The sequence below is a fragment of the Sphingomonas sp. CFBP 8760 genome (genome assembly GCF_014841615.1).
Lineage (GTDB): Bacteria > Pseudomonadota > Alphaproteobacteria > Sphingomonadales > Sphingomonadaceae > Sphingomonas.
Map to the genome: position 1 here is coordinate 109,463 of NZ_JACYUG010000009.1, position 55,854 is coordinate 165,316.

Annotated in this window: 59 protein-coding genes (2 of these 59 only partly in view); 27 read left to right on the forward strand and 32 right to left on the reverse strand. The window is 68.6% G+C overall.

Annotation, left to right across the window (positions count from 1 at the left end):
- The 5 genes from IFT82_RS12750 to IFT82_RS12770 all read right to left on the reverse strand — a co-directional run.
- Positions 1–109 carry the start of a response regulator gene (locus tag IFT82_RS12750; RefSeq protein ID WP_192127294.1) on the reverse strand. 257 nt of this gene lie to the left of the window's left edge, so the window shows 109 of its 366 coding nt (coding positions 1–109); the start codon lies at positions 107–109; its stop codon lies beyond the left edge, outside the window.
- Complete coding sequence (locus tag IFT82_RS12755; protein ID WP_192127422.1) at positions 106–429, reverse strand: STAS domain-containing protein; 324 nt, start codon at positions 427–429, stop codon at positions 106–108. Before IFT82_RS12755 ends, IFT82_RS12750 begins: the two co-directional genes overlap by 4 nt.
- A gap of 10 nt (positions 430–439) precedes the next feature.
- Complete coding sequence (motA, locus tag IFT82_RS12760) at positions 440–1,324, reverse strand: flagellar motor stator protein MotA (protein WP_192127296.1); 885 nt, start codon at positions 1,322–1,324, stop codon at positions 440–442.
- A 78-nt stretch (positions 1,325–1,402) separates the two neighbouring features.
- Positions 1,403–2,248 (reverse strand): class I SAM-dependent methyltransferase, encoded by an 846-nt coding sequence (locus tag IFT82_RS12765; protein ID WP_192127299.1) that lies wholly within the window; start codon positions 2,246–2,248, stop codon positions 1,403–1,405.
- Positions 2,245–4,647 (reverse strand): HAD family hydrolase, encoded by a 2,403-nt coding sequence (locus tag IFT82_RS12770; protein ID WP_192127301.1) that lies wholly within the window; start codon positions 4,645–4,647, stop codon positions 2,245–2,247. The genes IFT82_RS12765 and IFT82_RS12770 overlap by 4 nt, the downstream gene beginning before the upstream one ends.
- 121 nt (positions 4,648–4,768) lie before the next feature.
- Here IFT82_RS12770 and IFT82_RS12775 point away from each other — a divergent pair, with 121 nt between their 5' ends.
- From IFT82_RS12775 to IFT82_RS12785, 3 genes are read left to right on the forward strand one after another with little or no spacing between them, the layout of a single operon-like run.
- The gene (locus IFT82_RS12775; RefSeq protein WP_192127303.1) at positions 4,769–5,122 is read left to right on the forward strand and encodes a flagellar biosynthesis regulator FlaF; all 354 of its coding nucleotides are present in this window, start codon (positions 4,769–4,771) and stop codon (positions 5,120–5,122) included.
- A gap of 59 nt (positions 5,123–5,181) precedes the next feature.
- Positions 5,182–5,763 carry an LOG family protein gene (locus IFT82_RS12780; RefSeq protein WP_192127304.1) on the forward strand — a complete coding sequence of 194 codons (582 nt, stop codon included), beginning with the start codon at positions 5,182–5,184 and terminating at the stop codon, positions 5,761–5,763.
- Positions 5,760–6,722: a phytoene/squalene synthase family protein gene (locus IFT82_RS12785; protein ID WP_446740970.1), complete on the forward strand. Its 963-nt coding sequence runs from the start codon at positions 5,760–5,762 to the stop codon at positions 6,720–6,722. Before IFT82_RS12780 ends, IFT82_RS12785 begins: the two co-directional genes overlap by 4 nt.
- A 129-nt stretch (positions 6,723–6,851) precedes the next feature.
- Here IFT82_RS12785 and IFT82_RS12790 read toward each other — a convergent pair whose 3' ends face one another.
- Genes IFT82_RS12790 through IFT82_RS12805 form a run of 4 tightly spaced genes read right to left on the reverse strand, consistent with a single transcriptional unit; the run spans position 6,852 to position 10,154 of the window.
- Entirely contained in the window at positions 6,852–7,613 is a 762-nt protein-coding gene (locus IFT82_RS12790; RefSeq protein ID WP_192127306.1) for an exonuclease domain-containing protein, read from the reverse strand.
- Between the two features lie 23 nt (positions 7,614–7,636).
- A complete protein-coding gene (gene pgmG, locus IFT82_RS12795; RefSeq protein WP_192127308.1) occupies positions 7,637–9,031 on the reverse strand; it encodes a phosphoglucomutase/phosphomannomutase PgmG in 1,395 nt (464 codons plus the stop codon).
- Positions 9,028–9,306, reverse strand: a complete 279-nt coding sequence (locus IFT82_RS12800; protein WP_192127310.1) for a J domain-containing protein — start codon at positions 9,304–9,306, stop codon at positions 9,028–9,030. Before IFT82_RS12800 ends, pgmG begins: the two co-directional genes overlap by 4 nt.
- Positions 9,303–10,154, reverse strand: coding sequence for a division plane positioning ATPase MipZ (locus tag IFT82_RS12805; protein ID WP_192127312.1), 852 nt, complete (start codon positions 10,152–10,154; stop codon positions 9,303–9,305). Before IFT82_RS12805 ends, IFT82_RS12800 begins: the two co-directional genes overlap by 4 nt.
- Before the next feature lie 76 nt (positions 10,155–10,230).
- Here IFT82_RS12805 and panC point away from each other — a divergent pair, with 76 nt between their 5' ends.
- A complete protein-coding gene (panC, locus tag IFT82_RS12810) occupies positions 10,231–11,073 on the forward strand; it encodes a pantoate--beta-alanine ligase (protein ID WP_192127314.1) in 843 nt (280 codons plus the stop codon).
- 73 nt (positions 11,074–11,146) lie between these two features.
- Positions 11,147–11,443, forward strand: coding sequence for a hypothetical protein (locus IFT82_RS12815; protein WP_192127316.1), 297 nt, complete (start codon positions 11,147–11,149; stop codon positions 11,441–11,443).
- Positions 11,444–11,498: 55 nt separating this feature from the next.
- On the opposite strand, the gene topA is transcribed toward IFT82_RS12815, so the two are convergent.
- The 4 genes from topA to plsY form a co-directional block, all read right to left on the reverse strand.
- Positions 11,499–14,099, reverse strand: coding sequence for a type I DNA topoisomerase (gene topA, locus IFT82_RS12820; RefSeq protein WP_192127318.1), 2,601 nt, complete (start codon positions 14,097–14,099; stop codon positions 11,499–11,501).
- A gap of 84 nt (positions 14,100–14,183) precedes the next feature.
- Entirely contained in the window at positions 14,184–14,537 is a 354-nt protein-coding gene (locus IFT82_RS12825) for an arsenate reductase/protein-tyrosine-phosphatase family protein (protein ID WP_192127320.1), read from the reverse strand.
- Positions 14,534–15,613: a DNA-processing protein DprA gene (dprA, locus tag IFT82_RS12830; RefSeq protein WP_192127322.1), complete on the reverse strand. Its 1,080-nt coding sequence runs from the start codon at positions 15,611–15,613 to the stop codon at positions 14,534–14,536. The genes IFT82_RS12825 and dprA overlap by 4 nt, the downstream gene beginning before the upstream one ends.
- Entirely contained in the window at positions 15,606–16,286 is a 681-nt protein-coding gene (gene plsY, locus IFT82_RS12835) for a glycerol-3-phosphate 1-O-acyltransferase PlsY (protein ID WP_192127426.1), read from the reverse strand. Before plsY ends, dprA begins: the two co-directional genes overlap by 8 nt.
- Positions 16,287–16,382: 96 nt before the next feature.
- On the opposite strand from plsY, the gene murI reads away from it, so the two are divergent.
- The 5 genes from murI to hemA all read left to right on the forward strand — a co-directional run bounded on the left by murI (position 16,383) and on the right by hemA (position 21,322).
- Positions 16,383–17,180 (forward strand): glutamate racemase, encoded by a 798-nt coding sequence (murI, locus tag IFT82_RS12840; protein WP_192127324.1) that lies wholly within the window; start codon positions 16,383–16,385, stop codon positions 17,178–17,180.
- Between the two features lie 71 nt (positions 17,181–17,251).
- Complete coding sequence (locus IFT82_RS12845) at positions 17,252–19,153, forward strand: methyl-accepting chemotaxis protein (RefSeq protein WP_192127326.1); 1,902 nt, start codon at positions 17,252–17,254, stop codon at positions 19,151–19,153.
- Between the two features lie 146 nt (positions 19,154–19,299).
- Entirely contained in the window at positions 19,300–19,680 is a 381-nt protein-coding gene (locus IFT82_RS12850) for a DUF3592 domain-containing protein (protein ID WP_192127328.1), read from the forward strand.
- 2 nt (positions 19,681–19,682) lie between these two features.
- Complete coding sequence (locus IFT82_RS12855; RefSeq protein ID WP_192127330.1) at positions 19,683–19,943, forward strand: hypothetical protein; 261 nt, start codon at positions 19,683–19,685, stop codon at positions 19,941–19,943.
- A 137-nt stretch (positions 19,944–20,080) separates the two neighbouring features.
- Positions 20,081–21,322: a 5-aminolevulinate synthase gene (hemA, locus tag IFT82_RS12860; protein ID WP_192127332.1), complete on the forward strand. Its 1,242-nt coding sequence runs from the start codon at positions 20,081–20,083 to the stop codon at positions 21,320–21,322.
- A gap of 21 nt (positions 21,323–21,343) precedes the next feature.
- On the opposite strand, the gene IFT82_RS12865 is transcribed toward hemA, so the two are convergent.
- Genes IFT82_RS12865 through IFT82_RS12880 form a run of 4 tightly spaced genes read right to left on the reverse strand, consistent with a single transcriptional unit; the run spans position 21,344 to position 23,673 of the window.
- Positions 21,344–21,871 carry a Uma2 family endonuclease gene (locus IFT82_RS12865; protein ID WP_207105787.1) on the reverse strand — a complete coding sequence of 176 codons (528 nt, stop codon included), beginning with the start codon at positions 21,869–21,871 and terminating at the stop codon, positions 21,344–21,346.
- 42 nt (positions 21,872–21,913) lie between these two features.
- Positions 21,914–22,363, reverse strand: a complete 450-nt coding sequence (locus IFT82_RS12870) for a DUF3429 domain-containing protein (protein WP_244646729.1) — start codon at positions 22,361–22,363, stop codon at positions 21,914–21,916.
- A 10-nt stretch (positions 22,364–22,373) separates the two neighbouring features.
- Positions 22,374–23,114 carry an anti-sigma factor domain-containing protein gene (locus IFT82_RS12875; protein WP_192127338.1) on the reverse strand — a complete coding sequence of 247 codons (741 nt, stop codon included), beginning with the start codon at positions 23,112–23,114 and terminating at the stop codon, positions 22,374–22,376.
- A complete protein-coding gene (locus IFT82_RS12880; protein WP_192127340.1) occupies positions 23,104–23,673 on the reverse strand; it encodes a sigma-70 family RNA polymerase sigma factor in 570 nt (189 codons plus the stop codon). The genes IFT82_RS12875 and IFT82_RS12880 overlap by 11 nt, the downstream gene beginning before the upstream one ends.
- A gap of 137 nt (positions 23,674–23,810) precedes the next feature.
- Here IFT82_RS12880 and rpiB point away from each other — a divergent pair, with 137 nt between their 5' ends.
- The 5 genes from rpiB (at position 23,811) to IFT82_RS12905 (ending at position 27,705) form a co-directional block, all read left to right on the forward strand.
- Positions 23,811–24,251, forward strand: coding sequence for a ribose 5-phosphate isomerase B (rpiB, locus tag IFT82_RS12885; protein WP_192127342.1), 441 nt, complete (start codon positions 23,811–23,813; stop codon positions 24,249–24,251).
- Entirely contained in the window at positions 24,248–25,585 is a 1,338-nt protein-coding gene (gene glyA, locus IFT82_RS12890) for a serine hydroxymethyltransferase (protein WP_192127344.1), read from the forward strand. The genes rpiB and glyA overlap by 4 nt, the downstream gene beginning before the upstream one ends.
- A 5-nt stretch (positions 25,586–25,590) precedes the next feature.
- Entirely contained in the window at positions 25,591–25,776 is a 186-nt protein-coding gene (locus IFT82_RS12895) for a hypothetical protein (protein WP_192127346.1), read from the forward strand.
- Positions 25,777–26,238: a transcriptional regulator NrdR gene (gene nrdR / locus IFT82_RS12900; RefSeq protein ID WP_192127348.1), complete on the forward strand. Its 462-nt coding sequence runs from the start codon at positions 25,777–25,779 to the stop codon at positions 26,236–26,238.
- Between the two features lie 321 nt (positions 26,239–26,559).
- A complete protein-coding gene (locus IFT82_RS12905; RefSeq protein ID WP_192127350.1) occupies positions 26,560–27,705 on the forward strand; it encodes a TrmH family RNA methyltransferase in 1,146 nt (381 codons plus the stop codon).
- On the opposite strand, the gene IFT82_RS12910 is transcribed toward IFT82_RS12905, so the two are convergent.
- Positions 27,643–27,942, reverse strand: a complete 300-nt coding sequence (locus IFT82_RS12910; protein WP_192127352.1) for a chorismate mutase — start codon at positions 27,940–27,942, stop codon at positions 27,643–27,645. The genes IFT82_RS12905 and IFT82_RS12910 overlap by 63 nt on opposite strands.
- A 226-nt stretch (positions 27,943–28,168) precedes the next feature.
- Here IFT82_RS12910 and rpsD point away from each other — a divergent pair, with 226 nt between their 5' ends.
- The 6 genes from rpsD to IFT82_RS12940 all read left to right on the forward strand — a co-directional run bounded on the left by rpsD (position 28,169) and on the right by IFT82_RS12940 (position 33,406).
- Positions 28,169–28,783, forward strand: coding sequence for a 30S ribosomal protein S4 (gene rpsD / locus IFT82_RS12915; protein WP_192127354.1), 615 nt, complete (start codon positions 28,169–28,171; stop codon positions 28,781–28,783).
- 247 nt (positions 28,784–29,030) lie between these two features.
- Positions 29,031–29,996, forward strand: coding sequence for an agmatine deiminase family protein (locus tag IFT82_RS12920; protein ID WP_192127356.1), 966 nt, complete (start codon positions 29,031–29,033; stop codon positions 29,994–29,996).
- Positions 29,996–30,346, forward strand: coding sequence for a DUF3147 family protein (locus tag IFT82_RS12925; protein ID WP_192127359.1), 351 nt, complete (start codon positions 29,996–29,998; stop codon positions 30,344–30,346). Before IFT82_RS12920 ends, IFT82_RS12925 begins: the two co-directional genes overlap by 1 nt.
- Positions 30,347–30,354: 8 nt before the next feature.
- Positions 30,355–31,215: an N-carbamoylputrescine amidase gene (gene aguB / locus IFT82_RS12930; protein ID WP_192127361.1), complete on the forward strand. Its 861-nt coding sequence runs from the start codon at positions 30,355–30,357 to the stop codon at positions 31,213–31,215.
- A gap of 53 nt (positions 31,216–31,268) precedes the next feature.
- On the forward strand, positions 31,269–32,237 hold the full coding sequence (locus IFT82_RS12935) for a M48 family metalloprotease (RefSeq protein WP_192127363.1): 969 nt from the start codon (positions 31,269–31,271) through the stop codon (positions 32,235–32,237).
- 113 nt (positions 32,238–32,350) lie between these two features.
- Positions 32,351–33,406, forward strand: coding sequence for a glycosyltransferase family 2 protein (locus IFT82_RS12940; RefSeq protein ID WP_192127365.1), 1,056 nt, complete (start codon positions 32,351–32,353; stop codon positions 33,404–33,406).
- 125 nt (positions 33,407–33,531) lie between these two features.
- Here IFT82_RS12940 and IFT82_RS12945 read toward each other — a convergent pair whose 3' ends face one another.
- On the reverse strand, positions 33,532–34,260 hold the full coding sequence (locus IFT82_RS12945) for a class I SAM-dependent methyltransferase (RefSeq protein ID WP_192127367.1): 729 nt from the start codon (positions 34,258–34,260) through the stop codon (positions 33,532–33,534).
- 1 nt (position 34,261) lies between these two features.
- A complete protein-coding gene (locus IFT82_RS12950) occupies positions 34,262–34,633 on the reverse strand; it encodes a GtrA family protein (protein ID WP_192127369.1) in 372 nt (123 codons plus the stop codon).
- 125 nt (positions 34,634–34,758) lie between these two features.
- Here IFT82_RS12950 and IFT82_RS12955 point away from each other — a divergent pair, with 125 nt between their 5' ends.
- Entirely contained in the window at positions 34,759–36,543 is a 1,785-nt protein-coding gene (locus tag IFT82_RS12955) for an AcrB/AcrD/AcrF family protein (protein WP_192127428.1), read from the forward strand.
- 62 nt (positions 36,544–36,605) lie between these two features.
- Positions 36,606–36,782 (forward strand): hypothetical protein, encoded by a 177-nt coding sequence (locus IFT82_RS12960; RefSeq protein WP_192127371.1) that lies wholly within the window; start codon positions 36,606–36,608, stop codon positions 36,780–36,782.
- A gap of 54 nt (positions 36,783–36,836) precedes the next feature.
- On the opposite strand, the gene IFT82_RS12965 is transcribed toward IFT82_RS12960, so the two are convergent.
- The 10 genes from IFT82_RS12965 to argH form a co-directional block, all read right to left on the reverse strand.
- Entirely contained in the window at positions 36,837–37,460 is a 624-nt protein-coding gene (locus IFT82_RS12965; protein ID WP_192127373.1) for a MarC family protein, read from the reverse strand.
- Positions 37,457–38,338, reverse strand: a complete 882-nt coding sequence (gene folD / locus IFT82_RS12970; RefSeq protein ID WP_192127375.1) for a bifunctional methylenetetrahydrofolate dehydrogenase/methenyltetrahydrofolate cyclohydrolase FolD — start codon at positions 38,336–38,338, stop codon at positions 37,457–37,459. Before folD ends, IFT82_RS12965 begins: the two co-directional genes overlap by 4 nt.
- Positions 38,335–38,649: a DUF167 family protein gene (locus tag IFT82_RS12975; RefSeq protein ID WP_192127430.1), complete on the reverse strand. Its 315-nt coding sequence runs from the start codon at positions 38,647–38,649 to the stop codon at positions 38,335–38,337. The genes folD and IFT82_RS12975 overlap by 4 nt, the downstream gene beginning before the upstream one ends.
- Positions 38,633–38,932: a YggT family protein gene (locus IFT82_RS12980; protein WP_192127377.1), complete on the reverse strand. Its 300-nt coding sequence runs from the start codon at positions 38,930–38,932 to the stop codon at positions 38,633–38,635. The genes IFT82_RS12975 and IFT82_RS12980 overlap by 17 nt, the downstream gene beginning before the upstream one ends.
- A gap of 79 nt (positions 38,933–39,011) precedes the next feature.
- The gene (gene argB, locus IFT82_RS12985) at positions 39,012–39,926 is read right to left on the reverse strand and encodes an acetylglutamate kinase (RefSeq protein ID WP_192127379.1); all 915 of its coding nucleotides are present in this window, start codon (positions 39,924–39,926) and stop codon (positions 39,012–39,014) included.
- Between the two features lie 20 nt (positions 39,927–39,946).
- Positions 39,947–40,897, reverse strand: coding sequence for a CorA family divalent cation transporter (locus IFT82_RS12990; RefSeq protein WP_446740971.1), 951 nt, complete (start codon positions 40,895–40,897; stop codon positions 39,947–39,949).
- Complete coding sequence (locus IFT82_RS12995; protein ID WP_192127383.1) at positions 40,897–41,658, reverse strand: precorrin-2 dehydrogenase/sirohydrochlorin ferrochelatase family protein; 762 nt, start codon at positions 41,656–41,658, stop codon at positions 40,897–40,899. Before IFT82_RS12995 ends, IFT82_RS12990 begins: the two co-directional genes overlap by 1 nt.
- A gap of 10 nt (positions 41,659–41,668) precedes the next feature.
- Entirely contained in the window at positions 41,669–42,931 is a 1,263-nt protein-coding gene (gene lysA, locus IFT82_RS13000; protein WP_192127385.1) for a diaminopimelate decarboxylase, read from the reverse strand.
- Positions 42,928–43,161, reverse strand: coding sequence for a hypothetical protein (locus tag IFT82_RS13005; RefSeq protein ID WP_192127387.1), 234 nt, complete (start codon positions 43,159–43,161; stop codon positions 42,928–42,930). The genes lysA and IFT82_RS13005 overlap by 4 nt, the downstream gene beginning before the upstream one ends.
- A complete protein-coding gene (gene argH, locus IFT82_RS13010; protein ID WP_213014362.1) occupies positions 43,158–44,522 on the reverse strand; it encodes an argininosuccinate lyase in 1,365 nt (454 codons plus the stop codon). The genes IFT82_RS13005 and argH overlap by 4 nt, the downstream gene beginning before the upstream one ends.
- 16 nt (positions 44,523–44,538) lie before the next feature.
- Here argH and IFT82_RS13015 point away from each other — a divergent pair, with 16 nt between their 5' ends.
- The 4 genes from IFT82_RS13015 (at position 44,539) to IFT82_RS13030 (ending at position 52,361) form a co-directional block, all read left to right on the forward strand.
- A complete protein-coding gene (locus IFT82_RS13015; protein WP_244646730.1) occupies positions 44,539–45,135 on the forward strand; it encodes a TlpA family protein disulfide reductase in 597 nt (198 codons plus the stop codon).
- Between the two features lie 238 nt (positions 45,136–45,373).
- The gene (locus IFT82_RS13020) at positions 45,374–47,245 is read left to right on the forward strand and encodes a methyl-accepting chemotaxis protein (RefSeq protein ID WP_192127393.1); all 1,872 of its coding nucleotides are present in this window, start codon (positions 45,374–45,376) and stop codon (positions 47,243–47,245) included.
- A gap of 437 nt (positions 47,246–47,682) precedes the next feature.
- Positions 47,683–50,574 carry a TonB-dependent receptor gene (locus IFT82_RS13025; RefSeq protein WP_192127395.1) on the forward strand — a complete coding sequence of 964 codons (2,892 nt, stop codon included), beginning with the start codon at positions 47,683–47,685 and terminating at the stop codon, positions 50,572–50,574.
- A gap of 83 nt (positions 50,575–50,657) precedes the next feature.
- The gene (locus IFT82_RS13030) at positions 50,658–52,361 is read left to right on the forward strand and encodes an alpha-L-fucosidase (protein ID WP_192127397.1); all 1,704 of its coding nucleotides are present in this window, start codon (positions 50,658–50,660) and stop codon (positions 52,359–52,361) included.
- Between the two features lie 151 nt (positions 52,362–52,512).
- Here IFT82_RS13030 and IFT82_RS13035 read toward each other — a convergent pair whose 3' ends face one another.
- Both IFT82_RS13035 and IFT82_RS13040 read right to left on the reverse strand, forming a co-directional pair.
- Complete coding sequence (locus tag IFT82_RS13035) at positions 52,513–53,649, reverse strand: MlaA family lipoprotein (RefSeq protein WP_244646731.1); 1,137 nt, start codon at positions 53,647–53,649, stop codon at positions 52,513–52,515.
- Between the two features lie 224 nt (positions 53,650–53,873).
- A protein-coding gene (locus IFT82_RS13040; RefSeq protein ID WP_192127399.1) for a hybrid sensor histidine kinase/response regulator crosses the window boundary here: on the reverse strand, positions 53,874–55,854 show its 3' portion. It continues 875 nt past the right edge of the window; the window shows 1,981 of its 2,856 coding nt (coding positions 876–2,856); the start codon falls outside the window, past its right edge; it ends in the stop codon at positions 53,874–53,876.

Below are 55,854 nucleotides of genomic sequence, written 5' to 3' on the forward strand. Positions count from 1 at the left end.
GGCGGCCGTCATTGGCCGCCTCGATCGTGAACCCCTGCGCGGTCAGCGACGCCTTCAGCAGCATTCGCATGCTGGCTGAATCATCGACGGTAAGGATGGTCTTGCTCACGAGTTCAGTTCCTTCTGGCTTTCGAGCCCGATCGCCTCGGCGAGCCGGCAATGGGTGACGCGCTCCACGAAGGCCGCGCTCGGATCGACGATGGCGAAGCGGCGACCGGCCGCGACCGCTTCCGCATGGGCGGCGATCAGCAGCTGCAGCGTCGCCTGCCCGATGCTTTCGACCTGCGATGCGTCGACCTCGATCAGGTCGTCGAAGTCGGCGGCCAGCACCAGCCGGACGCGGATGTCCTCGGCGGTGACGGTGGTGCAGTGAGCGGGCAGGCACACCATGCGGTCGGTCGGGGCACCCGGCCCGGTGATCGACGGCATGGGCGACGGCTCAGGCGGGAACAGCGTTGAAGTCATTTTTCGCCTCTTCGAGTGCGGTTTCCAGCTGGTGGAAGGTGGGGGCCTTGGCGGAAGGGGTCATGCGCCGGGCGATCTCGATCGCGACCTGCGTCGGCAGCCCCTGGGCGTGCGCGACGATCGCGGTCTTGACGATGCCGAACGGCTTGCTGTCGCCCTCGATGGTTTCCTGAAGCTTGGCGGCGAGCGGCCCGACCAGGCAGTAGGCAAGCAGCACGCCCATGAACGTGCCGACCAGCGCGCCGCCGATCATCGCGCCCAGCACCTCGGTCGGCTGGTCGATCGATCCCATCGTCTTGATGACGCCCAGCACCGCGGCGACGATGCCGATCGCGGGCAGGCCGTCGGCCATCTGCTGCAGCGCGTGCTGCGGGGCCAGCTCCTCGTGATGGTGCTTCTCGATGTCGTTTTCCATCGCCTCGGCGATCTGGTGCGGGTCCTCGAAGCTGACCGTCATCATGCGCAGGTAGTCGCACACGAACTCCACCAGGTGATGGTCGGCGAGGATGCGGGGATAGCGCGAGAAGAAGCTGCTTTCCTTGGGGTTGTCGAGATGCGGCTCGATCGCGGTGGCGCCGCCCTTCTTGAAGGCGGACAACAGGCCGTAGAGCAGCGTCAGCAGGTCCTTGTAGTCGCTGTCCTTCCAGCGACCGCCCTTGAACGAGCGGACCAGCCCCTTGCCGGCCAGCTTCACCGTCGGCATGGAATTGGAGACGATGAACGCCCCGATCGCCGCGCCGCCGATGGCCATCATCTCGTGCGGCAAGGCGTGCAGCACGATATCCATCTTGCCGCCGGAGATGATGAAGCTGCCGAACACGCAACCGAGGATGACGAGAAGGCCGACGGCATTCAGCATGATGAAAGGGCCGATCCGAAACAGAAGTGTAGGGAGATTATAGGACGACCGCCGCGGCGCCGGTCGATCCGCGCCGGATTATGCCGCGATGCGCAGCCGCGACGCCGGCACGCGGGCGGCGCGATCCTGCCAGTCGATCACCGCGCAATAGTTGCGCAGGCGATTCTCCTCCATCCGGGCGAGCAGCGGGTTGTCGTGGAACGGCAGCAGCTGCGCCGCCACGTCGCCGCTCCACGGCGCATCCGCCGCAAAGACGACGCCCAGCCCGAACACCGCCGGCAAGAACGCAAACGCCAGTTCGCGGCCATCGGCGCGCGCGCCGGCAACGAAATCCTCCACCGCGGTCAGCACGCCGTTCGCTGGCCCGCCCTCGTGCGCGGCGAAGGCGAACTGCCCCGCGCCGCGGAACCCGCCGCCGGGGACGAGGCCCTTATTGCCCGGCACCACGCCATCGTCGAAGCTGTGCGGATGCCGCACCCCAGCCGGAATGCGCGCCGGCGCGTAATAGGAGTCGCGCCGCCCGCACGGCCAGTTCACGTCGTGCATGAACGCCAGCAGCGGCTTGCCGTCGCGCTGCGACAGCCGGTCGGCGATCGCCAGTTCGTTTGACACCGTGTAATAATTATGGTCGCCGTCGATCACCCAGGCATCGACATGGTCCAGCGTCGGCATCGCCTCCAGGCTGGCCTGCGCTAGATGGCGGACATGGGGGGCACCCGCCACCCAGTCGAGGAACTGGGGCTTGGGGCTGGGATCGATGCTTGTCAGCCGGCCGCCGGCCGCCACCGCATGATCGGCAAGATGCTGCGACATGCCGCCGAACTCCGCGCCGACCTCCACGATCTCGCGTGCGCCGGCCTTGTCCAGGCAACCAAGGATAATGGCGGAAAATTCGCTCATCGAATGAATCAGCAGGTCGGTCATGCAACGGCTCCGGTCAGGGCGGTGGGGGTGGTGGCGGCCGGTACGGCGGCCTCGCGGTCGACGAGCGGGCGGAACACGACCGCCAGCATCATGGGCTGGGTACCGCCGACGGGCGGCACCATCAGGAAGGATTCGGCATCGTCGCACCGGAACAGGTGCGGGCCGACCTGTTCCATGCCTTCGCACGACGGCATGGCGGGGATCGTCACCTGGTCGCCGATCGTCTCGCCGGCCAGAAAGGCGGCGACGGGCAGGAACGATACCGACTGGATTTGCAGCCATTCGTAACGGCGGCCGAACTGGACGCCGACCGTGTACTGACCTCGCCCGACCGGGATCGCCGCGACGTGATAGCCGTCGTGCGTCGGCGTCGCCGCGACACTGTCGGTGAAGGCGTCCTGCCCGTCGACGAGCAGCAACGGCACGTCGATCGTGCAGTCGCAAAAATCGGCGTAGCGAAGGTCCAGCCCGAAGCGCCGCTGCGCCAGCAGGGCGAGGCTGGTCGGCAACCCCTGCCCGCGCAGTTCGGCCGGCAGGAACATCCGCTGCGACCGCTTGAGATAGAACAGCCCGCGCTCGCGCAGGCCGGTGGCGGCATGGCCCGGATCGAACAGCGCGACCCGGTGATCGGTACCCAGATTGGTGTCGTGCTCGAACTGCGCCAGCACCTCCAGCTCCTGCGGCAACGGCAGATAGAGGAACCGGGCGAGCGTCGCGACCGCCGCCTGCCGCGCCGATTCCGCGCCCGCCGGATCGGCGGCGCGGATCACCGCCGCGCCGTGGTCGTGCGCATAGCGCACGCACCCGGCCTGCACCGCGCTGCGCACCTCGCTCTGGCGGCCCTTGATACCGACCTCGGCCCGCACCGGCGCGCCGTCGGCATAATCGATCACTGACCCTTGCGCGACGGTACACAGCTGCTCGATCACCGCGATCGTTCCCATGAACGCGCTCAGCGCCTCGGCATCGTGATGGCGGTGATCGATCATGCCGCGCTTGTCGCGCCCGGTCGGCAGGTTTTCCGACAGCAGCAGGTAACGGCCCGCGACGTGGACGCCCAGCCGGCGCGACAGCACCACCTCGACATTGTCCTGCACGGTACCGTTATAGCCTAGGTCGACCAGCATCAGCGTATCGCCAGCTGCGGGGTCGACCACGTGCCGCAGATAATCGATCAGACGGTCTGCGAACGCCGCCCCCCGTGCCGCGATCACCGGCGTCAACGGTCCCGCCCCCACCGCCTCGGCGATGGCATAGGCCCCACGCTCGGTGGGTAAACTGTCGATCAGCGTCGTGATCTCGTCGTCGGCCAGCAGCAACTGGCGCAGGAAATGACGCCCCGAATCGTCGCCGATTTCGGCATGGACGAAATCAGCGATCGCGCCGGGTTCGCCCAGTCTCACCGCCGCCGCGGTGAAGCGGCTGATCTCTACGGTGTGGGCAACCCGGTCCGGCATCATCGCCGCGAACGTCTCGTGCGGCAGGTGACCGTCGCGCAGCAGGAACAGCAGGTGGACCCGGCCACCGCGCGCGGCCTGCAGCGCGTCGGCTTCGTCCGCCAGCCAGCGGGCGAAAGTCGTGAGCATCGGCCCCAGAACGCCGTACCCCAGCGCCGATGCGGCGTCCGGCTGTTGCGGCTCGCCGATCGCGATCGCCGCGCGGTGCGGCTGGAAACCGGGGGCGTTGGCGGACATCAGCGCACCCGCCGCCTTTTCCTGGCGCAGCCGCTGCACCGCATGGGCGCCGAACTGGATCAGGTGCCGCGTGCGCAGGCCATGGCGCGCACCCGCCTCCGCATCGGCACGGGGATTGTCGCCAACGTGCAGGATGCGATCGGGCCGCACCTTCGTCCGGCGCAGCATTACGTCGAACAGTCCCTCGCCCTTGGCGGCGCGGTAGTCGCACGAACAGAATATGTGATCGATCAGGTCGGCGACCGCATCGCCCGCCGCGGCGCGGATTAGCCCGGCGAGCTGGTCGCGCTCCAGATAGGTGTCGCTGACTACCACAATCGGCATCCCACGCCGCTTGGCCGCCCGCATCAGCGCGACGGTGGGAGCGAAGGCGTGGCAATGCCGCGCCTCCACCGCGATCTCGTGCGCGACCCGCGCCTCGCGCTCGGCGGCGTCGGCTTCAGGCAGCAGCGCGGCATAGATTTCGCGCAGCGTCACTTCGCCCGACCGCTGATGGGCCAGCAACTGCCGCTTGCGCGCCGCCGCCTCGCCCCGGATGCGCTGATCGGGGGTGATCCCGTCCAGCAGCGCGAACAGATCGGACGGCGCATGGACGTCGCGCCATAGCAGCGTGTCGAAACAGTCGAGCGACAGCATCCGGATGCCACCGACCCCGTCGAGCGCTGTCGCCAGCTGGTGCGGCAGGATGGTTTCAGGGGAGGACATGGCCGGCGGCTCCGTGCTGGATCGGTCCCTCATCGGGACGTTTGCACGCTTTATAGGACGCATCGAGCCCCGGCGGCGCTCGCGCGTCCTAGAATAGCGTCATCCCCTGACTGGAGAGACCATGTCCCTGTCCGCGTATCAACGTGTCCGTACGCTTACGGAAACCCCGCGTGCCATGGAGTGCCGGCTGATCCGCGAGATCACCGGCGACCTGATCGGCGCGCGCGACGCCGGCGCCACCGGTATCTCGCTGGCCCCCGTGCTGTTCCGCAACCGCGAGATGTGGGGCGCGTTCGGCACGGCCTGCGGCGCGCGCGGCAACATGCTGCCCGATGGCCTGCGTGCCTCGATCGTGTCGCTCAGCCTGTGGGTCGACCGCTACACCAGCGACGTGATCGCCGGCCGCGATGTGATCGAACCCCTGATCGACGTCAACCGGCAGGTGCTGGAGGGCTTGCAAAGCTTTCCCGGCTGACGGGCGGCCCCTCCCGTCGGGCCTTGTCCGGCCGGGATCGATCCCGTAGCGGACGGGCCATGAAACGCCTTGCCATCTATTGCGGGTCGGCCACGCCCGCCGACCCGCTCTACCTCCACGCCGCGCGCGACGTGGGCCGCACGCTCGCGGAACGCGGCATCGGCGTCGTCTATGGCGGCGGGCGCCTGGGCCTGATGGGCGCGGTGGCGGATGGCGCCTTGGCGGCGGGCGGCGAGGTGATCGGCGTGATCCCGCAGGCGCTGGTCGATGCGGAGGTCGCGCATCGCGGCCTGACCGAACTCCACGTCGTCGGCGGGATGCACGAACGCAAGAGCCGCTTCACCGACCTGGCGGACGGTTTCGTCACCATCCCCGGCGGCACCGGGACGATGGACGAATTGTGGGAAGCGCTCAGCTGGGCGCAGCTCGGCTATCATGCCGATCCCGTCGGGCTGCTCAACACTGCCGGCTATTATGACGAACTGATCGCGTTCTGGGCGAAGATGGCGACGGTCGGCTTCCTGCGCCCGCAGCACCGCGATCTGCTGATCGTCGCGGATACGCTGCCCGTGCTGCTCGACCGGATGGCGGCGCACGTCCCGACCCAGCCGATCGTGCGGATGAGCGCCGCCGACCTTTGACGCCACCGCCAACTTCGCCACTGCCCACCGATCGCGCCGCGATCGTCGCCGCCGCGCACGCCTCGATCGCGCGCGGATCGAAGAGCTTCGCCGCCGCCAGCACGCTGTTCGATCGCCCGACGCGCGAACGGGCCTGGCTGCTCTACGCCTGGTGCCGCGCGTGCGACGACATCGCCGACGGGCAGGATCACGGCCACGGCATGACCCGCGTCGACGATGCGCCCGCCCGCCTGATCGATCTGACGGCGCGGACCGAGGCGGCGCTGGCGGGCGAGGTCGTCGGCGACGTGGCGTTCGATGCGCTGCGGGTGGTCGCGGCCGAAACGCGGATGCCGCCGGCCTGGCCACGCGCGCTGATCGCGGGGTTCGCGCTGGATGCGGCGGAATGGCGGCCGCAGACCGAGGACGACCTGTACCGTTATTGCTACCATGTCGCCGGGGTGGTCGGCTGCATGATGGCGGTGGTGATGGGGGTGGCGGCGGACGACGACGCGACGCTCGACCGCGCCTGCGATCTGGGCATGGCGTTCCAGCTCGCCAACATCGCCCGCGATATCGAGGAGGACGACCGCGCCGGCCGCCGCTACCTGCCCGCCGAGTGGCTGGCGGAGGCCGGCATCGGCCCGGACGAACCGCTGTTCCCCGCGCACACGCCGCACCTCGCGGTCCTCGCTCGCCGCCTCGCGACCCGCGCCGCCGCGTTCGAGGAAAGTGCCCGTCGCGGCACCCCCGCCCTGCCCCCGCGCGCGGCATGGGCGGTGCTGGCCGCCGCCAACATCTATGGCGCGATCGGCCGCACCGTCGCCGCGCGCGGCGAACGCGCATGGGATACCCGTGTCGGTACGTCGAAGGCGGCGAAGATCGGCTTCATCGTGCGCGCGGCATACGAGGTGCAGGGTCGCACCCGCCTATATCCCCCCGTCCCCCGCGATCCGGGGCTATGGACGCGGCCGCGGTAAACCGTCGCCTGAATAAACCCGTCCGTCATTGCGAGCGTAGCGAAGCAATCCAGTGCCAAGTGCGTGGGACCCTGGATTGCTTCGCTACGCTCGCAATGACGGACAGGGTCAGTCCGCGGTTATCACAGTTTACAGCAGCAGTTCCTGCGGCGTCATCCGGCCGACATGGCCGCCGCCGCGCCGCCGCGCCATCTCCGTCTCCGCAGTGAAGCGGATATCGGGATCGCGGTCGCCGAGGAAACCGATCAGGCTCTCCTCCTCGATCTCGCGCCATTCCTTGCCGCGATCGGGGCCGTAGCGCACGCGCGGCAACAGTCCCGGCGCCTTCGACCATTCGATCAGTTGCGCCACCGACGCCTCGTTCAACTGGTCGCGCAGGTGATGCGCGGTGACGTAGCTGTCGGGAAAGGCGCGGTGGATCGGCAGGCCGCGTTCGTGGATCATCCCCTCGGGCTTGCGCCAGTAGCGCAGCACCTGGTTGGAGAAGCTGGGGCTGTCCGGCCACAACCGCAGCGCGCATTTCCACGTGCAGATCCAGTCCGCGCCGTGCGTCAGCGACGGGGTGCAGAACTGTTCCTCGAAACTCGCGCGGTGTGCCGCCAGCGCGATGCGGCGCGGCCATGGATCGAGCACCGGCCGCGCGACATCGTGCCACCAGCGCGCCTCGGCCACGTCCTCGTCGCGGATATGGTGGATCGCCATCGTGATCGGCGGGATCGGCCGGCCGGGATTGACGAGGATGCTGCCGCCCTCGCCATACAGTTCCCAGCGCCCGTCCTTGCCCAGCGCCACGTCCTGCCAGCCGATCTCCAGCACCGCATGGGCAGGCGGTGCGTTGCCGGTGGTTTCGAGGTCGATGACGCGGATGATCTGCGGTTGGGGCGGAGGCATGACCCCCATGTGGGTGATGAACGCTAAAAAATCGAGATGCCGGGTGCGCGCATGATGCCGCACGCCGTCAGATGCGTATCCACCGTCGCCAGGATACGGGCAAGGCCCTCGGCATCCGTCGCCTCGGCGCGGATCGTCACCGCCGCTTCGGTGTTGGACGAACGCAACAGCCACCAACCGTCCGCCGCCGTCACCCGCACGCCATCGGTCGTGTCGGCGGTCATCCCCGCCGCATCGAGTCGGGCCGCGACCTCCGCCACGACCGCCAGCTTGCGATCCTCCGGCACGGGGATACGCAGGTCGGGGGTCGATACGCAGGCCGGCATCGCATCGCGCAGTTCGGCCAGCGAGCGGCCGGACAGGCACACCGCACGGATCAGCCGTACCGCCGCATAGAGCGCGTCGTCGAACCCGTACCAGTCCTGCGCGAAGAAGATGTGGCCGGACAGCTCGCCCGCCAGCGGTGCGCCCGTCTCGACCATCTTGGCCTTGATCGGGCTGTGGCCGGTCCGCGCGATACAGGGCACGCCGCCTAGCGCCGCGATCCGGTCGAACACCGTCTGGCTCGCCTTCACGTCGGCGATGATGGTCGCGCCGGGCAGTTCGCGCAGCAGCGGTTCCGCCAGGATCGCGAGGATGCGGTCGCCCCACAATACCCGGCCCTGCCCGTCGATCGCGCCGATCCGGTCGCCATCGCCATCGAACGCCAGCCCGAGATCGAGCCGCTTCGCGGCGACCAGCGCGCGCAGGTCGGCCAGATTGGCCTCGTCGCCCGGATCGGGGTGATGATGGGGGAAACGGCCATCGGGTTCGACGTGCAGCAGGTGATGCTCGCCCGGCAGCAGCGCCGTCAGCCGTTCGACCGCCGGCCCCGCCGCGCCGTTGCCGCAGTCCCAGCCGATCCGCAGGCCGCCGCCGCCGGCGATGTCCCAGCCCGCCATCAGCCGCGCGACGTAATCGCCCAGCACATCGATGTCGGTGACGGTGCCGGCTCCCTCGGTCCAGTCGCCCGCCGCCGCGATTCCCGCAAGGTCCGCGATGTCGTCGCCCCAGAACGGGCGATGGCCCAGCACCAGCTTGAACCCGTTATGATCGACCGGATTGTGGCTACCGGTCACCACGATGCCGCCATCCACCCCCAGCACCGCCTCCGCATAATACAGCATCGGCGATGGGCACAGGCCGATCCGCACCACGTCGACGCCCCCCGCCGCCAGTCCCTCGACCAGCGCCGCCTCCAGCATCGGCGACGACAACCGGCCATCGCGCCCCACCACCACGCGGTGGCCACCGGCATGGCGGATGCAGGTCGCGAAGCTGCGCCCGACCGCATGGGCATCCGCCGCGCCCAGCATGTCGCCGACGACGCCGCGAATGTCGTATTCGCGCAGGACGGTGGGATCGAACCGGTGGCTCACCGCTCCGGCGCGATCCCGTCACCCGTCGGTCGCCCGACCAGCACGTCGCGCGCGGCGTTGATGCGCCGCGCGAGTTCGGTCGATCCGCCGCGATCGGGATGCACGCCCGCCAGCAGCCGGCGGTGCGCCGCCCGGATCGCCGCCGCATCCGCGCGCGGGCCGACGCCCAGCACCGCGCGCGCCTCCACCTCCTCGGCGGCCATGCGGCGCTTGCCCGACGGTTTCAGATATTTCCATGCCGCCCAGATCAGCAGGGCGGCGATCAGCCACTTCACGCCGCGACGTCCGGCACGGTCGGACCCGGCGGGGTGACATCGGGCCGGGCGGCATCAGGCGATACGTCCGCCTCGCCCGGCGTCACCTCGGGCAGTTGCAGCGCCGCCATCATCTCGCGCAGTTCCTGCCGGGCGGCGACATGGCCGATGCCCATCGATCCGAACTCGCGCGCATCGATCATCGTCAGCCCCTGCGGAAACATCTCGCGATAGATCACGCGTTCGCCCAGACCCGGGATGATCCGGAACCCGACCCGCTTCGACAGTTGCGCCAGCGCATCCGACACGCGGCGCATGTTGCGTGCTTCGATATGCTGCAACCGGTTGCGCAGCACGACCCAGTCGATCGTCGTCCCGTCCGCCCGCGCCCGCTGCTTGCGCGCATCCCAGATCAGTTCGGAATAGAAGGACGGGCGCGTCACCTGGAACGTGTCGGGATCGACCTGCCCGATCAGGTCGAAATCGACGAAGCTGTCGTTCATCGGCGTGACCAGCGTGTTCGACAGCGTCGCGGCGGTGCGCGCGAAGGGATCGTCGCGCCCCGGCGTGTCGACGATCAGGAAATCGCAGTCGGTGATCAGCGAATGCCACGTCTCCGCGAAGAAATCCTCGCTCGCCCCGTCATGCGTCGCATGGCGCGGCATCGGCAGGTCGATACCACGGCTGCGGATCGTGGCGGCGCGGTTGTCCAGATACCGGCCGACGGTGCGCTGGCGATGGTCCAGATCCATGCACGACACGCGCGCGCCCCGGGCCGCCAGGGCGATGGCGACATGGACCGCGGTGGTCGACTTGCCCGTCCCGCCCTTCTCGTTGGCGAAGACGATGATATGCGGGCCGCTCGACAACGCCCATTCCCCTGTTGATCCTACCTGTTTGGCTTCATAGAAGCCCTGCCCGCATTGTTCGAGGGGGAAGTTGCCCGTGCTGACCGTCCGTGATCTGGAAGAGCTGCGCGCCCGCGTCGCGGGCTGGCGCGCGGCGGGCGACCGGGTCGCGCTGGTGCCGACGATGGGCGCGCTCCACGCCGGCCACATGGCCCTGGTGGAGGCGGCGCGGCGCGGCGGGACGCGGGTGGTGGCCTCGATTTTCGTCAACCCGCGCCAGTTCGGCCCGAACGAGGACCTCGCCCGTTATCCCCGGCGCGAGATGGCGGACGCGCGGCTGCTGGCGGAGCATGGCTGCGACCTGCTCTGGGCCCCCACGGTCGAGACGATGTACCCTGCCGGTTTCGCCACCACCATCTCCGTCGCGGGGGTGAGCGACGGACTGGACGGCGCCGCCCGCCCCGGCCATTTCGACGGGGTCGCCACCGTCGTCGCCAAGCTGCTGGGCCAGGTCCGCCCCGACAGCGCCTGGTTCGGCGAGAAGGATTTCCAGCAACTGGCGGTGATCCGCCGCCTCGTCGCCGATCTCGATCTCGACGTGGCGATCATGGGCGTGCCGACCCAGCGGGACGACGACGGTCTCGCCCTGTCGTCGCGCAACATCTATCTCGACGAGGGCGAACGCGCCCGCGCGGTCGCGCTGCCCCGCGCGCTCGGCATCGCCGCCCGCGCGATCGGTCGCGGCGAATCGCCCGCCGCCGTGCTCGCCGATGCCTATGCCGCACTCCATGCTGCCGGATTCGTCGTCGATTATGTCGAGCTGGTCGATGCCGAGACGCTTGCCCCCGCCACGGCAGCGGGACGGCCGCTGCGCCTGCTGGCGGCGGCGCGGATGGGGGCGACCCGGCTGATCGACAACGTACCGGTCGAATCCGCCTGAGTCCGCGCCTGCGTTAACCATTTGGTTAAACGAATCGATGCAGGATGCGCCCATAGGAAAACAGGATTTTCACATGGGCAGCAGCATCAAGTCCGCGCTCTTTCTGGCCGAATCCCGTCTGGCGGATGCGGCAAGGGGCGATGGTAACGCACTCTACGATCTGGGCATCAGCTACCAGACCGGCACCGCCGGCGTCGCGATCGATCTGATCGAGGCACACAAATGGTTCAACCTCGCCGCCGTCGCCGGCCTTGAGGAAGCGCAGGACGCGCGCAGCGCGGTCGCCGGCGACATGACCGCCCGCGAAATCGCCCGCGCGCAGGCCGCCGCGCGCGCGTGGCTCGGCTCGGTGCAGCAGGGTACGGCGTAAGACACCCTCCCTATCCTTCGCGCCGGAAGGATGGGGAGGATCATCGATACAGCCGCTATTCCGCCGGCTTCTTCTTGGCCGTTGCCTTCTTCGCGGCGGGCTTCTTCGCGGCCGGCTTTTTGGCGGCAGGCTGGTCCGCTTCGGGCTCCTTCTTGGCCGCCGCCTTCTTGGCGGGGGCCTTCTTCGCGGGCGCCTTCTTCTTCGGTTTGGGTGCCGCCGCCGCGCGCGCGTCGATCAGGCTGGCGGCTTCCTCCAGCGTCAACTGGTCGGGCGTCACCGACTTGGGCAGGGTCGCGTTGGTTTCGCCGTCCGTGACATATGCGCCGTAGCGGCCCTCCATCACCTTCAGTTCCAGTTCCGTGCGCGGATGCTTGCCCAGCTCCTTCAGCGGCGGCTTGGCCGCGCCGCGCGCCGGGCGGCCACCGCCCGCCGCCGCCTCGGCCAGCTTGACCACCGCCGCGTTCATCCCCGTCTCGAACACGTCCGCCGTGGTCTGCAACCGCGCATATTTGCCGGCATGGGCCAGATAGGGGCCATAGCGCCCGATCGAGGCGGTGATGTCCTCGCCGGTCTCGGGATGCTTGCCGATCGTGCGCGGCAGGCTGAGCAGCTTCAGCGCCCATTCCAGATCGAGTTCGATATCCTTGGGGATCGACGCGCGTTTGGCGTCCTTGCCCTCGCCCAGCTGGATATAGGGGCCGAACCGCCCCGACTTGCGCTCGACCGGCAGGTCGGTCGCCGGGTCCTTGCCCAGCGTCTCCGGTCCCGTATCCTCATCGGCGCTGCCGCCCTGCGCGAAGCGGCGGGTATATTTGCACTCGGGATAGTTCGAACACGCCACGAACGCGCCGAACCGGCCGCCGCGCAGCGCCAGCTTGCCCTCGCCGCAATTGGGGCACAGGCGCGGGTCGCCGCCGTCCGCCTTGTCGGGGAACAGGTAGGGCGCGAGGAAGATGTCGAGTTCGGCGGTGATCGCGCTCGGCTGCTGCTCCATCACATCGACGGTCAGCGGCTTGAAATCGCGCCAGAACGCCTCCAGCACCGCCTGCCACTGCGCGCGGCCGCCGGACACGTCGTCCAGTTCCTCTTCCAGATCGGCGGTATAGTCGAACCCGACATATTTCGGGAAGAACCGCTCCAGGAACGCCGTCACCAGCCGTCCGCTCTCCTCCGCGAAGAACCGGTTCTTCTCGATCCGCACATAGGCGCGGTCCTTCAGCGTCTTGATGATCGAGGCATAGGTGGAGGGGCGGCCGATCCCCAGTTCCTCCATCCGCTTGACCAGCGACGCTTCGGAGAAGCGCGGCGGCGGCTGGGTGAAATGCTGTTCGGCGTCGACGCCCTTCTTCGCCGGGGCATCGCCCTCGCGCATCCGGGGCAGGCGGCGCGATTCCTCGTCCGCCGAATCGTCGGTCCCTTCCTCGTAAAGCGCGAGATAGCCGGGGAACAGCACCACCTGCCCGGTCGCGCGCAGCACGTGGCGGCCGGTGCCCTCGGCCAGTTCCACCGTCGTCCGCTCGAACCGCGCCGACGCCATCTGGCTGGCCAGCGCGCGCTTGAAGATCAGGTCGTACAGCCGCGCGTGATCGCCGCCGCCGGCCTTGTCCTTGCCGAAATCGGTCGGGCGGATCGCCTCGTGCGCTTCCTGCGCGTTCTTGGCCTTGGTCTGATATTGCCGGGGCTTGTCCGGTACATAGCCAGCGTCATAGCGATTCGCGATGGCGAGGCGCGCGGCGGAGATGGCGCTGCCGTCCATCTGCACGCCGTCCGTCCGCATGTACGTGATCGCGCCGTCCTCGTATAACCCTTGCGCGATCCGCATCGTGTGATCGGCGGAAAAGCCCAGTTTGCGCGCCGCCTCCTGTTGCAGGGTGGAGGTGGTGAAGGGCGGCGGCGGGTTGCGCGTGCCGGGCTTGGTTTCGACCGACTGGACCGAGAAGCGTCCCTCCTCGACCGCGGCCTTCGCACGCAGCGCATCGCCCTCGTTACCGATCGACAGCCGGTCGAGCTTGGTGCCTTCCCACTGGACGAGGCGGGCGGTGAATGGCGTGCCGTCCTGCTCCATCCGCGCGGTGACGGACCAGTATTCCTGCGCGCGGAACGCCTCGATCTCGCGCTCGCGCTGCACGATCAGGCGCAGCGCCACCGACTGGACGCGGCCGGCCGACTTCGCGCCGGGCAGCTTGCGCCACAGCACCGGCGACAGCGTGAAGCCGACGAGGTAGTCGAGCGCGCGCCGTGCCCGGTACGCGTCGATCAGGTCGGTATCCAGTTCGCGCGGGGCCTTCATCGCCGCCAGGATCGCAGGCTTGGTGATCGCGTTGAACGTCACGCGCTGCACGTCCTTGGGCAACGCCTTGCGCCCGCGCAGCACCTCCTGCACGTGCCACGAGATCGCCTCGCCCTCGCGATCGGGATCGGTCGCCAGGATCAGGCGGTCGGCGGTCTTCGACAGGTCGGCGATCGCCTTCAGCTGCTTGGCCTTATCCGCGTAATTTTCCCACTCCATCGCGAACCCCTCGTCGGGGTTCACCGATCCGTCCTTGGGCGGCAGGTCGCGGACATGGCCGTAACTGGCGAGGACCCGGTAGTCGCTGCCGAGATATTTTTCGATGGTCTTCGCCTTGGCGGGCGATTCGACGATGACGAGCTGCATAAGCGGTCGATGATGTCCTTACGTGTATGCGCGAGGGTGGCGACGACCACCTGCCCGCGTCAAGCGGCGGCTATCAACGTCCGATTACCGTTTTGGTGCGCGGCCCATGCCGCCCTTAGGCAAATGGCGAGCCATACGGGTCCGCAACAGCCCGATCAGCGCCGGGTCCATGAATGGATAGTCGTCGGGAATGTCGAGACAGATGATCCGCTTGCCGGCCAGCGTGCGACGATGGCGTTGCTGGATTTTGCTGCGATGCGCCTTTTCCATCACCACCACCACGTCGGCCCATCCGATCAGTTCGTCGGTCAGCGGGTTTTCCGCGTCATGATTGGTGCCGGCCGACGATACCTCGATCCGGTCGTCGTCCGCGAATATCTGCTCGGCGGTCGGACTGCGCAGCCGGTTCTGGCTGCATACGAACAGGAAATTCTTCACCGCCAGCTCACCCGCCCGCCGGCATGGCGATCGATCCGTCCCGCCAGTTCCAGTTCCAGCAGCACCATCTGCACCGCCGAGGGAGCGTGGCCCGACTGGCGGACCAGTTCGTCGACCGGCACCGCGGCATGGCCGATCAGCGCCGTCACGGCGGCGCGCGCGGCGTCGTCCGCATCCTCCGGTGGCGGCCCGGCATAGGTATCGGCGGGGGCCCGCACCGCACGGGCGTCGATCGGGCGGATCTGTTCCAGCACGTCGGCGGCGGACTGGATCAGGATCGCCCCCTCACGGATTAGGCCATTGCACCCTTGCGCACGGGGGTCGAGCGGACTGCCCGGCACTGCCATCACCTCGCGCCCCATCTCCGCCGCCAGCCGCGCGGTGATGAGCGAGCCGGAGCGCGGTGCCGCCTCGACCACCACCGTCCCCTGCGCCAGCCCGGCGATGATGCGGTTGCGATAGGGGAAGTGCCGGGCGCGCGGCTCCGTCCCCGGCGGCTGTTCGGCAAGCAGCAGCCCGCGCGTCGCCACCTCCTCCTGCAAGGCGGCATTCTCGGGCGGGAAGACCACGTCGATGCCGCTGGCGATCACCCCGATCGTGCCGCCCGCGATCGATCCGACATGCGCGGCGGTATCGATCCCGCGCGCCAGGCCGGAGACGACCGTCACCCCCGCCGCCACCAGATCGTGTGCCAGCGCGCGAGCGAAGCGGCAGGCGGCGGCGGAGGCGTTGCGCGCACCGACGATCGCCACGCACGGCCGCCGCATCAGCCCCGTGTCGCCGCGTCGGATCAGCACCGGCGGCGCATCGTTCAGCTCGGCCAGCAGGGGTGGATAATCGGGATCGCCGATGAACAGATAAGCCGCGCCCAGCGCCGCGACCCGCGCCTGTTCGCGCCGCACCGCGCCCTCGTCCGCCGGCACCGGCGCGGTGCCGCCGCCACGCCGCGCCAGCGTCGGCAGCGCGGCCAGCGCCCGTTCCGCATCGCCGAACCGCGCCAGCAGATGGCGATAGGCGACCGGCCCGATCCCGTTCGTCCGCAACAGGCGCAGCCGCGCCGTCGCGGCGTCAGTCATGCTGCCGGATTTCGGCGCCGGTGGTCGTGTCGGCACCGGTATCGACGCCATCGCCACCGTCACCGATCCGCGGCTCGGTCCCGGCCAGCAGCCGCTCGATATTCTCGCCGTGCTTCCAGATCACCAGCAGCGCCAGCGCCAGCAGCATCAGCACCAGATCGAACCGCCCGAACAGCGCCGCCGCCAGCGGCGCGCTGATCGCCGCCGCCATCCCCGCCACCGCCGAGATGCGGATCGTCGCCAGCAGCCCCAGCCAGACGGCGGCATAGACCAGCCCGACCGGCCAGTGCAGCGCGACGACGATGCCCATCAGCGTCGCCACCCCCTTGCCCCCGCGGAAGCGCAGCCACACCGGATAGCAATGGCCGACGAACGCGCCGACCCCGGCCAGCGGCCCCTCGCCCGGCCACAGATGCGCGACGAGCAGCACCGCGCCCGCGCCCTTCAGCAGGTCGAGCAGCAGCGTCGCCGCCGCCAGTCCCTTGCGGCCGGTGCGCAGCACGTTGGTCGCGCCGATGTTGCCCGATCCGATCGACCGCAGGTCGCCCGCCCCGCCCAACCGGGTCAGGATGATGCCGAACGGGATCGATCCGAGCAGATAGCCGATCAGCAGGGCCAGCGCGGGTGCCGTCCAGAGGATTTCCGTCTGCAATGTTTTCCCCCTTCGTTCCATCATACCGCGGGCACGGGCGGTGTCCACCGATCCAGGTCAATCACCCCGCCGTCCGGGCGGTAGCGGTGGGGCGGCGGAATCGCTAGGTGACGGATCATGACCGACGATCGTCCGATCCTGTTCTTCGATTCCGGGGTCGGCGGCCTGTCGATCGTCGCACCGGCGCGCGCGCTGCTGCCGCAGGCGCGATTCGTCTATGCCGCCGACTCGGCGGGCTTTCCCTATGGCACCCGGACGGAACAGGAGATCGCGGCGCGCGTGCCGGTGCTGCTCGGCCGACTGGCGGAACGCTATCGCCCGCGGCTGATCGTGATCGCCTGCAACACCGCCTCGACGATCGCGCTGCCGGCGATCCGTGCCGCCCTCGACCTGCCCGTGGTCGGCACCGTCCCCGCGATCCGGCCCGCCGCGCTTGTCAGTCGCACCCGCACGATCGGGGTGCTCGGCACGCAGGCGACCGTGCGTCAGGCCTATGTCGACGATCTCGCCGCGCGCTTCGCCGGGGATTGCACCGTGCTGCGCCACGGCTCCGCCGATCTCGTCGAACTGGCGGAGGCGACGCTGCGCGGCGAACGCCCCGATCCCGCCCGCTTCGCCCAGGCGCTGGCCGGGCTGTTCGACCAGCCGGGCGGCGCGGCGATCGACGTGATCGTCAACGCCTGCACCCATTTCCCGCTGGTCGAACCGCAACTCGCCGCCGCCGCCCCCCACCCCGTCCGCTTCGTCGATGGCGGCGACGGCATCGCCCGGCGCATCGTCGCGCTGACGCAGGGGCAGGACTGGCCGGCCGGCCCGGGCGAGGGCATCGCCGTCTTCACCCGTCTGGGCGACCGCGAACGCGCGCTGACGCCCGGTCTGGCGATCCGGGGTTTCACCGCGATGGAGGAACTGTAGGCGCGATCCGGCCGGGGACTGCACCCGATACGGACCCTTAACCCTGTCATGGCATAGATGTCGGGGTGAACATGGTGCAAGCCCTGTACGCCGGGTCGTTCGGCCGGGTGCTGCCCGCCAGAATGGCGGGGGATACGCGATTCGCGCTGACGGTGCTGCTGTCCAGCCTGCTGGTGACCGCGTTTCTCAGTTCGGCGCTGGTCATCGGCCTGCTGATCCGCGATGCCAATATCGAGGCCAACCGGCTCGCCGCGGCGACGGTGGCGGGCGCGGTGGACCGGGAACGTTCCCGGATCAGCAACGAGACGTTCATCAATTCGCACTGGGATACCGCTGCGGACAATGTCTACGGGGCGATGAACGCCGCGTGGATCGAATCGAACTACGGAACGCCGATCGCCCGCAACTACATCATCGATTCGGCCGGGCGAACGCTCTACGGTCATCTGCCGGGCGGAACCGTGCCACCCCTCCACAAGATGATCTCGCCGGCCACCCTGAAGGAAATCCTCGCCCGGCTACCCGCTACCGAGGCGAAGGCCCGCAAACGCGGCGACGCGATCGTGCTGCCGGCCCGCTTCGGCACCCTGCCGGCGCTGATCGGGTTCTCTCCGATCGTCCGGGAAACGGGGCCGGCGGTGCACGACCGGCGGACATTCCGGATCTTCGTCGACATCCGCGTCCTCGACGACGCGATCCTGCGGGAATGGTCGACCGGGTTCGGCCTGCCCAACCTGCGCTGGGTCGCGATGGCGGGGAACGAGCGGCCCTATCCGTCCACCGATCTGCTCGAATGGAGCGGCCGCGTCCTCGGGATCGTCGCCTGGGACCGGCTGACCCCGGGGCTGAAGGCGTTCGTCGCGATCCTGCCCCTGATCCTGTGCTGCACGATCCTGTTCCTGGCGATATCCCTCCTGCTGATCCGGCGCGTGCTGCGGCTGAACATGGACCTGGAGGCCCGGTCGGCCGCCGCCGGGTCCGCCGCCGCCGAGCAGCGATCCGCGCGACTCGCGGCGGAGAACGCCCTGGCCGAGGCCCGTCGCGCCCGGCAGGATAGCGAGCATCAGGCGCAATGCCGGATCGCCGCCGAGGCGCGGCACCGGGCCGAGATGGCGACGGCGGCGGGCGCGGTCGCGGACCGGTTGCAGGAGACGATCGTGGCGCTGATCGACAAGCTGCGCACCGCGGCGAGCGATCTCGACATCAGCGCCGACCGGACGCTCGCCACCATCGTCGACCAGCAGCAACAGGCGGAAACGGCCCATATCCTGTCGACCCGCACCAGCGAGATGACGGTCGGGATGCTCAACCGATTGCGATCGATCGCCGCCGCCGTCGACACAGTAAGCGAAACCGCGCGCGAATCGGCCGGGATGGTCATCGAGGCGGCCCGCCATTCGGCCTCCGCCCAGGCGGCGAACGTGACGCTGACCCGCAGCGTGACCAGCATCCGGGAGGCATCCCGCCATATCGGCGACATTAGCCGCGCCACCAAGCTGCTGGCCCTGAACGCGACGATGGAGGCGGCCCGCGCCGGCGACATGGGCCGCGGTTTCGCGGTCGTCGCGCAAGAGGTGAAGAGCTTCTCGCAACAGACCGAAAACACCACGCGCAACATCGCCGACCGGATCGAGGACATCACCCAGGCCACCGATTCGGCGGTCAGCGTGGGCACCGCGCTGGGCACCGCGTTGCAGGCGGTGACCTCGTCGGCGCTCCAGACGATCGAGATGACCGGCCAGCAGCACGTCGCCAATGTCGAGCTCCAGAAGATGATCGTCACCATCGAAACCGCCACCGGCGAGGCACGCGCGGCGCTCGCCTCGCTCGATGGGACCTTCGCGCAGACCGCGACGATGGCCCATGCGACGCGCCTCATCAGCGCCGACATGCGCGACCGTACCGAAACGCTGCAACGCGAATGCGAACGGATCGTGGCGATGCTGCGCCAGCCCGTCCGCGTGGCGGCATGACGCGATCACGGCTGACCCGTACCGGCCAGCCGTGATCGCCCACGCCGGACATGAACGGATCGCATCCGGAACGATCACGACGCCTGATGGTTCGTGGGCGGACGGATGCAGGGGCCGGCGGTGCGGGATATGGCGGTCACGGAACGATGAGGGGCCTGTTCTTCACCGTCATCGGGGCAGCGCTGCTGATCGCGGCGGTGATTGCCACGATCGGCGTACAGCGGTTCCGCGATGCCGCCGCCCGCGCCGACGGAGTGGTGGAACGCCTGAATGCGGGTGGCAGCCATCCCCAGATCCGGTTTACGACCACGGCCGGCGATGTCGTCAGCTACGCGCAGGGTGGCCTGATCTTCGGCTATCGGGCGGGCGACCGTGTCCGTGTGATGTACCGGCCCGATCGACCGCAGGCCACTGCCAGGCTCGACCAGTTCGGCGCGATGTGGGCGATGCCGCTGCTGCTGGGCTTGCTGGGGGCCGGCTTCCCGATCGGAGGGATGCTCCATTTCCTGGCAACACGGGCGAGGTGACGATGCTGCTAGGACCCAGTGACTGGACCTATGCCACGGGGGCGACCGGCGCGGTCGGTATCGCATTCGTGGCGGCATCGGGGGGTGCGATGCTGTTCGGGATGAATCCCGTCCTGCTGGTCGCCGCGCTGTCGAACCCCGCGCTTTCCCTGCTCATGGTGCGGGCCATCCAGACCGCGGAAGGGGCGATGATCTTCGGCGGGATCAATGTCGGGGTGCAGGCGGGCGGCGGCGTGGCCGGGCTGGTCGGCTATATGCACTGATCGCGCGGTCACCCCGTCGCCGATCCCCTGCCATTCCATGCCCCTGGGACGATTGTCCATGGATTCGTTGCCGAACCGATCACCGTGACCATGGATAGTCGCTGGCCTTGCCCCGCCGGTGCGATTACATGACGATCATGACCAGTGCCGTCCAGGACACGCGCGTGGATTATACCCGCGTCTTCACCCAGGCGATCGACCGGCTCCACGCCGAAGGTCGATACCGCGTGTTCATCGATATCCTGCGCAACAAGGGGGCGTTTCCCAACGCCCGATGTTTCGCCGGGCATAACGGGCCGAAGCCGATCACGGTCTGGTGTTCCAACGATTACCTCGCGATGGGCCAGCACCCCAAGGTGATCGCCGCGATGGAGGAGGCGCTGCACGATGTCGGCGCCGGTTCCGGCGGCACCCGCAACATCGGCGGCAACACGCATTATCACGTCGATCTCGAATGGGAACTCGCCGACCTGCACGGCAAGGAGGGCGCGCTGCTCTTCACCAGCGGTTACGTCTCGAACGAGGCGACGCTGGCGACGATGGCGAAGATCCTGCCCGGCTGCGTGATCTTCTCCGACGAACTCAACCATGCCTCGATGATTGCGGGCATCCGCAATTCGGGCTGCGAGAAGCGCATCTTCCGGCACAACGACCTCGCCCATCTGGAGGAGCTGCTCGCCGCCGAGGACCCCGGCGTGCCCAAGCTGATCGCGTTCGAGAGCGTCTATTCGATGGAGGGCGACGTCGCCCCCATCGCGGCGATCTGCGATCTGGCCGACCGGTACAACGCGCTCACCTATTGCGACGAGGTCCATGCGGTCGGCATGTACGGCGCACGCGGCGGCGGCATCTCCGAACGGGACGAGGTGGCGCACCGCCTGACCATCATCGAGGGGACGCTGGGCAAGGCTTTCGGGGTGATGGGCGGCTATATCGCCGCGGATCGCACGATCATCGACGTGATCCGCAGCTATGCGCCCGGCTTCATCTTCACCACCAGCCTGTCGCCGGTGCTGGTCGCGGGCGTGCTGGCCAGCGTCCGTCACCTCAAATCCTCCACCGCCGAGCGCGAGGGGCAACAGGCCGCCGCCGCCACGCTGAAGGCGATGCTGGCGGATGCCGGCCTGCCGGTGATGATCGGCGAGACGCATATCGTACCGGTGATGGTCGGCGATCCGGTCAAGGCGAAGAAGATCAGCGACGTGTTGCTCGCCGAATACGGCGTCTATGTGCAGCCGATCAACTATCCCACCGTACCGCGCGGCACCGAACGGCTGCGCTTCACCCCCGGCCCCGCGCATGACGAGGCGATGATGCGCGACCTGACCCAGGCGCTGGTGGAAATCTGGGGCCGGCTGGAACTGCGCAAGGCGGCGTAAGCCGGCTATCTCCGATCGTGGTCAGCCGATCACGATCGTCCGGTCGGTGCCGGGGATCGGCAGCGCCCGCCCGAACGGGATCAGCGTTGCCGGCCCATAGTCACCGTGCGGCTGTAACTCGAACACATGCACCTGCCCATGGGGACCATCGACGACCCAGTAATGGGGAATACCCGCTCGTGCATAGGCGGTCCTTTTCAGCCCCAGATCGCGGTCCAGCGTGGTTTCCGCGATCTCCACCGCGACGATCACCTCGTCCGCCCGGAGAAAGCGCTGCTCGCTCATGGGCCGGTGCAGGATCGCGACGTCGCATACCAGAACGGTATCGTCACCCAGATCGATCGCGGCTTCCACCATCGCGCACTCTTGCAGGACGGACCAGAGCATTCCCGATACGGCGGTCTGCCGGGTGGAATGAGCCCCCATCGGCGGCGTCATGCGTTCAAGATAGCCATCGACCAGTTCCAGTCTGATATCCAGTGGCACGGCCGCCGCGAACACCTGCGCGAACTCACCGGTGGTAAAGCGAGCCCTGAACGACTCGGACACCTGAACATTGGCCGGTTTGTTCATACGGCTATCCTATCAGGCTCACATCATCGCCGCCAGAATGGTCAGCGTACCCAGCCCCAGTGACAGCGGCACGCGCAGGCCCATCCAGCCCGCCGGCGCCTCTCCGCTGTGCACCAGCGCGCGGTCGACCAGCAGCGTCAGAAACAACCCGCTCGCCAGCGCCACCATCGCCCAGCGCAGCGAGCCGTGGACCGCCAGCGCGACGAGCACGATCGTGACCAGCGTCGGCGCCACCGCCGCCCACACCAGTGCCCTCAGCCCCGCCGGTCGCCGCATCGCGAAGCCCCACCAGATGCCGCCGATGAAGCTGAAGATCAGCGCGGCATAGAAGAACGCCATGCCGTGCACGACCCCGGTCGGATCATGCCGCCCCAGGATCAGCACCAGCAGCGCCGCCTGCGGCAGCAGCCCCGCATAGCCGAGCAGCCGCGCCAGTCCCGACAGTCCTGTGCCCGAACCCTGTTCCATCATATTCCTCTCACACCGCCGCCAGCGCGCCGGTCGCCACCACCGGCCCGGTCGGCTTGCCGGTCGGCGAGCCGCCCGCCGGCTCGATCGAGATCGCCAGCGTCGCGCCCGCGGCCAATCGCGCCCGGTCGCGCGCGGGGATCGTCAGCAGCGTCGCATCGGATGCCAGCAGACCCAGCGGATAGGGCACGCCGTCACCGCCGATCACCCATAGCTGCGCGACCCGCGCGGCCGGCACCGCCGGTGCCGCTGTCACCCGGATGCTGCCGTCGCCGGGGTCGAACGCGGCGGCGACCGGTGCCTTCGCATCGCCCAGCGCGGCGACCAGGATCGGCGCGGACGGGGCCACCGGCCCCTGCGCGACCGGCGGCGGCCCGGGCGGCGGACCGCCGGGGCGCAGCGCGATCACGACCAGCAGGCACGCCGCCAGCGCGGTGCTGACGATCGCCAGCAACGGCCAGGGGAAGCCGCGCCGCCGCCCCGCCGGACCACGCGTCAGGCTGCCGCCCGGACCGCCCAGGCTGGCATCGATCCGGTCGATCAGCTCGGGCGGCGGCTCCATTGCCGGCCACAGATCGAACAGTTGCGCGAAATAGACGCGCCACCGTTCCACCTGGATCGCGAACGCCGGCTCGGCCAGCACCCGGCGCAGCGCGGCCGCGCGCTCTTCGCCATCCAGCAGCCCCAGCGCCAGTTCGCCGGCCGCGACGTCGCCTTCGGGCGGATTGTCGTCGAGGGGTTCAGGCGGCACGGTCGAGGCACTCCTTCAGGCGGGCGAGACCGCGGCGGATCCAGCTTTTGGCGGTGCCCAGCGGCACGCCGGCCCGCTCGGCGAATTCGGCATAGGTGACGCCGTCGAAAAAGGCGGTGCGGATCGCCTCGCGCTGCCGCCCCTCCAGTTCGTGCAGGCAGTCGTGCAGGCTGTGCCGCTCGTCGGCGGCGAGCAGCGTCGCTTCCGCATCGGGGGTGGTGTCGGCGATCTCGGGCACATCCTCGATCCGCGACGACCGGCGCACCCCCTGCGCCCGGCGCCAGTCGATCGCCCGGTTGCGCGCGATCGTGGCGAGCCAGGTGATCGGGCTGGCCCGGCCCGGTTCCCACGCGCCCGCACGGCGCCAGATGATGAGGTACACGTCGTGCAACACGTCCTCCGCCGCCTGCCTGTCGCCGCAGATACGCAGCGTGATCCCGAAAAGCTTCGCGGAGGTGAGGCGGTAGAGTTCGTGGAACGCGTCCCGATCCTCGCTGCCCGTGGCGATCAACGTGGCCGCAAGATGGGCGCGGGCTTCATCGGAGGCGGTACGGCGCATGGTGGGGGAGCGTAACGTGTTGCGCTCCCTGTACAAGAGCGCAAAACCCATCACGTCGGAACCGCAATGGGTGGCCTTCATCGCGGCGGGAAGCTAAGGGCGGCGACATTCCTCCCCCTCCTGTCCGGGAAGCGCCCATGCGCATCGCCATCGCCGCCGATCATGCCGCCGTATCGCTGAAGACGGTGCTGGCCGCCTGGCTGGCCGATATCGGCCACGAGGTGATCGATCTCGGCACGCATGGCGACGGGCGGGTCGATTATCCCGATTACGGCTTCGCGGTGGCGATGGCGCTGGCCGATGGCCGTGCCGACCGCGGCGTCGCGCTGTGCGGATCGGGGGTCGGCATCTCGATCGCCGCCAATCGCCACCCCGCCTGTCGCTGCGCACTGGTATCCGAACCGCTGTCGGCCGCGCTGGCGCGGCATCACAACGATGCCAACGCCATCGCGCTCGGCGCCCGCCTGATCGGCGAGGAGATGGCGAAAGCCTGCATCACCGCCTTCCTGTCCGCCGAATTCGAGGGCGGACGCCATCAACACCGAGTCGACAAGCTGTCCAAGGAGTTCGCCGCATGAGCACCCAGCCCCCTATTTTGGCCCGTGATGTCGCCGACATCCAGACGCCCGATCATATCGACGGCGCCTTCTTCACCCGCACCCTTGCCGATGCCGACGCCGCGGTCTTCGCCGGCATCGCCGACGAACTGGAGCGCGAGCAGACGCAGATCGAACTGATCGCGTCGGAAAACATCGTGTCGAAGGCGGTGCTGGAGGCGCAGGGCTCGGTCTTCACCAACAAATATGCCGAGGGCTATCCGGGCAAGCGCTACTATCAGGGCTGCGCGCCGTCCGACACGGTCGAGACGCTGGCGATTGAGCGGGCCAAGCAGATCTTCGGCTGCGGCTTCGTCAACGTGCAGCCGCATTCGGGCGCGCAGGCGAACGGCGCGGTGATGCTGGCGCTGGTCAAGCCGGGCGAGACGATCCTGGGCATGAGCCTGGACGCCGGCGGCCACCTGACCCACGGCGCGCGCGCCGCGATGTCGGGCAAGTGGTTCAACGCCATCCAGTACGGCGTCGATCCCGACACCCATCTGATCGATTACGACCAGGTCGAGGCGCTGGCGGTCGAGCATCAGCCGAAGCTCATCATCGCCGGCGGCAGCGCCTATCCGCGCACGATCGACTTCGCGAAGTTCCGGGCGATCGCGGACAAGGTCGGCGCGTATTTCATGGTCGACATGGCGCATTTCGCCGGCATCGTCGCCGCCGGGCTGCACCCCACCCCGTTCGGCCACGCGCATGTCGTGACCACCACCACGCACAAGACGCTGCGCGGGCCCCGCGGCGGCATGGTGATGACCGATGACGAGGCGATCGCGAAGAAGATCAACTCGGCGGTGTTCCCGGGGCTGCAGGGCGGTCCGCTGATGCACGTTATCGCCGCCAAGGCGGTGGCGTTCGGCGAGGCGCTGCGCCCCGATTTCAAGCAGTACATCGCCGCGGTGGTCGAGAACGCGAAGGTGCTGGCCGCAACGCTGGAGGAACGCGGCGCGGACGTGATCGCGGGCGGCACCGACACGCATCTGGCGCTGATCGACCTGCGCCCGCTGGGCATCACCGGCCGCGACGCGGACGAGGCGCTGGAGCGCGCCGGCATCACCTGCAACAAGAACGGCATCCCCAACGACCCGCTGCCGCCGGTGAAGACCAGCGGCATCCGCGTCGGCAGCCCCGCCGGCACCACCCGCGGTTTCGGCCCGGCCGAGTTCCGCGAGATCGGCCACATGGTCGCCGACGTGCTCGACGGCCTGCGCGCCAAGGGCGAGCACGGGGACCCGGAGGTCGAGGCGAACGTTCGAACCCGCGTGCGTGCCCTGTGCGCGCGCTTCCCCATCTATCAAGGATAAGCGCGATGGCGATCGATACGAAGGCGAAGGAAGTCCAGAACCAGATCAAGGCCACCCCCGGCCTCGGCAAGAAGATGGCGAAATATGGCGCGATCGGCGCCGTCGTGGCGATCCCGGTGCCGTTCGTCGGTCCCGTGCTGGGTGCGATCGTGGGCGCCGCCGTCGCCTATTCCAAGCGGCCGAAGATCTGAATGCGCTGCCCGTTCTGCGGCCATGACGACAGTCAGGTAAAGGACAGCCGCTCCACCGAGGATGGCGCGGCGATCCGCCGCAGGCGGCAGTGCGAGGGCTGCGCGGCCCGCTTCACCACGTTCGAACGCATCCAGTTGCGCGAGCTGTGGGTGCTGAAGAACGAGGACCGGCGCGAGCCATTCGACCGCGAAAAACTGCTCCGCTCCGTCTCGATCGCCGCGCGCAAGCGCCCGGTCGAGCCGGCCCGGATCGAGAAGCTGGTATCGGGCATCCAGCGCCGCCTGGAAACGCTGGGCGAGGCGGAGGTCACCTCCGCCCGGATCGGCGAGATGGTGATGGAGGGGCTGAAGGGCCTCGACTCGGTCGCCTATATCCGCTTCGCCAGCGTCTATCGCGATTTCAGCGAAGCCCGCGACTTCGAGGCGTTCGCCGGACAGGTGGAGGAAGCGGGACGGGTGTAGTGTTGCCGCCGACTGGTCCCACCTCGCTTACTTCATCCCGTTCATCCCGAGCGAAGCAAGAACGCCCGACTTACCGTCGTTCGTCCTGAGCGACGTCGAAGCCGATTATCGAGAACAAGCCAGCCCATTCGTAACCGCGAAAGTCGAGATTGCCCTTCCCACTTCCGTTCGTCCTGAGTAGCGGCTGAGCAAAGTCGAAGACGCGTATCGAGGCGCACCCTCCTCCGTTCGTCCCGAGCGAAGTCGAGGGATGTCGCCGAGCGTAGCCGAGGCATACCAGCATCTTCCCCCCCCTTCCCCAAACGCATACAGCGATCGTCCATGACCTTCTGGACCTACATTCTCCGCTGCGCCGATGGTACCTATTACACAGGTCACACCGACGCCCTTGAACGCCGGATCGCGCAACATCATGCCGGCACCTACACCGGCTACACGCATGATCGCCGTCCGCTGGAATTCATGTGGTCGCAGGATTTTCCCACCCGTGCCGAAGCACTGGAAGCGGAGTTGCGCATCAAGGGCTGGTCGCGTGCCAAGAAAGAAGCGTTGATCGCGGAAAACTGGGATCGTCTGAAGATCGCAGCCATGCCGCCATCGGAACGCGAGGCCCGCACCTCGGCTGCGCTCGGAAACATCCCTCGACTGCGCTCGGGACGAACGGAAGAGAGACGGACGATGCCCACCACCACCCCACCCCCCGTCATCGTCCTCGTGCGCCCGCAACTCGGCGAGAACATCGGCAAGGCGGCGCGCGCCATGCTGAACTTCGGCCTGCTCGACCTGCGCCTCGTCGCCCCGCGCGACGGCTGGCCCAATCCGCAGGCGGGGCCCGCCGCGTCGGGCGCGGACGTCGTGCTGGAACGCGCGCAAGTGTTCGACAGCGTGGCGGCGGCGGTGGCGGATTGCCCGCACGTCTATGCCACCACGGTGCGCAAGCGCGGCATCACCAAGCCGGTCGTGACCCCGGACGAGGCGGCACGCGCGATCCACGCCGGCCCCGGCCGCACCGCGATCCTGTTCGGGCCGGAGCGATCGGGGCTGGAGACGGACGACGTGGCGGTGGCACGCACGATCATCACCGTGCCGATCAATCCCGAATTCGGCAGCCTCAATCTGGCGCAGGCGGTGATTCTGGTCGCCTATGAATGGTCGAAGCATGAGGCGCTGGCGCAGCCGCCCGAAACCGACCTGCCCGAACCCGCGCCGCAGGGCGAGCTGGACGGGATGATCGCCCAGCTCGACGCGATGCTGGTCGATGCCAATTTCTATTTCCCGCCCGCCCGCACCGAAACCACCCGGCGCACGCTGCGCACGCTGCTGACCAAGCCGGGTTGGTCGAGCCAGGAGGTGCGCACGGTGCGGGGCGTGCTGTCGGCGTTGCGCGGCGCCAAGGCGCGGCGGCTACCGCCGGTCGAAGGCGGCGAGTTCGTAGGCGATCGAGATCTCGACGAGCCGCTCCCATAGGTCGGCGATCGCCTCGGCCGGCAGGCCCAGCCGCGCCGCCTCGGCCCGCGCCTGTGCGATCACCGCCGCCTTGCGATCCTCGTCGCGCACCGCGGCACGGGCCGGCTTGATGCGCGCCGCGGCGTCCATATAGGCGAAACGCCGGGCGAGCAGCGCGACCAGTTCGGTATCCAGCCGGTCGACGCCGGCGCGCACCTCGGCCATGGTGGTGCAATCGGGGCCGTCGAGGATCGTCATGCCCCGCCTGTGGCAAGCGCGGCCCAGCCTGTCCAGCCGGGCCTGTCCGGCTTGACTCAAAGCCCCCGCCCCGCTAACCGCCCGCCTTCGCAATCGCCCCCGCACCCCGGTGAAGCGGCGGGCCTGCCCTCTTTTTATCGAGAGACGTAGCGCGATACCGGGACCAACCCGCCCTGCCGTTTTCGGCCGGGCGGTCAACGTCGTTCGAAATTGCCAAGGAAACATCATGTCGAAGCGCCATAGCGCCAAGCACAAACTCGATCGCCGGATGGGCGAGAACATCTGGGGTCGTCCGAAGTCCCCGGTGAACAAGCGCGAATACGGCCCCGGCCAGCATGGCCAGCGCCGCAAGGGCAAGGTGTCGGACTTCGGCATCCAGCTGCGCGCCAAGCAGAAGCTGAAGGGCTATTACGGCGACGTCACCGAGAAGCAGTTCCGCGCCTGCTATCACGAGGCGGCCCGGATGAAGGGCGATACCAGCCAGAACCTGATCGGCCTGCTGGAACAGCGCCTCGACATGATCGTCTATCGCGCCAAGTTCGCGCCGACGATCTTCGCGGCCCGCCAGATCGTCAGCCACGGCCACATCCGCGTCAACGGCGTGAAGTGCAACATCGCATCGCGCCGCTGCTTCGTCGGCGACGAGATCACGCTGGGCACCAAGGCCAAGGAAATGGCGCTGATCCTGGAAGCGCAGAACCTCGCCGAGCGTGAGATTCCCGATTACGTCGCGCCGGACGGCAACGCGAAGATCACCTTCGTGCGCGTCCCCACGCTCGACGAAGTGCCCTATCCGGTGAAGATGGAGCCGAATCTGGTGGTCGAGTTCTACTCGCGCTAAGCGAGGAACGAAGATCACCGGACGGCCGGCGGGCCAAAGCCCGTCCGACGACGTGGCTTCGCCACGGCGTGGCCCGAAACAGAAAGAGGGCGGTCCCCCAAGGGGCCGCCCTTTTTCGTACCTGCCGCCTGCCTTGCCTTCTGCACCCCTTCCTCGCTCCTCCACTTTACACACCACCAACCGGTCGCTTTCTTCCCCACGAACCGGCATAGGCCGCCGCACCGACCAATCAACCGGACCCTGCGCCATGACCACCCCTCCCCCGCCCGAATGGGCCCCGCACGTCGCCGTCTGGATCGGCTTTCCCAGCCATGCCGATCTCTGGCTGGAGGACCTCGCGCCGGCGCAAGAAGAAGTCGCCGCCTTCGCCCGCGCGGTTCATGCCGATGGCCGGGGCGAACAGGTGATCCTGGTCTGCGCCGACGACGAGGCCGCCGCCACCGCCCGTGCCCTCGCCCCCTTCGCCACCGTGGAGGTGCAGGCGTTCGGCGACATCTGGCTGCGCGACACCGCGCCGATCCTGACCGGCGACGGCGACGCCCGCGATTTCGGGTTCAACGGCTGGGGCGGCAAATACGACCTGCCCGGCGACGATACGATCGGCACCCGTCTCGCCGGCGCGCGCGGGTTGGCGGTGCGGACCTGCGACTGGGTGCTGGAGGGCGGCGCGATCGACGGCGACGGCACCGGCACGATCGTGACGACCGAACAATGCCTGCTTAACCCCAACCGCAACCCGGCGCTTGACCGGGCGGCGATCGAGGCGCGGCTGGCGGGCGATCTCGGCGCGACCCGGATCGTCTGGCTGGGTGACGGCCTGCTCGGCGACCATACCGACGGCCATGTCGACAACCTCGCCCGCTTCGTCGCCCCCGGCACCGTCGCGCTGCCCGAACCCGCCGAAGACGATCCCAACGCCGCCGTCTATGCCGATGCCGCCCGCATCCTGGCCGACGCGGGGCTGACGGTCGCGCCCATCCCCTCCCCCGGCCGCGTGGTGCGCGACGACGAGGTGATTCCGGCCAGCTACATGAACTTCTACATCGGCAACGCCGCCGTCGTCGTGCCGCTCTACGGCGCGCCCAACGACGACGCGGCGGTGGCGGCGGTGCAGGCGCTGTTCCCCAACCGCACCGTCACCGGCTTCCGCGCCGACCATATCCTGACCGGCGGCGGCAGCTTCCACTGCATCTCGCAGCAGATTCCCGCCTGATGCTGCAACTCGCGATCCGCGCCCTGCTGTCGGGGGCGATCGTCGCCGCCGTGGCGCTGATCGCGCGTCGCAGTCCGGGCGCGGGGGCGTTGCTCGCCTCGCTGCCGCTGGTGTCGGTGCTAGGCATGATCTGGCTGTGGCACGACACCGGCGACCGGGTGCGGCTGGCCGCCCATGCGGAGGCGACCTTCTGGTACGTGCTGCCGTCGCTGCCGATGTTCCTGCTGATCCCCGCGCTGCTCCGCCACGGCGTCGGCTTCGTGCCGGCGCTGCTGGCGGGTTGCGCCCTGACGATGCTGCTCTATCTCGTCACCGTCGCGATCGCCGCGCGCTTCGGCGTCACGCTCTAGGACCGTTCATGACCCAGATCACCGTTGCCGCACTGCAACTCGGCTTCTCGACCGATATCGATGCCAACATCGCCAACGTCTCGCGCCTCGTGCGCGAGGCGGCGGCGCAGGGGGCGCAGGTGATCCTGCCGCCCGAACTGTTCGAGGGCGAATATTTCTGCCGGGTCGAGGACGAGGGGCTGTTCGCCAACGCCGCGCCCGTCACCGAACACAAGGCGGTCCTCGCGATGCAGGCGCTGGCGGAGGCGCTGCGGGTGACGATCCCGACCAGCTTCTTCGAGGCGGACGGGCCGCATCATTACAACAGCCTCGCGATGATCGGCCCGGACGGCGAGGTGCAGGGCGTCTATCGCAAGAGCCACATCCCCGATGGCCCCGGCTACGAGGAGAAATTCTATTTCCGCCCCGGCAACACCGGGTTCAAGGTATGGCCCGCCCCGCCGTCCGCGCCCGGCTGGAAACTGGGCGTCGGCGTCTGCTGGGACCAGTGGTATCCCGAAACCGCACGCGCGATGATGCTGATGGGGGCGGAACTGCTGTTCTACCCCACCGCGATCGGCAGCGAGCCGCACGACACCAGCCTCGACACCGCCCGGCTGTGGCGACGCGCGATGGTCGGCCATGCGGTGTCCAACGTGGTACCGGTGATCGCCGCCAACCGGATCGGTACCGAGCACGACCAGACCTTCTACGGCACCAGCTTCATCACCGACGAGCGCGGCGACATCCTCGCCGAGCTGGGCCGCGAGGAGGAGGGCGTGATCGTCGCGACGCTCGATCTCGACCGGATCAGGCGGCATCGCGCCGCCTTCGGCTTTTTCCGCGATCGCCGCCCCGAACTGTACGGACGGCTGGTTCAGGATATCTGATCCGGAACCGGGGCGGCGGCGGTGCTTTCTGTGTGGCAAAGGGGATCATATCGATGAAGACGCCGCTGTTCGCCGCCCTCCTGCTGGCCACCACCGTCACCGCATCACCGGTGGCGGCGCAGCAGGCGATCTCCGCCTCGGACCGGCAACAGGGCAATGCCGCCCACCCGCAACTGATGGCGGAGTTCGGCGGTGCCTATACCGGCCCGCAGGCGGCGTATGTGGCGCGGATCGGCAAGCAGGTCGCGGTGAAATCAGGCCTGTCGAACGCGGCGGGGGACTTCACCGTCACCACGCTCAATTCGCCGGTGGAAAACGCCTTCGCGATTCCGGGCGGCTATATCTACATCACCCGGCAATTGCTGGCGCTGATGAATTCGGACGCCGAACTCGCCTCGGTGCTGGGGCATGAGGTCGGCCATGTCGCCGCCCGTCATGCCGCCAGCCGCAACAAGCGGTCGACGATCGGATCGGTGCTGGCGGCGGCGGCCAGCATGGCGACGGGCAGCGAGCTGGCGGGGCGGGCGATCGGCACCGGTGCGCAGCTCTACACGCTGAAATACGGGCGCGATCAGGAATATCAGGCGGATGCGCTGGGCGTGCGGTACATGACTGCGGCGGGCTATGATCCTTATGCGGCGGCCGATATCCTGTCCGCGCTCGATGCCTCCACCGGGCTGGCGTCGAACGGCACGGGACGGTCGCAACCGACCTGGATGTCGTCCCACCCCAACAGCGCCGATCGCGTTCGCCGCGCGGTGGAACTGGCCGCCGCCACCGGCCGGCCGGAAACCACGCCGCCACAGGATGTCCGCTTCCTGCGGATGCTCGACGGCCTGCCCTATGGCCAGGGGCGGCAGGTGATCCGGATCGCGACGGTAGGGCCGCGCGACACGGTCGACACCCTGTCGGCGCGCATGGCCGGCGATACCAAGCGGGAGCGGTTCATGGTCCTGAACGGGCTGACCGACGATCGGCCGCTGGCGCCGGGATCGCTGGTGAAGCTGGTCGTCGCCGCCTGATCCCCGCCGGGAACGACCCGCGTTCCACGTGGAACGTTTGCGGAACATCTTTCATGTCATGGCGTCATCAAGCCCGATGACGACCCGCCCCGGCCTCGCTACAACGCCGGGTCATGCATCGTCCTGCGTTATCGATCGTCGTCCCCTGCTATAACGAAGCCGCCTGTCTCGACCTGCTCCACAAGCGGGTATCGGCGGCGGCGCGGGCGGCGGTGGGGGACGATCACGAGATCGTGTTCATCAACGATGGCTCGCGCGACGACAGCTGGGCGGTGATGCAGCGGCTGGCCGCCGCCGACCCGCGGCTGGTGGCGATCAACCTGTCGCGCAACCACGGCCACCAACTGGCGCTGACCGCCGGGCTGGACCTGTGTGCGGGGCAACAGATTCTCATCATCGATGCCGATTTGCAGGACCCGCCCGAACTGCTCGCCGACATGCGGGCGGCGATGGCGGCGCAGGGGGCCGATGTCGTCTATGCCGTCCGCCGCCGCCGCGAGGGCGAGACGGTGTTCAAGAAGGCGACGGCGGCGCTGTTCTATCGCGTGCTAGATCGCGTCACCGACACGCAGATCCCGCTCGACACCGGCGATTTCCGGCTGATGAGCCGCCGTGCGCTCGACGCGCTGCTGTCGCTGCCCGAACAGGCGCGTTTCATCCGGGGCATGGTGGCGTGGATCGGGTTCCGGCAGGTGCCTTTCCCCTATGACCGGGCCGAGCGCCATGCGGGCGAAACCCATTATCCGCTGGGCAAGATGATCCGGCTCGCCTTCGATGCCGTCACCGGCTTCTCCACCGCGCCGCTGCGCTTCGCCAGCCATGTCGGGCTGGCGCTGACGGCGGTGTCGCTGCTGCTGATCGTGTATATCGCGATCGGCTGGCTGTCGGGCACGGCGGTGCAAGGCTGGACCTCGACGATGCTGGTCACCGTGGTGCTGGGCGCGGTGCAGATGTTCGTGCTGGGGATGATCGGCGAGTATCTCGGCCGGCTGTACATCGAATCGAAACGGCGGCCGCTGTATCTGGTCGCCGACGTGGCGGGGCCGGTGCTGGGTCAGGCGACCCTGGGGTTCCGGGCGGAGGTGACACCCGATCCTCTCCCCTCGCCCTCGGGGGAAGATCCTGTCGGCGAGCGCGGCATTCGTGAAAGCGCCCTGCCCCGTCCTTAGCCCGTCATGGCGAGCGTAGCGAAGCAATCCAGAGCCCAAGCCGTGACGCCCTGGATTGCTTCGCTACGCTCGCCATGACGGATTAGTAGGTTTCACGTCATCATGTGCTGATGGGGAGGGACCGTTCAGGCCGGCTTCGCCAGCGTCACGATCGATACGCCCGGCCCCATCGGCACGCGGCCGACCATGTGGCGTTCCAGGCGGAAGATGCTTTCGAACAGCTTGTTGACCATCGGCGGCGGTGGCGAGTCGTCGCTGTCGTCGCGGCCGGTCAGCCGGCCGGCCAGTCGCGCGCCCGCTGCCAGCGGGAACAGCAGGCTGTTGAAATAGCCCAGCTTCTCCGGCTTCAGCCCCGCCGCGCCGATCGCAGCGCGCAGCGTCTTCTTCGAATAGCGGCGGTGATGGTGGTTCACCACGTCGTGCGCGCTCCACAGCCACTGGTGCGCGGGCACCGCGATCAGGATCTTGCCGCCCGGCGCGAGGCAGGTCGCCATCGCGGCGAGCGCGGCGACATCGTCCTCGATATGCTCGACCACGTCGAGCACCGCGACCAGATCGTAACTACCGCGCGGTACGCCGGGCAGCGCGGGCAGCGGCGCATCGCCGATCGGGCGGCCCAGCCGCTCCGCCGCGATCGCGCGCGCGGCGGGATCGATCTCGATCGCGTCGACATGGCCGAACTGCGCCAGCATCGGCAGATTGTGCCCGGTGCCGCAGCCGATTTCCAGAATACGCGCCTGCGTCGGCAGGTCGCCGAAACGGCGGAGATAATCCGCCAGGATGTCGCGGCGTGCCCGGTACCACCAGTGCGTCGAGTCGTGGGCCGCCATGCGGTCGTAGACAATGCGATCCATGTCAGGCGAATACCCAGAGGCGGTTGAGGGCGAAGATCACGAGCGGCGTCACGAACAGCACCGGCACCAGCGGCCACCACCACGGCCCCGCCAGCATCGCGTCGTCGGTCAGCAGGAACACCCAGCCGGTGTTGATCGCATAGCTGATGAGCGAGACCAGAAAGAAGCGGATCGTCGTCTGCCGCATGTCGGCGCCGTGGCCACGAAAGCTCCACCGGCTGTGGATGACGTAGCCGGCCAGCATCGCGACCAGATAGCCGGCCAGATTGGCGACCTGTTCGGAGGTGACGCGGTATTTGGCGAGCGGCGAATAGACGATCGTGTAGAGCGCGGTCGTGATCCCGCCCGCGATCGCGAAGCGGAACAGCTGCATGAACAATTCGCTCTGCCGCCACCTGTCGATTCTGGATAACACCGCCACCGCTTGCCCTTTGCGCCGCCATCCGTAGAGCGGACCCCCGCGCTTAGAGGGCGCGACGACAAGGGGAAAGCGTTTTGATCCTGGATGGGGCGCCCGCGTTGCGGCGCGAGCTGGAGCGCCGCTGGCTCGCCTTCGTCGTCATCGCCTGGGTCGTGGCGTCGGCCTGGTTCGTGTTCGACCGGTGGAGCGCGATCCGCTGGCTGTCGCTGGGCGATACCGACGACAATATGCGCCTGATGCAGGTGCGGGCGTGGATGGCCGGTCAGGGCTGGTACGACCTGCGCCAGTACCGGATGAACCCGCCCGCCGGCTTCGACATCCACTGGAGCCGGATCGTCGATCTGCCGATCGCCGGGCTGATCCTGTTGTTCCGCCAGTTCACCTCGCCAAGCTGGGCGGAGCGGCTGGCGGTGGGGGTCGCGCCGCTGCTGCCGCTGGGCATCGTCATGGTGTCGCTGGCGGCGGTGACGCGGCGGCTGGTGGCGCCGGTCGCGTGGCCGCTCGCCCTGATCTTCCTGATCGCCAGCGCCGGTGCGACGATGCTGATGTTCATGCCAGAACGCATCGACCATCATGGCTGGCAGCTCGCCTGCCTGGCGGTGACGGTGGCGGGCCTCAGCGATCCGCGGCGCGGGCGCGGCGGCGCGCTGGTCGGCCTCGCCAGTGCGATGTCGCTGTCGATCGGGCTGGAACTGCTGCCCTATTGCGCGATGGCGGGGGCGATCCAGACGCTGCGCTGGGTGTGGGACCGGTCCGAGGAGCGCCGGCTGGAAATCTATGCGATCACGCTGGCGGGCGGCGGCGCGGCCGGCTTCGCATTGTTCGCCTCGGAGGCGAACCGGGTGATGCGGTGCGACGCGCTGACGCCGGTCTGGCTCAGCGTGCTGGTGGCGGCGGGAGCGCTGCTGTACCTGATCGCGCTGATCGCGCCGCGCACGATCGTGGTGCGCGCCGGGCTGGCGGTGGCGGCGGGGGCGACGATCGCGATCTGCTTCGCGATGTTCTTCCCGCAGTGCCTGGGCCGCCCCGAACAGGTATCGCCCGAACTGGTGCGGACATGGCTGTCGAACGTGCGTGAGGCCAAGCCGCTCTACATGCATCCGTTCCGCGTCGCCTTCGTGATCGCGACGCTGCCCGTCATCGGGCTGATCGGGGCGATCATCGGCACATGGCGTGCGCGGCGCACCCCGGAACTGACCGGCTGGGCGGCGGTGACGCTGTTCACCGCCTTCGCCGTCGCGATGCTGGCGTGGCAGGCGCGCGCCGGGCCGGCGGCGCAGTTGCTCGCGATCCCCGGCGCGGTCGCGCTGGCGGCGCTGGTCTTGCCGAAGATCCTCGGCCACCGGCTGATGGCGGTGCGGGTGCTCGGCACCGCCGCGGGCTTCGTCCTCATATCCGGGTTGTTCGCCGGCTACGTCGTCCGCTGGTTGCCCGCCAAGGCGCAGGCCAATGCCTATACGAAGCGCGTCAACGCCGCGACGGGCGAGTGCATGCGCACTTCGCGCCTGCTGATGCTGAACGCGTATCCGGCGGCGACGGTGTTCAGCTTCACCGATCTGGGGCCGCGCCTGATCACCGTGACGCACCACAATGCGATCGCCGGCCCGTATCACCGCAACGGCGACGCGATCCTCGACGTGCAGCACGCCTTTGCCGGATCGCCCGCCCATGCGCGCGCGATCATGAAGCGGCACGGCGCGACGCTGCTGCTGGTCTGCCCGAACATGAGCGAGGCGACGATCTATCGCGCGCGCAACCCCGGCGGCTTCTACGACCGGATGGCGCATGGTGAGAAGTTCGGCTGGCTGACGCAGCTGCCGCTGCGCAAGGGGGCGCCGTACCGGCTTTACCGGATCGGGTAGGAAACGATCCGTTTCGGACCTTGGTGGCCCTTTACCATCGCGTTTTGCGTACAGGCGCGGCCATGCAACCGATGTCCCCCTCCGACCGCCGGCGCGCGCTGGCGGCGATGATCGCCGAATCGCTCAGCCTCGCGGATGCGCTGGGGCTGGGCATGGTCAGCCTGTCGCTCAACGGCGCGCTGGAGGACCTGACCGGGCATGGCATGCCGCCGCAGGGGTATGAGGCGACGGCGCACTGAGCCTGCCGCCGTCGTCGTCGTCATGGCGACGCGGTGCCCCCGCCATGACGGCGATCAGCGCAGCGCCACTTCCACCCCGTCGATCACGAACTGCACCGCCAGCGCGGCGAGCAGCACCCCGAGCAGGCGGGTGATGACCGCCTCGATCTTGGCCCCCAGCAGCCGCATGATCGGCCCCGCCGCCAGCAACGCCACCAGCGTCAGCGCAAGGATCGTCGCCAGCGCGGCCAGCACCACCAGCGTGCGTTCCAGCCCGTCGTTGCGGCTCATCAGCAGCATCACCGACGCGATCGAGCCGGGACCGGCGATCATCGGCATCGCCATCGGGAAGATCGAGACGTCCTCCGCCTCTTCGGGGATTTCGGCGACCTTGGCGGCGCGATCCTCGCGGCGCTGGGTGCGCTTCTCGAACACCATCTCCAGCGCGATCAGGAACAGCATGATGCCGCCCGCGATGCGGAAGCTGGCCAGTTCGATGCCGAGGCCGTGGAGCAGGTCCTCGCCGACCAGCGCGAACACCAGCAGGATCGCGGCGGCGACGCCGACCGCGCGGATCGCCATCGCCTTGCGGTGCGCGGGCGATGCCGCCGCCGACAGCCCGGCATAGATCGGCGCGCAGCCGGGCGGATCGATCACCACGAAGAAGGTGATGAGCGACGAGACGAACAGCTCGATCATGACGCCGTATCGACCGGGGCCGCCACCACCCCCTCGCGCCGGCAGGCGGAGACATAGGTGTTGCGGAGCAGGCAGGCGATCGTCATCGGCCCGACCCCGCCCGGCACCGGCGTGATCGCGCCCGCGACGGCCACCGCCTCCGCGAAGTCGACATCGCCGACCAGCCCGGTTTCGGTACGGTTGATGCCGACGTCGATCACGGTCGCGCCCGGCTTGATCCAGTCGCCCTTCACCAGCGCGGGGATGCCGACCGCCGCGACGACGATGTCGGCGGCGCGGACCCGCGCGGGCAGATCGCGGGTGCGGCTGTGCGCGACGGTGACGGTGCAGCTTTCCGCGATCAGCAACTGCGCCATCGGCTTGCCGACGATGTTGGAACGGCCGATCACCACCGCGTCCAGCCCCGACAGGCTGCCATGCACCGATTTCAGCAGCATCACACATCCGAGCGGGGTGCAGGGGACGAAGCCCGGCATCCCCGTCGCCAGCCGGCCGGCATTGACCGGGTGGAACCCGTCCACGTCCTTGTCCGGGTCGATCGCGAGCAGCACGGCCTGCGCATCGACCTGTGGCGGCAGCGGCAGTTGCACTAGGATGCCGTCGATCGCGGGATCGACGTTCAGATCGGCGACCAGCGCCAGCAGCGTCGCGGTGTCGGTGTCGACAGACAGGCGATGCTCGACGCTTTCCATTCCCGCCTCGCGCGTGGCGCGGCCCTTGCTGCGGACATAGACCGAGGAGGCGGGGTCCTCGCCGACCAGCACCACCGCGAGACCGGGGGCGCGGCCGGTGGCGGCGCGGAAGGCGGGAACGTGGCCGGCGATGGCGGCGCGGAGGCTGGCGGCATGGGCCTTGCCGTCGATGATGGTGGCGGTCATGGTTCGCCCGCATAGAGGTTGCGCGCGGTTTCTGCCAGCGTGGCGGGATCGCCGGTGACGCGCAGCCGCTTCAACCGGGCGGTGTCGCCGGCGACGATCGTCACCGCGCGCTTGGGCACCGCGAAGGCGGCGGCGACCAGCGCGATCAGCGCGGCGTTCGCCTTGCCGTCGACCGGGGCGGCGGCGATGCGGGCCGCCAGCCATGGCCCCTCACCACCGCCCAGCCGGTCACGGCCCCCGCGCGGCGTGACGCGGACCGCGACGACGATGCCGTCGGCGGTCGGCGTCCAGGGATCAGGCGACGCCGATATAGCTGGCCGCGATGTTGGGGATCACGATCTCGCCCAGGATGTAGACGATCAGCAGCACGATCATCGGCGACAGGTCGAGCGCGCCGAAATCGGGCATGACGCGGCGGATCGGGCGGTACAGCGGCTCCGTCATCCGGCCGAGTGCGGTCCAGACCGTGCGGACGAGATCGCTGTGCGTGTTGATGATGTTGAACGCGACCAGCCACGACAGGATCGCCTGGATGACGATGATCCACCAGACGATATTGAGCAGCAACTGGGCGATCTGAAGAAGCGCGATCAAAGGGGGAGCCTCCGGTGGGGATACGTCACTCTATAGGAAGCCGCGGGGCTGCGTAGAAGCCCCGTGCCGATATCGCCGGTCAGCGTGCGCCCGCCTTCGCGCTGACCAGCGTGCCCGCGCCCGCCCGGGTGAAGATTTCCAGCAGCATTGCGTGCGGCACGCGCCCGTCAAGGATCACGGCGGCGTCGACGCCCGATTGCACCGCCGCCACGCACGTCTCGATCTTGGGGATCATGCCGCCGGTGATGGTGCCGTCGGCGCGCAGTTCGGCAACGCGGGCAGGGTCGAGCGAGGTGAGCAGCTCGCCCTGCTTGTCGAGCACACCCGCCACGTCGGTCAGCAGGAAGAAGCGCGCCGCGCCCAGCGCCGCGGCGATCGCGCCCGCCATCGTATCGGCGTTGATGTTGTAGGTGTGGCCGTCCGCGCCGATCCCCACGGGGGCGACGACCGGGATGATCCCCGCACTGGACAGCGTATCGAGGATGCGGCGATCGACGGCGATCGGTTCGCCGACGAAGCCCAGATCGACATGGCGCTCGATTCCCTGGAGCGGATCGGGGTCCATCCGCCCGACCTTCTCGGCCAGCACCAGCCCGGCGTCCTTGCCGGAGATGCCGACCGCGCGGCCGCCGGCCTGCCCGATCCAGCCGACGATATCCTTGTTGATCGATCCGGCCAGCACCATCTCGGCGATCTGCGCGGTTTCCTTGTCGGTCACGCGCAGGCCGTTGATGAAGCGCGATTCGACGCCCAGCCGCTTCAGCATCGCACCGATCTGCGGCCCGCCACCATGGACCACCACCGGGTTGATGCCGACCGCCTTCAGCAGCACCACGTCCTCGGCGAAATCGCGCTGCAGTTCGGGATCGCCCATCGCGTGGCCGCCATATTTCACGACGAAGGTCTGCCCCGCGTAACGCTGCAGATAGGGCAGCGCCTCGGTCAGGGTTTCCGCCTTGGCGAGCAGATGGGGATCGGGCGTGTGGTCGGTCATCCCGGCCCCTTAGCCACTCCTCAGCGGGTGAACCAGTGGCGCTGCACGAAGTAGATCACCACCCCGGCCGCGATCACCGCGCACAGGCCGGCGATCGCATCGAACGCCCAGGGTTCCTGCGCATAGGGCAGGTTCGCCACGTTCATCCCGTACAGCCCGGTGATGAAGGTCAGCGGCAGGAACACCAGCGCCGCGATCGAGATGACGAGCGAGCGGGTGTCGATCTGTTCGGCGCGCAGGTCCGACAGCGTCTCGTGCATCAGCGCGGAGCGTTCGCGGATCGATTCCAGCTCCTCGGCCATCCGCGCGGCACGATCGGCGGCGGCGGCGAGGTGGAGCCGATCGTCGTCGCCCAGCCAGTCGCCCGGCAACGCCGCCAGCTTCTCCAGCGCGGCGCGTTGCGGGCTGAGGAAGCGGCGATAGCCGATCGCGGCGATCCGCACCTTGCTGACGGTGCGGCGCAGTTCGAAGATGCGGCTGGCGTCGATCCGCTCCTCGCAATCGTCCAGTTCGTCGCCCAGCTGCGCGACATCGGGATCGAGATCGGCGGTGATCGCGGCGGCGAAGGCGGTGATGAGGTCGCCGGGATCGTGCAGATGCCCGCCCTTCGCCTCCGCCTTCACCATGCCGACCGCGATCAGCGACTTGCGCGTGACCGAGAAGACCCGGCCCTTCTCCGCCCAGATGCGGACCGAGGCGAGCAGATCGCCGTCCAGCGCCGCCTGCGAGCGGCCGCGCAGGTTGAGGAACGCCCCCTCGCCGAACGCCTCGCAGCGGGGACGCGTTTCGGTCGCGGTGAGGGCGTCGACGACGTAATCGTCCAGCGCCGCGCGTCCGTGCAGCCAGCCGCGCGTCTCGTCGTCGATCTGCGGCAGGTGTATCCAGACGAGGTCGCCACGCACCGCCAGCGCCTCGTCCGGAGTGATCGCGGTGGCCTGGCCCCGGACGAAGCGGACGCAATACGCCTCCATCACCATGCCATCCGCACATCGACGGTCAGGCCCGGCCCCGCGTCCGCCGCCCCGACGATCCGCGCGGCATCGGCGCGGGCGCGGTCGAGGATCGCGGGCGGCACGTCCGTGCCGTGGAACACCCGGTCGGCATTGGCGAGCAGACGGGCATGGCGCAGCGTCAGGTCGTCCGGATCGGCGGAGGTCAGCATGATCGACTCCAGCCGTTCGGGCGCGCCGCCGGCGGCGATCGCCGCGACCATGTCGACACCGGCATGATCGGCCAGCGGATCGAGCGGGCCGCCCGGTGCCAGCGCCGCACCGATCGCGCGGCGGCGCGCGCCCATGTCGGGCAGCGCGGCCCGCAGACCGGCGCGCGCGGCGTGCATCCCGCGCGCCAGATCGCCGAGCGTCGCGGGCAGCAACGCCTCCAGCCGCTGGCGCAGCGCCGCCGCCAGCCCGGCGGAGACGCCACCGGTGCCGATCGCGACCAGCACCGGATCGCGGTCGACGATCGCGGGCAGCGTGAAATCGCAATGATCGGGCCGGTCGACCGCGTTGACCAGCACCCCGCGCGCCTTCAGCCGGGTGACCGCCGCCAGCGCCACATCCTCCTCGTCGATCGCGACGATGGCGAGCGCCGCCTGTGCCGCCTCGCCGACGACCACCGCACCGGCGCGGTCGAGCAGGCGGCGCTTGGCGTCCGCCGCCTCGCCCTCGCCCAGCAGGATCACCGGTCGGCCCGCCAGCCGCACGAACAGCGGCAGGCTGTGCAGGCTCATGCCCCCGCCCTCACCCTTGCAGCCAGTCCGGCACGCGTTCGGCGGCGATCAGCGTCTCGGCCGCCACCCGGTCGGCGACGACGGCGAAGCGGTCGCCATCGACCAGCACCTCGGGCACCAGCGGCCGGCTGTTATAGGTCGACGCCATCGTCGCACCGTACGCGCCGGCGGTACGCAGCACGGCGAGGTCACCGGACACGACACGGTCGATGTCGCGCCCCATCGCGAAGGTGTCGCCGCTTTCGCAGACCGGGCCGGCGATGTTCGCCGTCATCCGCTCGCCGGTGGGGCGCACCGCGACGAAATCGTGATAGGCATCGTACAGCGCGACGCGGGCGAGGTCGTTCATCGCGGCATCGACGATGACATAGGGGTGGACGACGCCGGGCTTCACCCAGATCACCTCGGTCACCAGCACGCCGGCATTGCCGGCGATGACCCGGCCTGGCTCGAACATCAGTTCCGCGTCCCAGTCGGCGGTGACGCGCGCGACCATCTCGCCATATTCGGCCGGACTGGGCGGCATGTCCCCCGCCTTGTAGGGCACGCCCAGACCGCCGCCGAGATCGACATGGGTGATGGTGTGGCCGGCGGCGCGCAGCTCGGCGACCAGTTCGCCGAGGCGGACATAGGCGGCTTCCAGCGGCTTCAGGTCGAACAGCTGGCTGCCGATATGGACCGCGACTCCGCGCAGGTTCAGCCCCGGCAGGCCCGCCAGCCGATCGAAGATGCCGGGTGCCTGATCCACGGCCACGCCGAACTTGTTCTCCTTGCGCCCGGTCGAGATCTTGGCGTGGGTGCCGGCATCGACATCGGGGTTCACCCGCAGCGTGGCGGGCGCGCGCAGGCCGCGTTCATGCGCCAGTTGCGCAAGGACGACGCCCTCCTCCTCCAGTTCGAGGTTGAACTGGCCGATCCCCGCGTCCAGCGCGGCGGCGAGTTCGGCGCGGGTCTTGCCGACGCCGGAGAAGACGATGTCACTGGCCGGCATCCCGGCGGCCAGCGCGCGCCGCATCTCGCCGACCGAGACGACATCGGCGCCGTAACCCTCGTCGGCCAGCACGCGCAGCACCGCCAGATTGGGGTTCGCCTTGATCGCATAGGCCAGGTGCTTGCGCGGCACCCCGGCCAGCCCCTCGCGGAACACGCGCGCATGGCGACGCAGCGTCGCGGCGGAATAGATGTAGACCGGGGTGCCGACCGCCTCGGCGATCACCGGCACGGCCACGTCCTCGACGTGCATCACGCCATCTGAATAATCGAAATGGTTCATCGCGGTGGCAGATCGAACTCGTCATTGCGGCGTTGGTCGGAACGACGAAGCAGTTCGTCGCTGCGCTGCGGGCGCTGTTGCGGGGTGGGGGTGAGCAGTTCCTGTGGCGTCGGCGTAGCGCGTGCGCCCACCGGCGCGACGGGCAGCGAGCTGCCCTCCGGCGGTTTCAGCCCGGCGGCGGAGCCGCACCCGGCGAGCAGCAGCGGCAGCGCGATCAGGACGGGCCTCATGCCTCTCCCCTCGCCGCGGCAATCGCCGCGCGGACATTGACGGGGGCGGTGCCGCCGAAGCTGGTGCGGCTGGCGACCGAGGCATCGACCGACAGCACGTCGTAGACCGAGGCATCGATGCGGCCGTCGATCGCGGTCAGTTCGTCCAGCGACAGCGCGTCGAGGCCGATGCCCAATTCCTCCGCCCGCTTCACCGCGCGACCGGTGACGTGATGCGCCTCACGGAACGGCAGACCCGCCTCGCGCACCAGCCAGTCGGCCAGATCGGTCGCGGTGGAGAAGCCGGCCTCCGCCACCTGCCGCATCCGGTCGGTCCGGAAGGTGGCGCTGTCGATCATCCCGGTCATCGCCGCCAGGCATAGGCCCAGCAGGTCGTGCGCCTCGAACACCGGCGGCTTGTCGTCCTGCATGTCCTTCGAATAGGCGAGCGGCAGGCCCTTCATCGTCACCATCAGCGACGTCATCGCGCCCATGATCCGCCCGGCATGGCCGCGCACCAGCTCGGCCGCGTCGGGATTGCGCTTCTGCGGCATGATCGAACTGCCGGTCGACCATTGATCGGACAGCGCGACGAAGCCGAAGGGCTGCGACGCCCACAGCACGAATTCCTCCGCCAGCCGCGACAGGTGCAGCGCGCACTGGGTCGCCGCCGTCAGGTAGTCGAGCGCGAAGTCGCGGTCGCTGACGGCGTCGAGCGAGTTGGTGGTCGGTCCGTCGAACCCCAGCGCCGCCGCCGTCGCATGGCGATCGATCGGGAAGCCGGTGCCCGCCAGCGCCGCCGAGCCGAGCGGACAGCGGTTCAGCCGGCTACGCGCATCGGCGAAGCGGCTGATATCGCGCGCGATCATTGCGTGATACGCCATCAGGTGATGGCCCAGCGTCACCGGCTGCGCGGATTGCAGATGGGTGAAACCGGGCATCACGCTGCCGGCATGGCCCTCGGCCCGCGCCAGCAGCGCGACCTGCAGCGCGGCGAGCGCGGCCAGCACCTGATCGATCGCGTCGCGCACCCACAGGCGGAAATCGGTCGCGACCTGATCGTTGCGGCTGCGCGCGGTATGCAGCCGGCCGGCGACCGGGCCGATCGCCTCGGCCAGCCGTGCCTCGGTCAGCATGTGGATGTCTTCCAGCGACAGGTCGTGGGGGACGCCGTTCGCCGCGTAATCCGCCGCCACCGTCTCCAGCCCCGCCGCGATCGTCGCCGCATCTTGCGGAGACACGATGCCCTGCTTGCCCAGCATCGCGACATGCGCCAGCGATCCGGCAATGTCCTGCCGCCACATTCGCTTGTCGAACGGCAGCGAGGCGTTAATCTCGCGCATCACCGCCGAGGGCCCTTCCGCAAAGCGGCCGCCCCACATGGCATTGGAGGATTTCATGCGTTCGTCGATCATTCCGGTCCTGCTCGCGGGCCTGCTGGCCGCGTGCGGCGATAAGCCCTCGGCCCCGGCGGGGCAAGGCAATGCGGCGAGCACCGCCAGCGCGGACGAGGTGAGCGCCGACGAGGCACCCCCCGCCGCTGCCGCCGCGCCCCGCAGCGGCTCGTTCGATCGGACCCATGCGGGCGAGGCGGCGCCGACGCTCGGCTTCCTCGATCCCGCCGGCAAGCCGGTGACGCTGGCGTCGTTCCGGGGCAAGCCGGTGCTGCTGAACCTGTGGGCGACGTGGTGCGGCCCGTGCGTGAAGGAACTGCCGACGCTGGATGCACTGGCCACACGTGAGGCGGGGCGGCTCCATGTCGTGACGCTCAGCCAGGACATGGACCCGGCCAAGGTTGCGCCCTTCTTCGCCGCCCGGAAATTCACGACGCTGAAAGCCTATACCGATCCCAAGATGGCATGGGTGCCCGCGGTGGCCAGCAACCTGCCGACCAGCATCCTGTACGATTCGGCCGGGCGCGAGGTGTTGCGCACGGTCGGTGACCTCGACTGGACCGGTGAACCGGCGACGAAGGCGATCGCGGCGGTCGGATAGCGTCGGCGACCGGGGAATGGCGGGGACGTTGCATGTGCGACGTTCCCCGATCCGGCGGCATGACGGAATCGCCAGGAGCCGGGTCCAATCCTCAGTGCGGCCGGTTCCGACACGGTTGATTAGTATACCAAACAACGATGCCAGACGTCCATCGAAGCCGATCTCGTCCTACACCTAGAGGCGGGGTGCACGCCAACCGCGTGCCACCCAGACCAGCGAGGCGACTTAGGGACCCATCATGACGTCACTCAACAACCTGAAGATATCGATCAAAATATCCCTCCTGCTGTCGCTGATCGGAATCGTCGCCCTGGGCCTGGCATGGACATCGTCCAGCCGGCTGATGGCGGCCGATGCCCGGTACGGCAATCTGATCGCACATACGATGGAACCGACCATTCACCTCGCCCGCGCCAACCGGTCATTGCTGAGTATGAGCTACCGATCGTACCAGACGCTGGTCTATGACGGCGGCTCGCCAAAGGCCCGCGCCGCTGCCGAGGCCGAGAAAGCGGCGTTCGACGCCGCCATCGGATCGCTGAACCGGGCCAAGGCGGGCGACCCCGCCGCTGCGACGATCATCGACGATTTCGCCAGGGAACTGACGGCCGTGCAGGACAGGTACGCGCAGGGCGTCGCGTTGGGTGTTCGCAACGACAACGATGCGGCGCGCAGGATGCTGCAGGACGGCGACGCGCTTGCCGACCGACTGCAGGTGCGGTTCGCACCCTATAACGAGAAGCGGATCGATTTCGCCAAGACCTCGTCCGCCGATCTCGCCGCGTCGAACCGTCACACGTCGACGACGCTGATCGCGGTGGCGATCGTCAGCGTGATCGCCGGCTTGGGGCTGGCGATGGTCGCGACGCGCAAGGGTATCACGGGGCCGCTCGACCGGCTTCGCGGCCAGATGGCCGACATGGCCGGCGGCCGTTACGACGCCGGAATCGTCGGCGTCGATCGCGGTGACGAGGTTGGCGCGATGGCCAGGGCGGTACAGGTGTTCCGGCAGGACGGCATCGCCAAACAGGCGGCCGATCAGGCAAAGGCCCGCACCGATGCCGAACAGAAGATGGTGGTCGACACCGTATCGGCGCACCTGTCCGACCTGTCGAACGGCGACCTGACCGCGACGATCGACACGGATTTTCCCGCCGACTATGCGGCCCTGAAGGCGAATTTCAACGAGGCGCTGGACAAGCTGCGCGACCTGATCGGGTCGGTGTCGGACAGCGCCGCCACGATCCGTACCGGTTCCGGCGAGATCGCGCAGGCCTCCGAAGACCTCGCGCGGCGGACCGAAAGCAACGCCGCCTCGCTGGAGGAGACCGCCGCCTCGGTCACCCAGATGGACGGCCGCCTGCGTGCCTCGGCGGTGGCGGCGACGCGGACGGTGGAGCGCGCCGATCAGGCGATCGCCACGGTCGGTGGCGGTCGCGCGGTGGCCGACGAAGCGGTGCAGGCGATGGGCCGGGTGTCGGACAGCGCCAAGGGCATCGACTCGGTGATCGAGGGTCTCGACAAGATCGCGTTCCAGACGCGGGTGCTGGCGATGAACGCGGCGGTCGAAGCCGGCCGGGCGGGCGATGCCGGGCGCGGCTTCGCGGTGGTGGCCGATCTCGTCTCCGCTCTCGCGATGCGCGCCGAGGAGGAAGCCAAGCGGGCGCGCGACCAGCTGACGGTCACGCAGACCGATATCGTCACCGCGGTCGAAGCGGTCACCAAGGTCGATGGCGCACTCGCCAACATCTCGGACGACGTGACGCAGGTCCACCAACTGCTGGCGACGATGGCAACCGACAATCAGGCGCAGTCGGCGGCGATCACGCAGATATCCGTGGCGATCGGCACGATGGACCAGTCCACCCAGCAGAATGCCGCGATGGTCGAGGAAACCTCCGCCGCCGCGCGCAATCTGGCGGGCGAAGTCGGCAATCTGAGCGAGCAGGCAAGCCGCTTCACCATCGGACATACCGGCGCGCATGATCGCGCGTCGGCGGGCAAGCCGGATTACGGCAAGCCGGAGGCTTACGGCTCACATATCCGTCCCCTGCCGGCGGGCGCCCTTTCCGCCATGGTCCGCACGGACGACGAATGGACGTCATTCTGACGTCCGCGATGCGCGGCCCAGACCCCCAGGGCTGATGCCTCCCCGGCCATGACGGCCGCCGCACGACCGATGCCACCGCCCCAGACCGGGGCGGTGGCATCGCAGTTCAGACGCGCCCGTCGCCCCCGCCATCGACTGTCACGTCGGGCCGTGACACCCACCCGACGGCAATACCGGCCCATCCGGACGCGATAGCCCCGATCCCGATCCCGGATAGCGAACGCTACCACTCCCATTGCTTTGGCAGGAAAGACTTTTATACAGGGTCCCGGCCGTGGATGCGCTCGATTATGATAGCGCTATCACGATCAAGATGACGGCGTAACATGCCTTGGGCTGGTGCAGTCCGGCCATGAAGCGCGCATCCAGGAGAGGAAAAGAACAATGCAATCGACTGTCATCGCCCTGTCGCCGCGCGCACGCCCGAATCGCCAGCGGTGGTTGAACGCCTGTGCATCGTCGGCGCTGCTGGCCTTCGGCATTTCTCCCATGGTCGCGCTCGCCCAGACGACCGTTCCGGTCGCGAATGGCGACACCGGTCAGATTCAGCCCGGACAGGCGACGGCAGCGTCGGCGGCCAGCCACCCCGCACTGGCACGGCTGGCGAGCCGGCCCCTGCCGCACAGGCGCCGATCGGCACCGAAGCCGCCAGCGACCCCGCCGAGGGCGACGACATCGTTGTTACCGGTATCCGCGCCAGCGTGCGATCGGCGCAGCAGATCAAGCGCAACGCCGAACAGATCGTGGATTCCATCGCGGCCGAGGATATCGGCAAACTGCCCGACCGTAACGTCGCCGAGGCGTTGCAGCGGATTTCCGGCGTGCAGGTGGAACGCAGTTACGGCGAGGGCAGCGCGATCGCCATTCGCGGCCTGACCCAGGTCCGCACCGAGGTGAACGGCCGGGACAGCTTCACCGCCAATGGCGGCCGTGGTCTCAGCCTCGAAGACGTGCCGTCCGAATTGCTGGCGGGTATCGACGTCTACAAGAATCCGTCGGCCGATCTGGTCGAGGGCGGTATCGGCGGCCTCGTCAACCTGCGCACGCGCAAGCCGTTCGATTTCGCGGGGGCGAAATTCGCGGCGAGCTTCGGGCTCAACCATTACGATCTGGTGGACCAGACGGAGCCGCAGGCCAGCGCGCTGGTCAGCTATCGGTGGAACACGCCGATCGGACAGGTCGGCATCCTCGCCAACGTCTCTTACCAGCGGACCGCGTTCCGGCAGGATACGGTGTCCACCGAACCATTCTACACCTTCGGCGCCGGGACCGACCTCGGCCCCTTCCCGGGCCGTGGCAACGCGACGACCACCGTTCCGTCCGGCGCCGGCATCGGCCAGGTACAGGGCGACCGCCAGCGCTTCGGCACCGATATCGCGGTGCAGTGGCGGCCGACCGACCGGCTGGAATTCACGGGCGAGATGTTCCGCGCGGAATACAACTTCGTCTTCCGCGACTATTCGTTCTTTGCGTTCACCGGCACCAGCAACATCATCCCGTCCACGATCGATCCGCCGCAGTTCGACAGCAACGGCGAATTCATCCGCGGATCGTTCGTCGACGTACCGACCGCGTCCAACACCAGTTTCTCGACACGCGATTCGGTGACCACCGATTACTCGCTGAACGGCAAGTGGAATCCGACAGACCGGCTGAACGTCAGCGCGGATTTCCAGTACATCAAGGGTACGTCGAGCGCGGATCGCGCGATCGTGTCGCTCAGCCCACCGAACACGACGGTGACGCAGGACCTGTCGGGCGCCGTGCCGGTGCTGACGCTGCCGACCGGCGCAGGGTTCACCAACCCCGCGAATTACGGCCTCGGCTATTATCTGGACAACATCGACGATTCGTCGGCGCGCGAATATGCCGGGCGACTGGATGCCGAATATAAATTCGACGGCGCGCTGAAATCGATCAAGGTCGGCGGGCGCTACACCAACCGGCGCGCGAACAACGCCTCGACGTCGTACCGCAACTTCGTGGGCTTTTTCGGCGGCCCCGGCACGCTGCCGGACTCCAGCTTCTACGAGGTGTTCGACACCAGCAGCTTCTTCCGTGGCCGGCCCGGCCTGTTCGGCGACGTGCTCGCCTTCCCGCTGGCCATCCTGAACGATTATGGTTCGACGCGCCGCAAGCTGGCGACGCAATTGCCGGACGCGGCGGCGGCGGCGTTGATCGCGGGTCAGTCCTATCTGCCCAGCGATCGCAACACCCAGGTCGAAAAGACCTATGCCGGCTATGCGACCGCCCGGTTCGGGCTGGACGATTTCGCGGTACCGTTCGACGGCAATGTCAGTGTGCGGGTGGTCCGCACCGAATCCCGGTCCAACGGCTTCCTCAGCCAGACGCCGCAGGTCCGGGTACTCAATCCCGATGGATCGCCGGCCTTCAACGGCGACGGCAGCCCCGCCTTCCAGAACGGCACGACCAGTTTCGATGCGGTGAACGCGGACAGCAACTATACCAAGTTCCTGCCCAGCCTGAACCTGCGGTTCCGCTTCACGGAGCGGCTGCAGCTCCGGCTTGCCGGATCGAAGGCGCTGACGCGGCCGGACTTTTCGCAGCTCAATCCCAACCTGAGCATCACGCAACCCAATCCGGCCACGCCGAACCCGGTCCGTCCGATCGCCACCGGGGGCAATCCGTTCCTGCGGCCGCTGGAAGCGGACCAGTTCGACGCATCGCTGGAATGGTATTTCTCCAACACCGGGCTGCTGTACGCAGCCGGGTTCTACAAGAAGATCGACGGTTTCATCGCCAGCACGGTGACCCCGGAAACCTACACGTTCGGCAACACCAGCGTCGTGTACGACGTCAATCGCCCGGCCAATGGCGACGACGGCAAGGTCAAGGGCATCGAGATCGGCGGCAACACCTTCTTCGACTTCCTGCCGGGGCTGCTCAGCGGTTTCGGCGTGCAGGCGAACTTCACCTATGTGGATTCGGAGGCACCGTCGCCGACCGCGATCGATACCGGCGGCGCCCGCATCACCGTGCCGCTGGAAGGGCTGTCCAAGTACAGCTACAATCTGATCGGGCTGTACGAAAAGGGCCCGGTGTCGTTCCGCGCCGCGTATAACTGGCGCAGCCGGTACGTCCGCACGACGGCGGGTAACGGCACGCGCAACCTGCCGATCTACTCGAACGCGTTCGGCCAGCTCGACGCATCGGTCACGTACAGCTTCAACGATCATGTCGCGTTCACCGTCGACGGCACCAACCTGACCAACACGCGGCGCGACACCATCTTCGGGCTCGACACGCGGCCCCGCGATTCGGTCCTGAACGACCGCCGGATCAGCGGCATCCTGCGGCTGAACTTCTAAGGGGCGGCAGGGCGCCTGGATCGCTACCACGCGTCCGGGCGCCCTGCCCTTGGCACGACCGGCAAGATACTGGGGATTGCACGATGACACCGATCGATCGCCGCACCGTGCTGGCCGGCGCCACCGCACTGGGCCTGAACCCGCTTCCCCTCGCGGCGCAGGGCACGACGAATACCGCCGCCGCGCCATCGTCGCCGCAGGCGGCGCTGCGCCCGGTGACGGTGCCCGCCCCGCGCACCTTCACCGCCGACTGGGCGTCGCTGGCCGCCGGCTACACCGCACCGGACTGGTTCCGGGATGCCAAGTTCGGCATCTGGGCGCATTGGGGCGCGCCGTCGGTGCCCGCCGCCGGCGACGACTGGTACGCGCGCAACATGTACCTGCAGGGGCACCCCTCCTACGCCCATCACCGCGAACATTACGGCCACCCCGCCGATCGCGGGTTCATGGAGATCCAGCATGCGTGGAAGGCCGAACGCTGGGACCCCGCCGAACTGCTCGATCTCTACAAACATGCGGGCGCGCGCTATTTCATGGCGCTCGCCAATCATCACGACAATCTCGACTGCTATGCCTCGTCCCATCATGGCTGGAACACCACCCGTGTCGGGCCGGGGAAGGACATCATCGGCACCTGGGAGAAGCTGGCACGCGCGCGGGGCCTGCGCTTCGCGGTGTCGAACCATTCGGGTCACGCCTGGCACTGGAACCAGCCGGCCTATGGTTATGATCCGGAAGGCCCCCGGCGCGGCGAGCGCTACGATGCCGCCAGGCTGACACGCGCCGATGGTCGCGGCACGTGGTGGAACGGGCTCGATCCGCAACAGCTATATGGCGGGGCGACGATGCGGATGCCCGACGATATCGGGTCGATCGCCGAGGCCAATGCCTGGCACGCCGCCACCGACGGGCTGTGGAACGAGGGTCCGTCTCCCGACCCGGCATTCGTGAACCGCTGGCTGCTGCGCTGTCGCGAACTGATCGACCGTTACCAGCCGGACATGCTGTATTTCGACAACCACGACCTGCCGCTCGGTCAGGCCGGGCTGGATATCGCCGCCTATTTCTACAACCAGAATATGCGCCGCAACGGTGGCCGGCTGGATGGCGTCTGCACCGCGAAGGAAACCCCGCCCCAGCGCCGCATGGGGCTGGTCGATGTCGTGGAGCGGGGGCAGAAGGGCCATATCGACCCCTATCCGTGGCAGACCGAAACCTGTCTCGGCAACTGGTTCTATGGCGAGCAGTATCTGCGCGACAACCGCTACAAGACGCCTGCCAAGGTCCTCCACACGCTGTGCGACGTCGTCTCGAAGAACGGCAACATGATGCTCAGCGTGCCGATCAGGGGCGACGGCACGATCGATGCCCGGGAACGCGAGATCGTGGAGGCGATCGGCGTCTGGATGCGCCGTTACGGCGATGCGATCTACGCCACCCGGCCCTGGCGCATCCATGCCGAGGGGCCGACCGGTTCGGGCGGCGGCAGCTTTTCGGAGGGTGGCCAGGACACCGGCTATACGCCGCGGGATATCCGGTACGTCCGCAAGGGCACGGCGGTGCATGCGCTGGTGCTGGGCTGGCCCGAGGACGGCGTGGTGCGGTCGACCCTGCTGGGCGCCGCCAATCCGGTCGGCCGTGGGCGGATCGAGCGGGTGTCGGTGCCCGGCGGCGCGGCGCTGCCGTTTCGCCGCACCGCTGCAGCCCTGGAGGTCGATGTCCCCGCCGCGCTGCGCAACGCGATCGGCATCGCCCTGATCGTCGAGGGCCCCGGACTGACCGACTGAGCGATGGCGTGGGATGTCGGGCGGCGTGGGACGGCTGGCCCTGTGCCTTGCTTCCGCCTGCATCGAAGGCGGACAGGATCGCGATGCCGCCGGTCACGCCATCGCGATCGGCTTCGTCACCGATCGGACCCCACACCGGGGACATGGCGGATCACTGGCCCGAAGGGCCGCCATCCGATGGTGCCGGGGCAGGCGCCGGAGAACGCGGCCGCTCGGAGGTTTCCGAGGTCGACGTGTCCGGGATCGACGTGTTTGGGGTTGAAGGGGCCGGCTCCAGATCGCGGGGGACGAACGGGCGGACGCTCGGCGGCGGTCCCGTCATGCCGGCCGGATCGCTCTGGCCGCGGCCATGCAACCGGTCGATCTCGGCCTGCCGCCGGTTCAGGTAAAAGGCGCGGGACGCGGCATAGGGATCGGGCGAATTGTCGTGCAGGTCCTTCAGCGTCTGATCGAACTCGGACCGGTGGTCGAGCGCCCCGAGAACGCCGGCCGGTATCGCATAGGTCGCGCTGGTGAACGGACTGCCCACCGCCGCCGGCAGGATGAGGCGGTCGATCGCCCCGCCGAACAGGTCCCGGACGGTGGTCGGCCCCACCAGCGGCAGGAACAGGAACGGCCCGTTCTTGATACCGTAATAGCCCAGCGTGTTGGCGAACCCGTTCGAGCGTCGCGGCAGACGGAACGGCTTCCGCTTGGCGATATCCATGACCCCGACGGCGCCGATCGTGCTGTTGATCGCGAACCGGCCGACCGTCTCGACCGCCTTGCCCGGCTTCAACTGCAGCAGGAAGTTCAGAAAGACGATCGGTTCGCGCAGATTGTACAGGAAATTGTGGATGCCCGACCGGATCGGGCCCGGCACCGTCTTCTTGTACGTCCTGGCCACCGGGCCGACCACCGCACCATCCACCTTCTGGGTGACGGCGAAGGACTCGGCATTGATCGCGCGCAGGGGATCGCCTGCCGCTTCCTTGCGGCCGGTGACGACGATGTCGTTTTGCGGAGAATGGCCGGAGGGCAGCGCCTGCCCTGTCTGTGGCGGAGGCGGAGGGGTGGTAGGTGTTGCAGGCGTCGCAGGGTCAGCCGGCTCGGCAACGGGCGATGGTGGAACGGTGGTCGCGGCGGCCTGCGACGGGTCCTGACCGGGCGTTTCCTGCCCGACGGGCATTGCCTGCCCGCGCGCGCGCGGCAGGGCATCCAGGTCCATGTGGATCGAGGCGGTTGCGGCTGGTGGCACCAGCGCCGGCAATATCTCGACGGAACTGCCCGTGAGCAACAGCGCAACCATGACTACCGACATCGACGCTTGTCATCCTCTAAGCGGCTTCCGTCATCCTATGGAAGCCCAGTCGTTAACGACATGCTCCCTGATGCCCGCACGCGATAGGGCCAATCGTCACGGAGGGCGCCGGATCGATACCGAAACCCGCGCCCCCTTGTCGCGCGCACGCCGGGCTGCGGGGGCCAGATATGGGGCGGACGACGGGCCGCGCGAATGTCTCCGCTGTCGCCTCAGCCTTCGATCAGATCGCGTATGCGCGTCGCGAGGATGTCCATCCCGAACGGCTTGGTCAGGACATGCATGCCGGGGTCGAGATGACCATGGCTCAACACGGCGTTCTCCGCATATCCGGTGATGAACAGAACCTTCAGATCGGGCCGCACGACGCGCGCGGCGTCGGCGACCTGCCGGCCGTTCAGCCCGCCGGGCAGGCCCACGTCCGTGATGAGCAGATCGATGCGCAGGTCGGAGTTGATGACCTTCAGACCGGCCGCACCGTCCGCCGCCTCGATCGCGGTATAGCCCAGGTCGGTCAGGACCTCCGCGACGAGCATCCGCACGGTCGGCTCGTCATCCACGACCAACACCGTCTCCCCGGCCTCGGCACGCGGCGCCGCCCCGGTTTCGGCCGCGATGTCGGTCGTATCGGCCTCCCCTTGATGCCGGGGGAGGTAGACGCACACCATCGTACCCTGATCGACCTCCGAATAGATCGCCACCGAACCACCCGACTGTTTGGCGAAACCGTAGATCATCGACAGGCCAAGGCCGGTGCCCTCGCCGATCGGCTTGGTGGTGAAGAACGGATCGAACGCCCGGGCGATCACCTCCGGCGTCATGCCGGTACCCTTGTCGGACACGCACAGGAAAATATACTGGCCGGGGTCCAGACCACGCTCTGCGGCCATGCGCTGGTCCATCCAGCGGTTGCACGTCTCGATCGTGATCGTGCCGCCCTGCGGCATCGCGTCCCGCGCGTTGATGCACAGGTTAAGGATGGCGTTCTCCAGCTGGCTGGGATCGATCAGGCTGGGCCACAGCCCGGCGGCATTGACCGTCTCGACATCGACCAGAGGCCCGACCGTGCGGCGGATCAGGTCCTCCATGCCACTGACGAGGTGGTTGACGTTGGTGGGCTTGGGGGCGAGCGTCTGCCGGCGCGAGAAGGCGAGCAGCCGGTGGGTCAGTGCCGCCGCGCGCTTGGCCGCACCCTGCGCCGCGCCGACATAGCGTTCGACATCGGCCGTCCTGCCTTGGGCGATACGAATCTGCATCATTTCCAGACTGCCGGAAATGCCGGTCAGCAGGTTGTTGAAATCATGCGCGAGGCCACCGGTAAGCTGGCCGACCGCTTCCATCTTCTGCGCCTGTCGCAGCGCATCCTGTGCCGCCATGAGATCCGCGGTCCGCTCGGCGACGCGGACCTCCAGCGTCTCGTTAAGCTCCCGCAGCGCCTTTTCCGCGCTCTTGCGCTCGGTCAGGTCCAGCATCGCCCCGATCATCCGGATGGCGGCGCCTTCCTCGTTGCGGAAGACGTGCCCGCGGTCGAAGACATCGGCGAAACTGCCGTCGCCGCGGCGAAAGCGATACTCGGACGTCCAATGGTCGTCCGCCCCGGCGATGACGGCGTGGATATCGGCATCGACCCGTTCCCGGTCATCGGGATGGATGTTCCCGATCCACCAGTCGCCGGTCGGCTCGATCTCGTCCTCGGCATAGCCGAACAGCACCCGTACCGCCTCGTTCCACTCGACGCAGTTCGAGGCCAGGTCCCAGTCCCAGATCGCGTCGTTGGTCGCCTTGGCGGCCAGACGGTAACGCTGCTCGGTTTCACGCAGCGCGGCCTCGGCGCCGCGCCGTTCGGTCTCGTCGCGGACGATCTTGATGAACCCGGTGATCGCACCCTGCGCATCGTGCAGCGGACGAACCGAGCCATTGGCGAAGAACCGGCTTCCGTCGCGTCGAACATGCCATCGCTCGTCACTGGCACAACCCTCGTCGCGTGCCCTCGTCAATTCGTGCGTGGGAATGCCGGCGGCGCGATCCTCGGGGGTGTACAGGATATCGACGGAGCGGCCGCGAATCTCGTCGGCGGACCAGCCGAAGACGGTTTCGGCACCGGGCGTCCAGTCCATCACCCAGTTCCGGGTATCGACCGTGAATATGGAATGATCCTTCACCCCTTCCACGATACGGCGGTTACGCTCCTCG

Bases quoted from the DNA above. Each gene is read 5' to 3' on its own strand.
- IFT82_RS12880 (WP_192127340.1), bottom strand. From the start codon at position 23,673: ATGCGCCGTACCGCCTCCGATGAAGCCCGCGCCCATCTTGCGGCCACG.
- IFT82_RS12770 (WP_192127301.1), bottom strand. From the start codon at position 4,647: ATGTCCTCCCCTGAAACCATCCTGCCGCACCAGCTGGCGACAGCGCTC.
- IFT82_RS13015 (WP_244646730.1), top strand. From the start codon at position 44,539: ATGCGTTCGTCGATCATTCCGGTCCTGCTCGCGGGCCTGCTGGCCGCG.
- IFT82_RS12960 (WP_192127371.1), top strand. From the start codon at position 36,606: ATGCAACCGATGTCCCCCTCCGACCGCCGGCGCGCGCTGGCGGCGATG.
- argB (WP_192127379.1), bottom strand. From the start codon at position 39,926: ATGACCGACCACACGCCCGATCCCCATCTGCTCGCCAAGGCGGAAACC.
- plsY (WP_192127426.1), bottom strand. From the start codon at position 16,286: ATGGAACGAAGGGGGAAAACATTGCAGACGGAAATCCTCTGGACGGCA.
- topA (WP_192127318.1), bottom strand. From the start codon at position 14,099: ATGCAGCTCGTCATCGTCGAATCGCCCGCCAAGGCGAAGACCATCGAA.
- IFT82_RS12850 (WP_192127328.1), top strand. From the start codon at position 19,300: ATGAGGGGCCTGTTCTTCACCGTCATCGGGGCAGCGCTGCTGATCGCG.
- IFT82_RS12910 (WP_192127352.1), bottom strand. From the start codon at position 27,942: ATGACGATCCTCGACGGCCCCGATTGCACCACCATGGCCGAGGTGCGC.
- IFT82_RS12870 (WP_244646729.1), bottom strand. From the start codon at position 22,363: ATGGAACAGGGTTCGGGCACAGGACTGTCGGGACTGGCGCGGCTGCTC.
- IFT82_RS13030 (WP_192127397.1), top strand. From the start codon at position 50,658: ATGACACCGATCGATCGCCGCACCGTGCTGGCCGGCGCCACCGCACTG.
- lysA (WP_192127385.1), bottom strand. From the start codon at position 42,931: ATGAACCATTTCGATTATTCAGATGGCGTGATGCACGTCGAGGACGTG.
- IFT82_RS12815 (WP_192127316.1), top strand. From the start codon at position 11,147: ATGGGCAGCAGCATCAAGTCCGCGCTCTTTCTGGCCGAATCCCGTCTG.
- IFT82_RS13020 (WP_192127393.1), top strand. From the start codon at position 45,374: ATGACGTCACTCAACAACCTGAAGATATCGATCAAAATATCCCTCCTG.
- murI (WP_192127324.1), top strand. From the start codon at position 16,383: ATGACCGACGATCGTCCGATCCTGTTCTTCGATTCCGGGGTCGGCGGC.
- IFT82_RS12790 (WP_192127306.1), bottom strand. From the start codon at position 7,613: ATGCCTCCGCCCCAACCGCAGATCATCCGCGTCATCGACCTCGAAACC.
- IFT82_RS12845 (WP_192127326.1), top strand. From the start codon at position 17,252: ATGGTGCAAGCCCTGTACGCCGGGTCGTTCGGCCGGGTGCTGCCCGCC.
- IFT82_RS12765 (WP_192127299.1), bottom strand. From the start codon at position 2,248: ATGACCGACCTGCTGATTCATTCGATGAGCGAATTTTCCGCCATTATC.
- IFT82_RS12780 (WP_192127304.1), top strand. From the start codon at position 5,182: ATGAAACGCCTTGCCATCTATTGCGGGTCGGCCACGCCCGCCGACCCG.
- IFT82_RS12935 (WP_192127363.1), top strand. From the start codon at position 31,269: ATGAAGACGCCGCTGTTCGCCGCCCTCCTGCTGGCCACCACCGTCACC.
- rpiB (WP_192127342.1), top strand. From the start codon at position 23,811: ATGCGCATCGCCATCGCCGCCGATCATGCCGCCGTATCGCTGAAGACG.
- IFT82_RS12965 (WP_192127373.1), bottom strand. From the start codon at position 37,460: ATGATCGAGCTGTTCGTCTCGTCGCTCATCACCTTCTTCGTGGTGATC.
- rpsD (WP_192127354.1), top strand. From the start codon at position 28,169: ATGTCGAAGCGCCATAGCGCCAAGCACAAACTCGATCGCCGGATGGGC.
- dprA (WP_192127322.1), bottom strand. From the start codon at position 15,613: ATGACTGACGCCGCGACGGCGCGGCTGCGCCTGTTGCGGACGAACGGG.
- IFT82_RS12995 (WP_192127383.1), bottom strand. From the start codon at position 41,658: ATGAGCCTGCACAGCCTGCCGCTGTTCGTGCGGCTGGCGGGCCGACCG.
- IFT82_RS12990 (WP_446740971.1), bottom strand. From the start codon at position 40,897: ATGGAGGCGTATTGCGTCCGCTTCGTCCGGGGCCAGGCCACCGCGATC.
- IFT82_RS12925 (WP_192127359.1), top strand. From the start codon at position 29,996: ATGCTGCAACTCGCGATCCGCGCCCTGCTGTCGGGGGCGATCGTCGCC.
- IFT82_RS12755 (WP_192127422.1), bottom strand. From the start codon at position 429: ATGCCGTCGATCACCGGGCCGGGTGCCCCGACCGACCGCATGGTGTGC.
- argH (WP_213014362.1), bottom strand. From the start codon at position 44,522: ATGTGGGGCGGCCGCTTTGCGGAAGGGCCCTCGGCGGTGATGCGCGAG.
- folD (WP_192127375.1), bottom strand. From the start codon at position 38,338: ATGACCGCCACCATCATCGACGGCAAGGCCCATGCCGCCAGCCTCCGC.
- IFT82_RS12855 (WP_192127330.1), top strand. From the start codon at position 19,683: ATGCTGCTAGGACCCAGTGACTGGACCTATGCCACGGGGGCGACCGGC.
- IFT82_RS12940 (WP_192127365.1), top strand. From the start codon at position 32,351: ATGCATCGTCCTGCGTTATCGATCGTCGTCCCCTGCTATAACGAAGCC.
- hemA (WP_192127332.1), top strand. From the start codon at position 20,081: ATGACCAGTGCCGTCCAGGACACGCGCGTGGATTATACCCGCGTCTTC.
- aguB (WP_192127361.1), top strand. From the start codon at position 30,355: ATGACCCAGATCACCGTTGCCGCACTGCAACTCGGCTTCTCGACCGAT.
- IFT82_RS13035 (WP_244646731.1), bottom strand. From the start codon at position 53,649: ATGGTTGCGCTGTTGCTCACGGGCAGTTCCGTCGAGATATTGCCGGCG.
- IFT82_RS12775 (WP_192127303.1), top strand. From the start codon at position 4,769: ATGTCCCTGTCCGCGTATCAACGTGTCCGTACGCTTACGGAAACCCCG.
- motA (WP_192127296.1), bottom strand. From the start codon at position 1,324: ATGCTGAATGCCGTCGGCCTTCTCGTCATCCTCGGTTGCGTGTTCGGC.
- IFT82_RS13005 (WP_192127387.1), bottom strand. From the start codon at position 43,161: ATGAGGCCCGTCCTGATCGCGCTGCCGCTGCTGCTCGCCGGGTGCGGC.
- nrdR (WP_192127348.1), top strand. From the start codon at position 25,777: ATGCGCTGCCCGTTCTGCGGCCATGACGACAGTCAGGTAAAGGACAGC.
- IFT82_RS12905 (WP_192127350.1), top strand. From the start codon at position 26,560: ATGACCTTCTGGACCTACATTCTCCGCTGCGCCGATGGTACCTATTAC.
- IFT82_RS12920 (WP_192127356.1), top strand. From the start codon at position 29,031: ATGACCACCCCTCCCCCGCCCGAATGGGCCCCGCACGTCGCCGTCTGG.
- IFT82_RS12945 (WP_192127367.1), bottom strand. From the start codon at position 34,260: ATGGATCGCATTGTCTACGACCGCATGGCGGCCCACGACTCGACGCAC.
- IFT82_RS12950 (WP_192127369.1), bottom strand. From the start codon at position 34,633: ATGCAGCTGTTCCGCTTCGCGATCGCGGGCGGGATCACGACCGCGCTC.
- IFT82_RS12895 (WP_192127346.1), top strand. From the start codon at position 25,591: ATGGCGATCGATACGAAGGCGAAGGAAGTCCAGAACCAGATCAAGGCC.
- glyA (WP_192127344.1), top strand. From the start codon at position 24,248: ATGAGCACCCAGCCCCCTATTTTGGCCCGTGATGTCGCCGACATCCAG.